The organism is Streptomyces sp. NPDC001401, from assembly GCF_042895385.1.
In the GTDB taxonomy this organism is placed as follows: domain Bacteria; phylum Actinomycetota; class Actinomycetes; order Streptomycetales; family Streptomycetaceae; genus Streptomyces.
On sequence record NZ_JBIAWI010000039.1, the window covers coordinates 1 to 42,712 of the forward strand.

Annotated in this window: 44 protein-coding genes and 1 pseudogene; 23 read left to right on the top strand and 22 right to left on the bottom strand. The window is 70.2% G+C overall.

The features are described from left to right. Positions 1-79: 79 nt before the first annotated feature. From ACFY10_RS54225 to ACFY10_RS54235, 3 genes are read right to left on the bottom strand one after another with little or no spacing between them, the layout of a single operon-like run. Positions 80-1,570, bottom strand: coding sequence for an AMP-binding protein (locus tag ACFY10_RS54225; protein ID WP_390672838.1), 1,491 nt, complete (start codon positions 1,568-1,570; stop codon positions 80-82). A 5-nt stretch (positions 1,571-1,575) separates the two neighbouring features. After that, positions 1,576-3,876, bottom strand: a complete 2,301-nt coding sequence (locus tag ACFY10_RS54230; protein WP_390672839.1) for a CoA transferase — start codon at positions 3,874-3,876, stop codon at positions 1,576-1,578. Positions 3,877-3,893: 17 nt separating this feature from the next. Then, positions 3,894-4,760 carry an alpha/beta fold hydrolase gene (locus ACFY10_RS54235; protein ID WP_390672840.1) on the bottom strand — a complete coding sequence of 289 codons (867 nt, stop codon included), beginning with the start codon at positions 4,758-4,760 and terminating at the stop codon, positions 3,894-3,896. Positions 4,761-4,863: 103 nt separating this feature from the next. On the opposite strand from ACFY10_RS54235, the gene ACFY10_RS54240 reads away from it, so the two are divergent. Together ACFY10_RS54240 and ACFY10_RS54245 are read left to right on the top strand one after the other, a co-directional pair. Beyond that, positions 4,864-5,331 carry a MaoC family dehydratase N-terminal domain-containing protein gene (locus ACFY10_RS54240; RefSeq protein WP_390672841.1) on the top strand — a complete coding sequence of 156 codons (468 nt, stop codon included), beginning with the start codon at positions 4,864-4,866 and terminating at the stop codon, positions 5,329-5,331. Next, positions 5,328-5,702 carry an acyl dehydratase gene (locus ACFY10_RS54245; protein WP_390672842.1) on the top strand — a complete coding sequence of 125 codons (375 nt, stop codon included), beginning with the start codon at positions 5,328-5,330 and terminating at the stop codon, positions 5,700-5,702. Before ACFY10_RS54240 ends, ACFY10_RS54245 begins: the two co-directional genes overlap by 4 nt. Before the next feature lie 48 nt (positions 5,703-5,750). On the opposite strand, the gene ACFY10_RS54250 is transcribed toward ACFY10_RS54245, so the two are convergent. Genes ACFY10_RS54250 through ACFY10_RS54265 form a run of 4 tightly spaced genes read right to left on the bottom strand, consistent with a single transcriptional unit; the run spans position 5,751 to position 9,368 of the window. After that, positions 5,751-6,704, bottom strand: coding sequence for a zinc-binding alcohol dehydrogenase family protein (locus ACFY10_RS54250; protein WP_390672843.1), 954 nt, complete (start codon positions 6,702-6,704; stop codon positions 5,751-5,753). After that, positions 6,701-7,522, bottom strand: coding sequence for an ABC transporter permease (locus tag ACFY10_RS54255; RefSeq protein WP_388837276.1), 822 nt, complete (start codon positions 7,520-7,522; stop codon positions 6,701-6,703). The genes ACFY10_RS54250 and ACFY10_RS54255 overlap by 4 nt, the downstream gene beginning before the upstream one ends. Further along, a complete protein-coding gene (locus tag ACFY10_RS54260; RefSeq protein WP_390672844.1) occupies positions 7,519-8,364 on the bottom strand; it encodes an ABC transporter ATP-binding protein in 846 nt (281 codons plus the stop codon). Before ACFY10_RS54260 ends, ACFY10_RS54255 begins: the two co-directional genes overlap by 4 nt. Beyond that, positions 8,364-9,368 (bottom strand): ABC transporter substrate-binding protein, encoded by a 1,005-nt coding sequence (locus tag ACFY10_RS54265; protein ID WP_390672845.1) that lies wholly within the window; start codon positions 9,366-9,368, stop codon positions 8,364-8,366. The genes ACFY10_RS54260 and ACFY10_RS54265 overlap by 1 nt, the downstream gene beginning before the upstream one ends. A 270-nt stretch (positions 9,369-9,638) precedes the next feature. On the opposite strand from ACFY10_RS54265, the gene ACFY10_RS54270 reads away from it, so the two are divergent. The 7 genes from ACFY10_RS54270 (at position 9,639) to ACFY10_RS54300 (ending at position 15,990) form a co-directional block, all read left to right on the top strand. Continuing rightward, a complete protein-coding gene (locus ACFY10_RS54270) occupies positions 9,639-10,850 on the top strand; it encodes a Rieske 2Fe-2S domain-containing protein (RefSeq protein WP_390672846.1) in 1,212 nt (403 codons plus the stop codon). Positions 10,851-10,965: 115 nt separating this feature from the next. Next, complete coding sequence (locus ACFY10_RS54275) at positions 10,966-12,291, top strand: M20 family metallopeptidase (RefSeq protein ID WP_390672847.1); 1,326 nt, start codon at positions 10,966-10,968, stop codon at positions 12,289-12,291. After that, on the top strand, positions 12,288-13,247 hold the full coding sequence (locus tag ACFY10_RS54280; RefSeq protein WP_390672848.1) for a catechol 1,2-dioxygenase: 960 nt from the start codon (positions 12,288-12,290) through the stop codon (positions 13,245-13,247). Before ACFY10_RS54275 ends, ACFY10_RS54280 begins: the two co-directional genes overlap by 4 nt. Further along, entirely contained in the window at positions 13,244-14,104 is an 861-nt protein-coding gene (locus tag ACFY10_RS54285; RefSeq protein ID WP_390672849.1) for an alpha/beta fold hydrolase, read from the top strand. Before ACFY10_RS54280 ends, ACFY10_RS54285 begins: the two co-directional genes overlap by 4 nt. A 118-nt stretch (positions 14,105-14,222) precedes the next feature. Further along, positions 14,223-15,041 carry an IclR family transcriptional regulator gene (locus ACFY10_RS54290; RefSeq protein ID WP_390672850.1) on the top strand — a complete coding sequence of 273 codons (819 nt, stop codon included), beginning with the start codon at positions 14,223-14,225 and terminating at the stop codon, positions 15,039-15,041. Further along, complete coding sequence (locus tag ACFY10_RS54295) at positions 15,038-15,571, top strand: MaoC family dehydratase N-terminal domain-containing protein (RefSeq protein WP_390672851.1); 534 nt, start codon at positions 15,038-15,040, stop codon at positions 15,569-15,571. The genes ACFY10_RS54290 and ACFY10_RS54295 overlap by 4 nt, the downstream gene beginning before the upstream one ends. Next, positions 15,568-15,990, top strand: coding sequence for an acyl dehydratase (locus ACFY10_RS54300; RefSeq protein WP_390672852.1), 423 nt, complete (start codon positions 15,568-15,570; stop codon positions 15,988-15,990). The genes ACFY10_RS54295 and ACFY10_RS54300 overlap by 4 nt, the downstream gene beginning before the upstream one ends. Here the strand turns inward: ACFY10_RS54300 and ACFY10_RS54305 are convergent. Then, complete coding sequence (locus ACFY10_RS54305; protein ID WP_390672853.1) at positions 15,959-16,942, bottom strand: ABC transporter substrate-binding protein; 984 nt, start codon at positions 16,940-16,942, stop codon at positions 15,959-15,961. The genes ACFY10_RS54300 and ACFY10_RS54305 overlap by 32 nt on opposite strands. A gap of 170 nt (positions 16,943-17,112) precedes the next feature. Between ACFY10_RS54305 and ACFY10_RS54310 the strand changes: the two genes are divergently transcribed. From ACFY10_RS54310 to ACFY10_RS54330, 5 genes are read left to right on the top strand one after another with little or no spacing between them, the layout of a single operon-like run. Continuing rightward, on the top strand, positions 17,113-18,138 hold the full coding sequence (locus ACFY10_RS54310) for an NAD(P)/FAD-dependent oxidoreductase (RefSeq protein WP_390672854.1): 1,026 nt from the start codon (positions 17,113-17,115) through the stop codon (positions 18,136-18,138). Positions 18,139-18,145: 7 nt separating this feature from the next. Next, entirely contained in the window at positions 18,146-18,466 is a 321-nt protein-coding gene (gene fdxA / locus ACFY10_RS54315; protein ID WP_390672855.1) for a ferredoxin, read from the top strand. 11 nt (positions 18,467-18,477) lie between these two features. Then, complete coding sequence (mhpD, locus tag ACFY10_RS54320; RefSeq protein WP_390672879.1) at positions 18,478-19,263, top strand: 2-keto-4-pentenoate hydratase; 786 nt, start codon at positions 18,478-18,480, stop codon at positions 19,261-19,263. After that, positions 19,260-20,303, top strand: coding sequence for an LLM class flavin-dependent oxidoreductase (locus tag ACFY10_RS54325; RefSeq protein WP_390672856.1), 1,044 nt, complete (start codon positions 19,260-19,262; stop codon positions 20,301-20,303). The genes mhpD and ACFY10_RS54325 overlap by 4 nt, the downstream gene beginning before the upstream one ends. Further along, positions 20,303-21,091 (top strand): alpha/beta fold hydrolase, encoded by a 789-nt coding sequence (locus ACFY10_RS54330; protein ID WP_390672857.1) that lies wholly within the window; start codon positions 20,303-20,305, stop codon positions 21,089-21,091. The genes ACFY10_RS54325 and ACFY10_RS54330 overlap by 1 nt, the downstream gene beginning before the upstream one ends. 14 nt (positions 21,092-21,105) lie before the next feature. Here the strand turns inward: ACFY10_RS54330 and ACFY10_RS54335 are convergent, their stop codons facing one another. Next, complete coding sequence (locus ACFY10_RS54335; RefSeq protein WP_390672858.1) at positions 21,106-22,677, bottom strand: AbgT family transporter; 1,572 nt, start codon at positions 22,675-22,677, stop codon at positions 21,106-21,108. Next, on the bottom strand, positions 22,677-23,933 hold the full coding sequence (locus ACFY10_RS54340) for an amidohydrolase family protein (RefSeq protein ID WP_390672859.1): 1,257 nt from the start codon (positions 23,931-23,933) through the stop codon (positions 22,677-22,679). The genes ACFY10_RS54335 and ACFY10_RS54340 overlap by 1 nt, the downstream gene beginning before the upstream one ends. Positions 23,934-24,063: 130 nt before the next feature. Here ACFY10_RS54340 and ACFY10_RS54345 point away from each other — a divergent pair, with 130 nt between their 5' ends. From ACFY10_RS54345 to ACFY10_RS54365, 5 genes are all read left to right on the top strand, one after another. Then, a complete protein-coding gene (locus tag ACFY10_RS54345; RefSeq protein ID WP_390672860.1) occupies positions 24,064-25,113 on the top strand; it encodes an Lrp/AsnC family transcriptional regulator in 1,050 nt (349 codons plus the stop codon). Between the two features lie 233 nt (positions 25,114-25,346). After that, on the top strand, positions 25,347-25,961 hold the full coding sequence (locus tag ACFY10_RS54350) for a hypothetical protein (RefSeq protein WP_390672861.1): 615 nt from the start codon (positions 25,347-25,349) through the stop codon (positions 25,959-25,961). Between the two features lie 441 nt (positions 25,962-26,402). Then, positions 26,403-26,834 (top strand): hypothetical protein, encoded by a 432-nt coding sequence (locus ACFY10_RS54355; protein WP_390672862.1) that lies wholly within the window; start codon positions 26,403-26,405, stop codon positions 26,832-26,834. A gap of 106 nt (positions 26,835-26,940) precedes the next feature. Beyond that, positions 26,941-28,065: a PLP-dependent cysteine synthase family protein gene (locus ACFY10_RS54360; RefSeq protein WP_390672863.1), complete on the top strand. Its 1,125-nt coding sequence runs from the start codon at positions 26,941-26,943 to the stop codon at positions 28,063-28,065. Beyond that, a complete protein-coding gene (locus ACFY10_RS54365) occupies positions 28,062-29,306 on the top strand; it encodes an MFS transporter (RefSeq protein WP_390672864.1) in 1,245 nt (414 codons plus the stop codon). Before ACFY10_RS54360 ends, ACFY10_RS54365 begins: the two co-directional genes overlap by 4 nt. A 183-nt stretch (positions 29,307-29,489) precedes the next feature. On the opposite strand, the gene ACFY10_RS54370 is transcribed toward ACFY10_RS54365, so the two are convergent. From ACFY10_RS54370 to ACFY10_RS54405, 8 genes are all read right to left on the bottom strand, one after another. Then, positions 29,490-30,224 carry a DUF899 domain-containing protein gene (locus ACFY10_RS54370; protein WP_390672865.1) on the bottom strand — a complete coding sequence of 245 codons (735 nt, stop codon included), beginning with the start codon at positions 30,222-30,224 and terminating at the stop codon, positions 29,490-29,492. Between the two features lie 262 nt (positions 30,225-30,486). Next, on the bottom strand, positions 30,487-30,789 hold the full coding sequence (locus ACFY10_RS54375; RefSeq protein ID WP_390672866.1) for a hypothetical protein: 303 nt from the start codon (positions 30,787-30,789) through the stop codon (positions 30,487-30,489). 321 nt (positions 30,790-31,110) lie between these two features. Beyond that, on the bottom strand, positions 31,111-32,046 hold the full coding sequence (locus tag ACFY10_RS54380; RefSeq protein ID WP_390672867.1) for a nucleic acid/nucleotide deaminase domain-containing protein: 936 nt from the start codon (positions 32,044-32,046) through the stop codon (positions 31,111-31,113). Between the two features lie 265 nt (positions 32,047-32,311). Next, entirely contained in the window at positions 32,312-34,162 is a 1,851-nt protein-coding gene (locus ACFY10_RS54385) for an ABC transporter ATP-binding protein (RefSeq protein ID WP_390672868.1), read from the bottom strand. Beyond that, the gene (locus ACFY10_RS54390; RefSeq protein ID WP_390672869.1) at positions 34,159-34,596 is read right to left on the bottom strand and encodes a lasso peptide biosynthesis B2 protein; all 438 of its coding nucleotides are present in this window, start codon (positions 34,594-34,596) and stop codon (positions 34,159-34,161) included. Before ACFY10_RS54390 ends, ACFY10_RS54385 begins: the two co-directional genes overlap by 4 nt. Then, complete coding sequence (locus ACFY10_RS54395) at positions 34,593-34,847, bottom strand: lasso peptide biosynthesis PqqD family chaperone (protein ID WP_390672870.1); 255 nt, start codon at positions 34,845-34,847, stop codon at positions 34,593-34,595. The genes ACFY10_RS54390 and ACFY10_RS54395 overlap by 4 nt, the downstream gene beginning before the upstream one ends. A 48-nt stretch (positions 34,848-34,895) precedes the next feature. Next, complete coding sequence (locus ACFY10_RS54400; protein ID WP_390672871.1) at positions 34,896-36,746, bottom strand: lasso peptide isopeptide bond-forming cyclase; 1,851 nt, start codon at positions 36,744-36,746, stop codon at positions 34,896-34,898. Between the two features lie 26 nt (positions 36,747-36,772). Further along, positions 36,773-36,883 (bottom strand): keywimysin-related RiPP, encoded by a 111-nt coding sequence (locus tag ACFY10_RS54405; protein WP_275774451.1) that lies wholly within the window; start codon positions 36,881-36,883, stop codon positions 36,773-36,775. 585 nt (positions 36,884-37,468) lie between these two features. On the opposite strand from ACFY10_RS54405, the gene ACFY10_RS54410 reads away from it, so the two are divergent. Next, complete coding sequence (locus ACFY10_RS54410) at positions 37,469-39,022, top strand: hypothetical protein (protein WP_390672872.1); 1,554 nt, start codon at positions 37,469-37,471, stop codon at positions 39,020-39,022. Positions 39,023-39,163: 141 nt separating this feature from the next. Here the strand turns inward: ACFY10_RS54410 and ACFY10_RS54415 are convergent. Further along, a pseudogene (locus ACFY10_RS54415) lies at positions 39,164-39,448 on the bottom strand (DUF3533 domain-containing protein); the annotation flags it as partial. A gap of 92 nt (positions 39,449-39,540) precedes the next feature. Between ACFY10_RS54415 and ACFY10_RS54420 the strand changes: the two are divergent. The 3 genes from ACFY10_RS54420 to ACFY10_RS54430 all read left to right on the top strand — a co-directional run bounded on the left by ACFY10_RS54420 (position 39,541) and on the right by ACFY10_RS54430 (position 40,365). Next, complete coding sequence (locus tag ACFY10_RS54420; RefSeq protein ID WP_390672873.1) at positions 39,541-39,693, top strand: hypothetical protein; 153 nt, start codon at positions 39,541-39,543, stop codon at positions 39,691-39,693. A gap of 223 nt (positions 39,694-39,916) precedes the next feature. Continuing rightward, positions 39,917-40,216 carry a hypothetical protein gene (locus ACFY10_RS54425; RefSeq protein WP_390672874.1) on the top strand — a complete coding sequence of 100 codons (300 nt, stop codon included), beginning with the start codon at positions 39,917-39,919 and terminating at the stop codon, positions 40,214-40,216. Next, complete coding sequence (locus ACFY10_RS54430; RefSeq protein ID WP_390672875.1) at positions 40,213-40,365, top strand: hypothetical protein; 153 nt, start codon at positions 40,213-40,215, stop codon at positions 40,363-40,365. Before ACFY10_RS54425 ends, ACFY10_RS54430 begins: the two co-directional genes overlap by 4 nt. On the opposite strand, the gene ACFY10_RS54435 is transcribed toward ACFY10_RS54430, so the two are convergent. From ACFY10_RS54435 to ACFY10_RS54445, 3 genes are read right to left on the bottom strand one after another with little or no spacing between them, the layout of a single operon-like run. Next, positions 40,344-40,979 (bottom strand): dihydrofolate reductase family protein, encoded by a 636-nt coding sequence (locus ACFY10_RS54435; RefSeq protein WP_390672876.1) that lies wholly within the window; start codon positions 40,977-40,979, stop codon positions 40,344-40,346. The two genes, ACFY10_RS54430 and ACFY10_RS54435, sit on opposite strands and share 22 nt — an antisense overlap. Beyond that, a complete protein-coding gene (locus ACFY10_RS54440) occupies positions 40,979-41,485 on the bottom strand; it encodes an SRPBCC family protein (protein ID WP_390672877.1) in 507 nt (168 codons plus the stop codon). The genes ACFY10_RS54435 and ACFY10_RS54440 overlap by 1 nt, the downstream gene beginning before the upstream one ends. Before the next feature lie 3 nt (positions 41,486-41,488). After that, the gene (locus ACFY10_RS54445) at positions 41,489-41,830 is read right to left on the bottom strand and encodes an ArsR/SmtB family transcription factor (RefSeq protein WP_390672878.1); all 342 of its coding nucleotides are present in this window, start codon (positions 41,828-41,830) and stop codon (positions 41,489-41,491) included. Positions 41,831-42,712: the final 882 nt, after the last annotated feature.

Consider the following 42,712-nt stretch of genomic DNA (forward strand, 5'->3'; position numbering starts at 1 on the left):
AACGACGCGACGACATCCACGAAGCCTTCCTCGGCCTCGCCACCTGCCTCATCACCTACAGACACGTACGACGCCTTTGTTAGGGCCTCTTAGTGCGGTCCCAAGTGGCGGCCGTGACACCCCGTTCCCGCAGTACCGCCTTGCGTACCTTGCCGGTCTCGGTGAGCGGCAGGGTGTCGGCCGCCTCCACGTACCGCGGAACCGCGAACGCCGGGAGTTCGCGCGTGCAGTGCCGGGCCAGGTCCGCCGGATCCAGCACGGCGCCGGGCCGGACCACGACGGTGACCATGACCTCGTCCTCCGCCAGTTCGGAGGGCACGGGGAAGGCCGCGGCCTCGGCCACCGCAGGATGGGTTCGTACGACCGACTCGACCTCGCAGGAGGAGATGTTCTCTCCCCGCCGCCGGATGACGTCCTTGATGCGGTCCACGAAGCGGAACCAGCCGTCCGGCTCGCGGACGACACGGTCACCGGTCCGGCGCCAGGAGCCGGGCGCCGGCTCGGGGTCGTCCAGATAGCCCGTGGCGAAGGCGTACTCCTGGTCACTGCGCACGAGGAGCTCGCCGGGCGTCCCGTCGGGCACGGGGGTCAGGGTCTCGTCGACCACCTGCGCGGAGAAGCCCGTGCGTACGGTGCCCATGTAGCCGGGCCGGCACCGCTCGGGCGTGGTCCCGATGACGAGGTTCGTCTCCGTGGAGCCGAAGCCGTCGACGAGGGCGACGCCGAAGCGCTCGCGGAAGGGCTCCCACAGCGCTCGCGGGACAGCCGGTGCGAGGCCGCGCCAGGCCCGGTGGGCCCGGTCCCGCGGGCCGGGGGGCTGTGCGAGCAGCATCGGCACCATCGCGCCGAGCAGATAGACGACCGTGGCCCCGGCGTCGGCTGCCTGCTCCCAGTGGCGCGAGGCGGAGAAACGCCCGCCCACCACACAGCTCGCGCCCACCGTCATGGCCTGCGCCAGGGTGTTCAGAGCGTTCGTGTGGAACAGCGGGAGGCAGGTGAACAGCACGTCGTCGGCGGTGAGGCGCAGCGCGTCCGCGACATTGCGGCCCCATCTGACGAACTGGGCCTGCGGACAGCGGACACCCCGCGGCCCGCCCGTCGTGCCCGAGGTGAAGAGCACGACGGCGGTGTCCCGCGGACGCACCGGCGCGGGCGGGAGCGGTGCGACCGCTCCGGGCCGGGGCACGTCCGCACCACCCACCTGCCAGACGACACCCCGATGTCCGGCTGCCACCGCGTGATCCGCCAACTCCCTCTCCGCAAAAAGGAATTGTGGTCGCGCCGCCTCCAGCGCCTGCCGCAGCGAACGGCCGCGCAACCCCGTGTTCAACGGCACCGCGACCGCCCCGAGCCAGGCACAGCCGAGAACCAGGTCCACGAGCTCGATCCGGTTGGACAGCAGGGCCGCCACCCGGTCGCCCGGCCGGCAGCCGTGCTCCGCGAGCGCCCCGGCCATGGTGGCCGCCGCCTCACGGGTCTCGGCGTACGTCCGCGTCGAGTCGCCCATACGCAGGAAGACCCGGTCCCCGAACCTCTCCGCCGCCGCCTCGACCAGGCCCGGCATGGTCATGGCGTTCACTTCAGGACACCCGCCGCGTGCAGGCGCCGCAGCCGCTCCGGAGACAGCCCCGCCACCTCGCGCAGCACCTCGTCGGTGTCCGCGCCGAGCACCGGCGCGGGTCTGCGGATCGACCCCGGTGTGCCCGTGAGGCGGATCGGCAGGCCCTCGTGCAGGAAGGCGCCCGCGACGGGGTGCTCCATACGGACGTAGAAGCCGCGCGCCCTCAACTGCGGGTCGTGCTCGACCAGTTCGCGACCGTCCTGGACCGCCCCGGCTGGGATCCCCTGCGCCTGGAGCAGTTCGGCGGCCAGGTCCGCGGGCAGACCGCGCGCCCAGTCGCTCAGCACACCGTCCACCAGGGCGCTTTCTCGCCTGCGTCCGTCCGCCGTCAACAGCCGGTCGTCGGTGGCGAGTTCGGGCCGCCCGACGACCCGGCACAAGGCACTCCACTCGTCGTCGGAGCGGACGCTGAGCGCCAGCCAGCGGTCCGTGCCGAGGCACCGGTACACCCCCTGAGGGCTCCAGCGCGGGTCGGCGTTGCCGATCGGCGACCGGGACGCGGTGAGGAGACTGGTGCCCATGTGGGCGGCGATCGCTTCCAGTTGGGACAGGTCGATGTGCTGCCCGCGCCCGGTCTCCGCGCGGTGTTCCAGCGCGGCGACCGTGGCCAGCGCGGCCTGCAGTCCCGCGACGATGTCGCCGTGTCCGTAGATCACGCCCACCACGTCGTCCGGCCCCCAGCCGGTCAGCCCCGTCAGCCCCGAACTCGCCGAGACGGTGTCCGCGTACGACACCCAGCCGGCACGCGGCCCGGTGTGACCCATGCCCGACATGCTGACGTAGACGAGACGCGGGTTGATCTCGCGCAGCGTGTCGTAGCCGAGGCCGAGGCGGGTCATGACCGTGGCGCTGAAGTTCTCCACCAGGACGTCGCAGTCGGCGATGAGGTCGCGCAGTACGGCGACGCCGTCGTCGGTGCGGGTGTCGAGGGCGATGCTGCGCTTGTTGCGGTTGACCTCGTTGAAGTAGCCGTTGGTGTCCGGGTTGTTGTGCGGGCCGCGCGACAGGTGCATGAAGGGCGCGAAGCGCGTGGGGTCGGGGCGCGAGACGGACTCGACCTTGATGACGTCCGCGCCGTGGTCGGCCAGGACCTTCGTGCAGTACGGGCCCGCCAGCACCCAGGTGAGGTCGAGGACGCGTACGCCGTCCAGGGCCGGTACGGCGGCGGACGTGTCCCCGGCTGCTCGCACAGGCACTTCCTCGTCCAGCAGGGCCTGATCGGCGCCGAGTTCGGGCACCGACAGCTCGGTGACCCTGCGGCCCTCAGGGAACGCGAACGGGAAGCCGAGGTCGGTCCGGTCCCCGACCCGGGTGAAGAAGTCACGCGCCGCGAGCTGGGGGTTGTCCGGCAGCTCGCACGGCAGGTCGACGGCCGCCCAGGGAAGCTTCCTGGCCTGCGCCCGCTCGGCGAACTCGGCCTTCGGCCACTGGCCCACGAAGTCCTGGACGACCTTGAAGACGTGCTCCTGGTGCCGCTTGCGCTCGACCGGATCCTGCCACCGGGGCTCGGCGAGATCGGCCTGCGCCCCCTCCTCGCACAGCCACTCCAGCAGCGCGTCCCACATACGGGGACTGCCGCCGAGCCCGCCCCCGAGGTGGCCGTCGGCCGCCCTGAACAGGCCGTGCGGGACAAGCGGGTGCACGCGTCCCGGCCGCGGCGGCACCCGGTCCTCGTGCAGATAGGCCAGGGTGCCCGCCTCCAGCGCGGCCGCCACGCACGCCTGGGCGGAGACGTCGATCAGCTGACCCCCTGCGCGCTTTCCCGCCCTGAGACCCAGCAGCACGGCGATCGCTGCGTTGACGCCCGCGAGATGCTCCGCCTGGTTCTCCGGCAGGTGCAGCGGCGCGCCGTCGGGATCGCCGACCTGCGCGAGCATGCCGCCCAGCGCGGCCACCACCAGATCGGTGCCCTGCCAGGCGCTGCGCGGGCCGACCAGACCGAACGGTGTGACCCGTACATGCACCAGATGGTCGAGGCCCTCGGCGGCCTGCCCGGCTCCCTCAGATGTCCCGTCGAGCAGGACGTCGGCCCCTGACAGGAGTCGGCGCAGCCCGTCGGAGTCGGCCGGGTCCAGGGTCACCGAGCGCTTCCCGGCATGCCAGTGGGCGAAGGCGTCACCGTCCTCGTGCCGGTCCGGGTGGCCGCCGGGGGGTTCCACCAGCACCACGTCGTGGCCGAGCCCGACGAGCAGGCGGCCGGCGAACCGGGCGAAGGGACCGGTCAGTTCGACGATGCGCGGGGTCGATGCGCTCATGTGTCCTCCGTTCGCCGTCAGCCGTGCCGCTGGTTGAGGAAGCCGCTGACCACGCTGTGGTAGTCGTGGGGCCGTTCCTCCTGGGGGTGGTGGGAGGCCCGGTCCATCACGTGCAGACTGCCCCGGGGAATCATGCGGGCCAGCATCAGCGGGTAGTCCGGGGTGAGGAAGGCGTCGTACATCCCCCACAGGAACAGTGTGGGTGCCTGGATGCGGCCGAGCTCGGCGGTGAGGTCCTGCCAGTCGCCGCGCGGGTTGTCCGAGGCGCCGGCCAGCGCGGTCTCCTCGGGGTCGAGGCTCTGCTCGTGGCGCAGGGTCACGGTGCCGTCGGGGACGGCGTCCGGGTCGTACCACTCCAGCCGTGCCATCAACTCCCGCATCTTCTGCCAGGAGGGGCCGTCGCCGCCGTAGTACACGTCACGGGCGTTGCGTCCGCGGCGGCCGCCCTCCGGGAGCGGGGCGAGCGGGCCGTGGAAGACCGGCATGCTTCCTGTGATGACCGACGACCGTACGCGCTCCGGGTACTTGGCGGCCAGGTTGAGCGCGATCGTGCCGCCCCAGGAGTTGCAGACGAAGTCGGCGCGGTCGATGCCCAGTTCGTCCATCAGGGCCACCGTCCTGGCGGCGTGGTAGTCCCACATGGGGCCCTCGATGACGGGCTTCGCCGACTTGCCGTACTGCAGGATGTCGACCAGGAAGCAGCGGCGGTCCGCGGCGAACAGCGGCGCCACCTGCCCGAAGTCCGACCAGCCGGTGCAGCCCGGGCCGCCGCCGTGCAGAAAGATCGTGGGACTGCCCTCGCCCAGCTCGATGTAGTGGTACTTGACGCCGTCGGCCTCCGCGTAGGCGCCCTGCGGGGGTGCCTGAATGTCCATGGGATCCATAGGCGGATGGTGTCCGGCGCGGGGTGACGGTCCAAGCGGGGCGGTCCGCTCAGCGGTCCGGGTCCGTGGCTGTCGGAATACGGTCGGACCTAGTGTCGGCGGCATGCTGGATCTTGCGGAGGAACGGGCACGGGCGGTGCTCGGCCGGCGGGAGACGCGCTCGCTGGGCGTCGTACGCGCCGAGGCCGCCGCCGAGTTCGCGCGGGCCGCGGGGGAGACGGCACGGCATCTGGTGGATCCGCGGCATCCCGGTTTCGTGGTCCATCCGATGTACGTCGTCAGCCTGCTGCGGGCCGAACCCGGCCCGGATGCCGGGGAGTTGAGACCCGACGGCATGTACCGCGACGAGGTGCCCGGAACCGACGGGCTCGGAGTGCGCCTGATGGCCGGTGGCCAAGAGGTGCGCTGGACCGGGCAGGTACGCGTGGGGGACCACATCGAAGTGAGCCGTTCACTCACGGCAGTTGAGCGCAAGAGCGCCGGCTTCCTGCTGCTCACCGTCGACAAGTCCTATGCGGCCGCAGGGCGCGGTCTCCTCGTCGAGGTCTCGGAAAGGTTCATCGTGCGATGACGGAGCTCGAACTCGTTCCCGACGAGGTCATGCTGCTGCGCTTCGGCGCGGTCACCCGCAACACGCATCGCATCCACTACGACACCGCCTTCGCCCGGTCCGAGGGGCTGGACGGACCAGTGGTCATGGCACAGCTGCACGGCTGTCTCCTCCACCGGGCCGCCACCGAGTTCGCCGGGCCGACGGGACGGGTGCTCCGGCTCGCGTGGCAGAACCGGGCGCCCGCCCACCCCGGCGACCGGCTCACGGTGACCGGCACCGTGCGCGAAGTCGACCCGGCCACGGGCGAGATCACCCTCGACCTCATCGAGCAGCGGGAAGGCCCCGGCATCGTCTGCTGCCGGGGCCAAGCAGTGGTCGTCCTGGGCTAGGGGCCCTTCCGGCGGATCGCGCCGGGAATGCGGGCAGGACCCCGCACGTCACGCCAGGTCGAGCACCGCCCTCCCGACTGCGGTCCCCTTCCGCAGTCGCTCCACCGCCTCCGGCAGCCGATCCGGGCCGTACCGCTCGATCGGCAGGCTCAGTTCGCCCGCCGTCAGCTCGGTCAGCAACCGTTCGGCGTCCGCGGCGACTTCCTTGCCCCGCGTCATCAGGTTCACGGGCAGCAGGGACACGTCGGCCAGCAGGAAGTCCGCGAGGTCGACGCTGAACTCGCGCCCTGCGGTGTAGCCGACCAGGGCGACTCGACCTCGCGGGCGCACCAGCGGCAGCGCATCCCGCAGGACCGGCCCGCCCACGGTGTCGATGATCGCGTCAACCGGCCCTCCGACGGCCCCCGTTGACATCTCGGCCGCCAGAACCGCCTTGGCAGGCGCGGCCACGTGATGCAGTTTCTCCGGGCGGCCGACCACACCGATCACCTCGGCCCCCGCCCGCGCCGCGACCTGCACGGTCAGCGAACCGACCGCGCCCGCCGCGCCGGTGACCAGAACCCGCTCGCCCGGCTGCACGGCCGCCACCGAGTGCACCGCCGCCCAGGCCGTCCCGGCCGGTGAGAAGAAGCTGCACGCCAGGGCGGGATCCGTACCCTCCGGAACGGCGATCACCGCCGCGTCGGGCACCAGCGCATGGTCGGCCCAGCAGCCGTCCCGGCGCAGGCCCAGCCCCTTGCCGTTGACCCGTACCAAGGACCCCTCGGGATGGGTGTCCGAGGCGAGCACGATCCCGGCCCCGTTGGTGCCCGGCACCGCCGGCAGGTCCGGCAGGATCCCGAACTTGCCGTCCACGACGTTGAGATCGAGGTGAGCCACCTGTGACGCCAGCATCCGGACGAGCGTGTGGCCGGGGCGCGGCTCAGGTACCGGCCGCTCCACCAAACGGGGCAGCGCACCGAAGGCCTCCAGCACCAACGCCCGTGACATCTCACCGCTCACAGCTTCACTCCGTATCGACGCAGCACCCGGGACGCCACGATCCGCAGCACCCGGTCGAACACGAACCCGAGGATCCCCAGCGTGATGATCCCGACGAACACCCAGTCGATACGGCCGTAGTTGCGCGACGTCCAGATCAGCGAGCCCAGCCCGACCTGAGCGGCGACGATCTCCGCCGAGACGATGGTCAGGAAGCTGTTGCCCATCGCCAGACGCGCCCCGGTGATGATGTACGGCACCGTCGAGGGCAGCACCACCCCGCGCAGGATCTGCCGCCGGCTCGCGCCGAGGCTCGCCGCCGCGCGCAGCTTCGACTCGCTGACCGCCATCACACCCGCACTGGTGTTGAGGATGACGATGAAGACCGCTGTGTAGAAGATCAGCACGACCTTCGACGACTCCCCGATGCCCAGCCACACCACGGCCAGGGTCACGAAGGCGATCGGCGGGATGAAACGGAAGAACTCGATGTAGGGCTCGAGGAGTTGGCGGACGATGCGGATCTGGCCGACGAGCAGGCCGGCCGGGACGCCCACCAGGAGACCGAGGCCCCAGCCGATCAGGATGCGGCGGCTGGAGGCGATGATCGAGTTGGTGAGGGTGCCGTCGCGGGCGAGGTCGCCGGCCGCGGTGAGGGTCGCGTGCGGGGAGGCGACCAGCGAGGGGCCGTAGTGCGTGGCCAGCAGCTGCCAGATGCCGATGCCGACGAGGACGGAGACGGCATACAGGGCGAGGGTGCGCAGCCTGAGGCCGGCGGCCTGCAGGGCGCGGCGGTCGGTGCGTGGTTTCGCGGTGGCGTCGACGGTCACGGTCGTCATCGTTCGTCCTCCGGGTCGAGTCCCTGGTCGCGCAGGGCCTTGCGGACCTCTTCGCCGATGTCCTGCCGCAGCTTGTGGCGCAGTTCGAGGGCCGCGGGGTCGGACTCGTCGCGCGGCCGGGGCAGGTCCACCTCGTACACGGACTTGATCGAGGCCGCCGGGCCCGCCGTCATGACGGCGACGCGGTCCGCCAGCAGGATCGCCTCGTCGATGTCGTGGGTGACGAACACGACCGTGCAGCCGGAGGCCTGCCAGATGCGGCCCATCTCCTCCTGCATCACCTGCCGGGTCTGCGCGTCCAGAGCGCCGAACGGCTCGTCCATCAGGACCACTTGGGGCTGGTTCGCCAGCACGCGCGCGATCTGCACGCGCTGGCGCATACCGCCGGACAGCTGCCCGGGGAACCGGTCGGCGCAGTGCCGCAGCCCGACCAGGCCCAGGTACTCGTCGGCGAGCGCGGCCTGTTCGGCCCGGGACTTGCCGCGCATCCGCGGGCCGAAGGCGACGTTCTGCCGCACGGTCAGCCAGTCGAAGAGCGCCTCACTGCTCTGGAAGACCATGCCGAGCTCGGGGTCGGGCCCGGTGACGGGTGTGCCGTCGACGGTCAGCGCGCCCTGGTGCGGCCGTACGAAACCGGCCAGCGCGGACAGCAGGGTGGACTTGCCGCAGCCGCTCGGGCCGAGCAGACAGAGGAACTCACCTGCGGCGATGTCCAGTGATATGTCACATACCGCATGGAAGGAGCCGAACTTGATGTCGACGCCGTCGACACGCACAGCTGCCCCCCGCCCCCCGCCGTCCTGCGTCGCGGGCGGCAGATCGGCCTCGATGGCCTTCGTCATCACGATCCCTTCGTCTGCTGGGTGAACCAACCGCGCAGCGCCGTCTTCGCCACGTCCGCCCGGGACTTGGCGGAGCCGGTGTCGACGTAGAACTTGGCGGTGGCGGTGTACGTCTTGAGGTCGGCCGAGGTGATGTCCCGCACCCCGAAGTCGATGTCCTTGATCGCCTTGAGGGTCTGGGCGGTCGGAATCTTCGCGGCCTTCTGCGTGGCCGCCGCGGCGGCGTCCGGGTCCGACTCGGTGCGCCGCGCCGCGTCCTGCAGCGCCTCCGCGACCTTCACGGCGATGCTCTTGTGGCCGCTCAGCCACTTGTCGTCGGCGATCAGCCATTGCGCGTACGACACCCCGTAGTCGCCGGTCGTCGACACGATCCGGCCGCCGAGCTCGACGCCCTTGGCCGGCCAGGGCTCCCACAGGACGTAGGCGTCCACGTCGCCCTTCTGCAGGAGCGCCGGGATCTCCGGCGGGTCGGCGGTGACGAACTTGACCGACTTGGTGTCGATGCCCTTCGACTCCAGATAGCGGGTGGCCGCGAGCTGGGACAGACCCGGTACGACGGCCATCTTCCGGATCTTGGAAGGCGAGTTGGCCTTCGGGCCGAGGACGACCTTGAGGTAGCGGCCGGACTGCTCGTAGACCAGCAGCGAGCGCAGGCCGGGGTTCTGCTGGAGCTGGCCGATGGTGGTGGTGTCCGAGTTGCCGGCCAGCTGGACCTGGTTGCCGGCGAGCGCGTCGACGCCCTCACCGCCGCGCCCGAACTGCACCAGCTGGACGTTGACACCGTGCTTGGCCCACAACCCCTGGGCGTCGGCGAGGAAGAAGGGCGCGAAGGAGGGGTCGATGCCGACGGCGACGCGGACCGTCGGTCCCTTGGCGCCGCCTCCGGCACCTGTGGCGGAGTCGGTGGTGGCCGCGCTGCACGCGGTGAGCGGGATCAGGGCGGCGGTGACGAGGGTGAGAAGACGCCCGGCGGGGCGTCGTCCTCTGCTGGCCTGTGGCTCCATGAGCACCTCGGGTGGTTGGCGGGGAGCGGGAGTGCGTCGGGGCGCGGGCCCCGGACAGGCCTGAGAACTGGCCTGAATCGGCGCGATTCGGCGCACCGTAGAACGCGCCGCGCCGGGTGCGCATGGACGGTGGTCCGCTCAGCGGGACGTTCGGGTCGAAGGCCGGGTGTGGGGCGGGCGGTCTGCTCACCGGAACGGTTCCGTAGGCGGGCGCGGCCCCCGACTCGATGCTCAAGGTCATGCACCGACGGCATCAGGAGGTCACGCACGATGACGACGGGTGAAGACTCGCTCGCCCCGAAGAAGAGAAGCCGAACCGCTCTCGGTCGGCAGGACTGGGCGTCGTGGCCCCACTACGACGGCGCTGCCCAAGGATTCCGCGGCTACTGGTACCCGGTCACCTGGTCGAGCCACGTCACCGACAAGCCGCAGCCGTTCACGATCTGCGGCGAGAAGATCACTCTCATCCGCGACGCCGGCAAGGCCTACGCCCTGCACAACCGCTGCCCGCACCGCGGGGTGCCGCTGTCCGAGGGCAACCAGCAGTTCCCGGGCACGGTCAGCTGCCCGTACCACGGCTGGACGTTCGACCTGCCCACCGGCAAACTCGCCGCGGTCATCACCGACGGCCCCGACTGCCGGCTGACCGGCAAGCTCGGCGTCCGGACGTACGCGGTCGAGGAGCGCCTCGGCATGGTCTGGGTGTACATCCCCCTCGCCGACGAGGAACCGCACGACATCGACGCGCAACTCCCCGAGGAGCTCGTCGACAACGCCTTCGTCATGGGCGGCCGGATCGAGCCCCGCGGCGGCAACTGGCGCTTCGCCTGCGAGAACGGCTTCGACGAGGGCCACGCCAAGTACCTGCACCGCACGGCCCTTTGGCGCCTGTTCAAGCCCATGCCGACCTGGAACATCACTCGGATCGTGCCCAGGGGCCGCTGGATCTTCCGGGTGCAGGACGAGGTCCACTGGGAGGCAGACTTCCCCGGCGTGGGCCGCTGGTCGAACAAGCGCTGGTGGAAGATGCAGCCGCCGAGGGAGACCTTCAACATCGGCAACACCGGCGCCGCGGACAGCATCAACCCGACGATCGAGGCCCAGGACTTCCCCGGCTTCGCGTCCCTGTCGATGCCGGGCGTGCTGCGCATCGTCTACCCCAACTTCATCCACTACGAGTTCTACGTCCCCGTCGACGCCGACCACCACAACTACGTCGGCGTGATGGTCAACTTCACCGAGGGCTGGAAGACCCTCGGCTTCTACGCCAAGTACCTCGGCGCCATCCGCTGGCTGTTCCACGGCCAGTTCTCCGGCCAGGACGCCTGGATGGTCGACGTCACCGACGCGCCCCCGGAGAAGCTCTACCGCCCCGACGTCTCGCTGACCGCCTGGCGGAACCTCAGCGAGGAGGAGTACGGCAAGAAGCTGGCCGCGGTCGGAGCCACCAACCCCCCTGCACCTGCACAGAAGGAGACGTGAGCATGTTCCGCACCCTGCTCACCCTGCTGGCCGGAGCCGCCCTCGCCATCGGGCTCCCGCTGGCCAGGAAGCGCTTCGAGCGCACCACCATGACCCAGGTCCACAGGATCAACCAGTGAGCGGCGACGGCCTCGCCGGACTGGACACACAGCGCGCCACCTGGATCCAGGAGGCCTGGAGGCACGTCACCGGCGACCGGCTGCGCGATCTGATCACCGGGCTCGTCGACATCCCGAGCCCGACCGGCGACGAGCGGCCGCTCGCCGCACACATCGCGGACACCCTGAAGGCCGCCGGATGCCGCGCCGCCGTCCAGCCCCTCGACGACCGCCAGGCCAACGCCTGGGCCCGCCTCGACGGCGACGGCACCGGCCCCGACCTCATGCTCTACGCCCCGATCGACACCCTGACCGTGGGCGAGGAGAGCGAGGATCTCCCATGGATCGGCCAGGAGTTGAGGGACGACATGCGCCCGCGGGCCACCGTCTACGACGACCTCGTGACCGGCCTGGGCGCCTCCAACCCCAAGGGCCACGCGGCCTGCGTGATGATGGCCGCCGAGGCGATCTCCCTCGCGGGCATCCCGCTCACCGGTGACCTGGTGGCGGCGTTCGGCGCGGGCGGCATGCCCACCAACGCCCGGCCGGGCAGCCCGCGGCTCAACACCGGCCAGGGCGCGGGCTGCTCGTTCCTCCTGGAGCAGGGCGTGTGGACCGACTACGCGGTCATCGCCAAGCCCGGCTGGACCGTGTCCTGGGACGAGGTCGGCCTCGTCTGGTTCGAGATCACCGTCCGCGGCACCCACACCTACGTCGGCTCCCGCCACCGCCTCCCGTACGACAACGCCGTCGCCCGCGCCGGCGAGGTCGCCCGGCACCTGGAGGAGTGGTTCGTCGAGTACGCCGACCGCCACACCGACGGCACGGTCGCCCCGCAGGGCATCGTCTCCTCCGTACAAGGCGGCTGGCCGCGCATGGCGGCGGTCACCCCGGCCGCCTGCACGCTGATGGTGGACCTGCGTATCGGCCCGGACACGAGCCCGATGCAGGCCAAACGGGAATTCCTGGCCGTCCTCGACAAGCTGTCCGCTTACGACGTGAGCGCCGAGATGGTCCTCGCCATCCCCGGCACACGCACCGACCAGGACAGCTGGATCTTCCGCAGCGCGACGGCCGCCTGGGAGGCCTTCGAGGGGCGCCCGCACGAGGTGATCCCGGGCAACAGCGGCGCCACCGACGCCAACATCCTGCGCGGGCGCGGCATCCCCACCGTACGGGTCGGCATGCCGAAGGTGACCGAGGCGCCCTTCGACATCGACTTCGCACGCGGCATGAACACCGTGTCCGTACGGGCCATGGAAAAGCTCGCCCGCCATCTGATCCGCACGGCCGTCGACACCGTCACCCGCTCCCGCACAGAGCTGGAAGGAGACCCGGCATGACCGAGATCGTCCTCGGGGTCGGCGCGTCGCACAGCACGCTGATGAACACCCACTGGGAGCAGACCCTCCACGAGGACCGCGCCGAACGCTTCCGCGACGCCCTGCGCGAGGCCCGCGACGAACTCGCCGCGGCCCGCCCCGACACGGTGATCCTCGTCGGCTCCAACCACTTCCGCGGCTTCTGGCTGGATCTGATCCCCAGCTTCACGATCGGAGTGGGGGAATGCATCGCCAGCGGCGAGTCCGGCACACCGACGGGCCCGCAGCCCGTCGACGTCCCGCTGGCCCAGTACATCGCCAACTCCCTTGTGGAAGGCGGCCGTTTCGACGTCGCCTTCTCCGCCAGGCTGCAGATCGACCACGGCCAGTCGCACGCGGTCCAGTACCTGCTGGACAGCCTCGACGTGGAGATCGTGCCGCTCGTCGTGAACGTCTTCGCGCCCCCGCTGCCGGCCCTGGGGCGCTGCGAGCAACTGGGACGGGCGATAAGGGAAGCCGTGCTGGCCTTCCCCGAGGACCGCCGCGTCGCCGTCATCGGCTCGGGCGGCCTCTCGCACCGCCTGCCCTGGCCCGACTGGCGCGAACCGCACGGCGAAGACGAGGAGTTCATGGTCGGCGCCTGGCTCAACGGCCGCGAGAACTGGCAGGACTACGACGCCCGCCGCCGCGAGATCATCCGCGCCGCCGAGGCCGCGATCAACCCGGAGTTCGACGAGGCGTTCCTCTCCCTGCTGGAACGCGGACAGGCCCACCTCGTCACCCAGTACAGCACCGACGAGCTCGAGAAGACGGCCGGCAACGGAGCACAGGAGATCCGCACCTGGCTGCTCGCAGCGGCCCTGCTCGACCACGCCCCCGCACGGCGCCTGGCCTACGAGCCGCTGCCCGAGTGGCTGACCGGCATGGCCGTAGCCGTCCTCGATCCCGCACGCACCACCCCCGAAAGGCAGCCATGAGCATCTGGACCGAACTGTCCGGCATCGACTACCGCCACGCCTACGTAGACGCCGGCGGCATCCGGACCCGCGCCCTGCAGGCGGGCCCCGAGGACGGCGAGCACGTGGTGTTCCTGCACGGCACCACCGGCCACCTGGAGGCCTTCGTCAAGAACATCACGGCCCACGCCTCGGCCGGCTACCGCGTCCACGCCGTCGACATGCTCGGCCACGGCTACACCGGCAAGCCCGACCGCCCCGGCGAGATCCCGGCCTACGTCGAGCACCTGATCGCCTACCTCGACGCGGTCGGCGCCGAACGCGCCCACCTGGTCGGCGAGTCGCTGGGCGGCTGGGTGTCGTCCTGGGCGGCGAGCGAGTACCCGGACCGGGTCGCCTCGCTCCAACTGCTGTGCATGGGCGGCACGAAGGTCAACCCGGCGGTGATGGAGCGCCTGAAGACCTCGACGCGGGCCGCCGCGCTGCAGGACGACATCTCCCTCACCCGCGACCGGCTGCGGCTGCTGTGGGCCGAGTGGGACGAGGACCTCGGCGACGAGCTGACCCAGGTCCGCTACGAGATCTACCACCGGCCCGAGTTCCAGCGGAACCTGCACAACCTGCTGGCGTTGCAGGAGGTCGAGACCCGGGAGCGCAATCTGCTTCGGCCCGACCGCATGGCCAGGATCAAGGCGCCCACGCTCGTGGTGTGGGCCAACAAGAACCCGTTCGGTGACGTGCCGGAGGCGGAGGCGATCGCCGCCGCGATCCCCGGCGCCAGGCTGGAGATCTTCAACGAGTGCGGGCACTGGCCGCAGCACGAGAAGGCCGACCTGTACAACCCGCTCAGCCTGTCGTTCCTGGCCCAGGTCTCCTGAGCCAGGCCTTTTGAGACGGGGTTTCCTGAATCCGCCGCCCATGGTTCCGTGTAGGGGCCAGATCCAGCCATCAGCCGCGTTGTGAGGTAGGCAACGGATTGACCGGGAGGTTCTTCCCATGACCGTGACCGCGGTCGGCCGCGCCGACTCCGCATCTGCCATCCCCCGAGGGTCGGCGATTCCCCGCGAGGAATCCCCCGGTCCCGACTCGATGAACTCGGTATTGGGCAAGGTCAGACCCATCCTGGAGGCCTTCACCGCCGAGGACGCCAGCCTCTCCCTGGCCGAGTTGGTGCGCCGCACCGGCGTGGCCAAGGCCACCGTGCACCGGCTCGCGCAGGAACTGGTCGTCTGGGGGCTGCTGGAGCGGGACGGCTGCGACTACCGGCTGGGGCTCAGGCTCTTCGAGATCGGCCAGCGCGTGCACCGGCAGCGCATCCTGCGCGAAGTGGCCCAGCCGTACATGGAGGACCTGCTCCTGGCCACCCAGGAGACGATCCACTTCGCCATCCACGACAGCCTGGACGTCGTCTACCTGGAGAAGATCTTCCCGCACCGGGGCCTGAACGAGGAGTCCCGGGTCGCGGGCCGGCTGCCCCTGTACTGCACGGCCACCGGCAAGGCCATCCTCGCCTTCTCCCCGCCCTCCCTCTTCGCCGACGTGGTCCGCAACGGGCTGAAACCCTTCACCCGCCACACCGTGACCTCACCGGGCCGCCTGCGCGCTCAGCTGGAGAAGATCCGCACTGAGGGCATCGCCGTCGAGGCGGAGGAGATCCGCCTCGGTTACAGCAGCATGGCCGTACCGGTGCGCGGCAGTCAGGGCGACCTCGTGGGTGCCCTGTCCATCACCGCGCCCACCTACCGCATGGATCCCTCCGGGCATGCCGTCGCCCTGCGTGCCGCGGCCCTGGGGATCAGCCGGTCGCTGCGGTGAGCGCGGCCCTCGACGAAGTGCTCGCCAGGGCCCGCAAGCTGATCGGGGAGTGGGAGAGCGAGGACTGCGGGGTGCTGTCCGTCAAGGACTTCTGCCGGTACGCGGCCGCCCTCAACGACACCGACTACATCCGCCGGGCACGTGCGCAGGAGGCGGCCGGCGAGCCGGTCGCCGCGCCCGCGCTCTTCCTCGCCGGCACGATGAGCTGGCAGGACGGCCCCGCCGAGGACGAACTGCGCCCCGACGGACTGGCCGCCCGCGAATCCCCCTGCACCCAGGGCCTGCCGGTGAGGCAGGTGCACGGCGGCCAGTCGGTACGGCTGCTGCGGGCGGCCGTCGCCGGAACCCGCGTGACGGCCCAGCGGGCGGTGACGTCGGCGGACCAAAGGCGGGGCAGATCAGGGGAGTTCGTCCTGCTGGGCGTCTCCACTCGCTTCATCACACCGGACGGTGACGAACTGATGGTCATGGACGAGACGATCGTCGTACTCGACGCCATCCCAGAAGAACACAGTGGGGCCGCCGCATGACTGCACCCGCAACCGGACAGGTCTGCCCACCCCGCCACTACACCCACACCCCCGTCCAGCTCTTCCGCTTCAGCGCCGTCTCCTGGAACGCCCACCGCATCCACTACGACGCCGAGTTCGCCGCCTCCGAGGGCCATCCCGGTGTCGTAGTGCAGTCGACCCTGCACGGCGAGATGGTCGGCCGGTACGCCCTGGAGTGGGCCGGTCCCGGCGCGACCCTGGAGTCGGTGAGCTGGCGCAACAAAGCCACCGCCGTGGCCGGCGAGCCGCTCACCTGGACCGCGACGATCGGTGCCGCCGAGCCCTGTGACGGGGGAGTGCGGGTCACGCTCGACGTCTCCGTACTCAAGGACGACGGCGCTCCCTGCGTCACAGGGCACGTCGAGCTCACCCGGCGTGCTGCTCGTACCAGCCCTTGAGCAGAACGGTGTCGAGGTCCGGCGACTTCTTGATCAGCTTCTGCGCGAGCAGGAAGTCGACGATCTTCCGTGACTCGGTGAAGTCGCCGTCATTGATGCCGCGGGCCGCGAAGGTGATCTCCGGAAGCACCTTCTCGGTCTGCGCGACGGGCAGTTCGGCCTGCTGGTTGGAGGCCTTCGCCGCGGCGGCGGGGTCCTGGGTGACGAGCCTGTCCGCCTCGGCCACGACCTTGAAGACCTTCCCGGCGGTGTCCTCGTTGTCCTTGAGCCACTTCTGGTCGGTCAGCAGCCACTGCGCATAGCGCACCCCGAAGTCACCGATCTTGCCCGCGAGATGGCCGCCCCCGGCGACACCGTTGGCGGCCCACGGGTCGAACAGGATGTATCCGTCGATCGAGCCCCGCTCCAGCATGCCGGGCATCTCCGGGGCCGAACTCTGCAGGATCTTCACGGACTTCGGGTCGATGCCGTTGTGCTTGAGGTACTCGTGCGTCGCGTACAGGCCGAGCCCGCCGATCGACGCCATGGTCCTGATCTTCTTCGGCGAGGTGACGCCCTTGCGCAGGACCACCTTGAGGTAGCGGTCGGAGGACTGGAAGACGCCCAGGGAGCGCAGCCGCGGGTTGGTCACCATCAGCGGCAGCGCGGTCGAGTCGGCGTTGGCCGAGATCTGCGCGGTGCCCGCGCTCACGGCCTCGGCGGCCGCGGGACCGCCCTCCGTCTTCACCAACTCGACGTTCACGCCCGCCTTTTCGAACAGCCCGCGCTCCTCGGCCAGATAGAACGGGGCGTACGAGGCGTCCACCCCGAGCGCGACGCGCACGGTCGGCTTCCCGGCCGCCGCCACGCCCGCCGAGTCCGTGGTCCCCGCCGTACAGGCCGCGGTGAGGGCGAGCGTGGTCGCACAGGCGGCGGTCACGGCGGCCCGCTTGCCGTTTCTGTTCATACGCATGGGTGGTGTCCTTCCGAGCGGCGGAAAACCTGCGATGCGGAGTAATTGGGATGCCGAGGTTCCCAGCGCCCGCCCGGCCGCTTAAGCGAAGCGTCCCGCCCACCGAACCGTCCCGCCCACCGGACCGAAACCATTTGTCGGGACCCGGCCCGTTCCTACGCTCCCGGGCCATGAGTGTTCTCACCGACGTGCCGACGAGCACGGACGACCCCTCGCGCACGATCGAGACGGACATCCTGATCATCGGCGCCGGCCCCGCGGGCCTCTACGGCGCCTACTACGCCGGCTTCCGCGGACTGCGCGTCGCGGTCATGGACGTCCTGCCGCAGCGCGGCGGCCAGATCAGCGCCATGTACCCCGAGAAGCCCATCTTCGACATCGCCGGATTCCCGGCCGTGCGCGGCCGCGACCTGGTCGCGAACCTGGTCGCGCAGGCGGAGCCGTACGGCCCCCGCTACCTCCTCGGCCACCGGGCCGCCGAACTCTCCCACGACCCCGACGGCAGCCCGGTCGTCCGCAGCGACCAGGGTGCGACGGTCCGCGCCGGGGCGGTCGTGATCACCGGCGGCGTGGGCACCTTCACCCCACGGCCGCTTCCCGCGGGCGAGGACTACCTGGGCCGCGGCCAGGTCTACTTCGTCCCCGACCCGGCCGACCACACCGACCACGACGTGGTGGTCGTCGGCGGCGGCGACAGCGCCTTCGACTGGGCAGCCACCCTCGCCCCCGTCGCCCGCTCGGTCCGCCTCGTCCACCGCACCGACCGCTTCCGCGCCCACCGCGCGAGCGTCGAGAAGGTCCGCACCCTCGGCATCGAGATCATCACCGACACCGAGGTCAGCGCCCTGCACGGCACCGCGACCGTCGAACAGGTCGAGCTGCGCCACCGCACCACCAAGGCCACCCGCCTGCTGCCGGCGCACACCGTCGTCGCCGCCCTCGGATTCATCGCCGACCTCGGCCCTCTCCAGCACTGGGGCCTGGCCCTCAACGCCCGGAAGATCGCCGTGGACACCCACATGGCCACCAACCTGCCCCGCGTCTTCGCCGCCGGGGACATCACCGACTACCCGGGCAAGGTCCGTCTGATCTCCGTGGGCTTCGGCGAGGTCGCCACCGCCGTGAACAACGCGGCCACCGTCATCGACCCGGAGGCGGCCCTCTTCCCGGGCCACTCCACCGAGAAGGAGCACTGAGCACACCATGGCCCACGTCATCGGTTCGTCCTGCGTCGACATCATGGACCGTTCCTGCGTCGAGGAATGCCCGGTCGACTGCATCTACGAGGGCGAGCGCAAGCTCTACATCAACCCCACCGAGTGCATCGACTGCGGCGCCTGCGAGACGGCCTGCCCCGAACAGGCGATCACCGTCGACCGCCTCGCCGAACCCGACTACCGCGCCGACAACCGCCGCTTCTTCGAGGAACCCCTGCCCGGTCGTACGACGCCGTTGGGCACCCCGGGCGGGGCGAGCCGTCTGGGTCCGGTGGGCGTCGACACCCCGCTGGTGGGCGCCAGGTGACTGCCGCCGACATGACCAAGGCGGCGGACACCCTGCTGGCGGCGACACGTGCCAACGCCCCCTGCCCGCCCGTCCGTTCGCTCCTCGGCGAGGGCGACATCGAGGCCGCATACGCGGTGCAGCGCACGAACGTCGAGCGGGGTGTGGCTGCAGGTCGCCGCATCGTCGGCCGCAAGATCGGCCTCACCTCGCCCGCCGTACAGGCCCAACTCGGCGTGGATCAGCCCGACTTCGGCACCCTCTTTGCCGACATGGCGGTCCCCGACGGCGGCCTGGTCGCCGCCGGACGGCTGCTGCAGCCCAAGGTGGAGGCGGAGGTTGCGCTCGTCCTGGGCGCCGAACTGCCACACCAGGACTGCACGGTGGTCGACGTGCTGCGCGCGACCGACTTCGCGCTGCCCGCGCTGGAGATCGTGGACAGCCGTATCGCCGGCTGGGACATCGGCATTGTCGACACCGTCGCCGACAACGCCTCCAGCGGCCTGTACGTCCTGGGCGGCACCCCCGTACCGCTGACCGGCCTCGATCTGCGGGGCGTGCGCATGACGATGACCCGCGCAGGCGAGCCGGTCTCCGAAGGAACCGGCGCCGACTGCCTGCGCGGCCCGCTCAACGCCGCCGCCTGGCTCGCCTCGACGCTGGCACGGATGGGCGATCCGCTGCTGGCCGGGGACGTCGTCCTGACCGGGGCGCTGGGGCCGATGGTGGCCGCCGCACCCGGCGACCGGTTCGAGGCCCGCATCAGCCAACTCGGCCGCATCACCGTCGAGTTCGCGTCGGAAGGAGAAGAACTGTGAGCAGCCGGCTGAGAGTGGGTGTCCGCGTCCCGCCCTGCGACCGGGCGGACCGAATCGTCGAAACCGTACGGCGAGCGGAGCGACTCGGCTTCGACGACGTCTGGTTCCCCGACTCCCAGCTGCTGTGGCGGGACGTGTTCACCACCCTGACCGCCGCCGCGCTGGGTACCGAACGGATCGGCCTCGGCACGGCCGTCACCAACCTGGCGACCCGGCACCCGGCCGTGGTCGCCTCGGCCGCGCGCAGTGTCGCCGAACTCGCCGCCGGCCGCTTCACCCTGGGCCTCGGCGTGGGCAACAGCTCCGTCGGCCCGATCGGACTGCGCCAGACCACCTCGGCGGCGATGCGCGAGGGACTCGGCATGCTGCGGGCCCTGCTCGACGGCGAGGACTGGGACTTCGACACGCCCAAGGGCGGCAAGGTCCGCTCACGGCTGCGTGACCCGCGCCCAGAGGTGCCTCTGCATCTGGCTGCGAGCGGGCCCAAGAACCTGCACCTCGCCGGAGAGATCGCCGACGGAGTGATCCTGCTCAGCGGCGTCTCACCCAAGACCCTCGCCCAGGCGACCGCACGGGTACGCGAAGGCGCCGAGACCGCCGGACGCACGGCCCAACTCCCGCTCACCGTCTCGGCGTTCTGCGCGGTCACCGACGACATCGAGGCCGAGGCCCGCCAGATCAAGCCCATCTGCGCCTCCATCGCACAGAACGGCGGCGCCCCCTTCCTCGCCCTCGCGGGAATCGATGTCCAGGTGCCGGCGACAGTCCCGGGCGTCTACCCCGACCTCGTCCACGCCGAGGACTGGAAGGCCGCCGTGGACATCTGCTCGGCCTGGATCAGCGACGACGCCGCCCTCCGGTTCGCCCAGGAATTCTGTCTGTTCGGCACCGCCGACCAGATCACCGACCGGCTTCGCGCCCTGCACACCAGCGGCGTCACCGGCGTCTTCCTCCAGCACGTCGGCTCCTACGACCCGCCCACCGACCTGATCGAGGCCGTCGGCACCTGTGTGCTGCCCCGACTGAAAGCGAATGACTGATGACTCAGCACAAGGGCTATGTCCCCAGCGGCTTCGGCCAGTTGCACTACGTCGAGTGCGGCAGCGGCGAACCGGTCCTGATGCTCCACCAGACCCCGCGCTCCTGGACCGAATACCTCGACGTGCTCCCGCTGGTCGGCACCGCACACCGCGCGATCGCCATGGACACCCTCGGCTTCGGCGCCTCCGCGAAGCCTGAAGGACCGCACTCCATCGAGCGGTTCGCCGACGGCGCAGAGGCCCTGGTCGACGCTCTCGGACTCGACCGCTTCCACCTGGTCGGACACCACACGGGCGGAGTCATCGCGGTGGAGCTCGCCGCCCGCCTTCAGGACCGCGTCGCGAGCCTCCTGCTCTCCGCCACCCCCTTCATCGACGACGAGAAGCGACGCACGGCGGCCGAACGAAAGCCCGTCGATCACGTCGACCCCAAGCCCGACGGCTCGCACCTGGTCGAGTTGTGGAACCACCGGCGCGGCTTCTACGAGGAGGGACAGGAGGCCGCCCTCAACCGCTTCATGGTCGACGCGCTGACCGTTCTGGACCGTGTCGAAGAGGGCCATGTGGCGGTGCGGGGCTACGAGATGGACCGCCGTCTGCCCGACATCACCACCCGCACCCTCGCCGTCTGCGCCCCCGGCGACCACTACTCGCTGCCCGCGCTGGAGAAGTTCGCCACCGCACTCGGCTGCGAGACACGCGTCCTGTCCGGCGGTCACGTGCCACTCCCCGAGCAGTTGCCCGGGGAGTTCGCGAAGGTCGTACTGGAATGGGCGGCGTCCGCGTAACGCGGCCTCCGCGCTCATGGGAGGCCGATGTGCGCCCCGGGTCCGAGCGGCAGGTCGAAGCCGTAGAAGATGCCCAGGATCGCCAGCCACACCACCAGGAACGGCACTGTGAAGATCGACAGCCGGGCGATGAGCGTGCCCAGCCGGGCCTCCGGTTCGTAGCGGCGCAGCAGTGCCAGCAGCAGGAAGACGTACGGGTTCATCGGAGTGATGATCCCGGTGGCCGAGTCGCCGATGCGGAACGCGGCCTGGCTGAGGGCGGGGCTCATGCCCAGCAGCATGAACGCCGGCACGAACACCGGCCCGACCAGCGACCACAGGGCGGAGCCGGAGACGATGAACAGGTTGAGACAGGAGGCCAGCAGGACGAAGGCGACGAGCGCCCAGAAGCCGGTCAGGCCGATCGAGTCGAGCCCGGCCGCGGCCTTGACCGCCAACAGGATGCCCACGTTGGACCAGTTGAACAGGGCGATGACCTGCGCGGCGACGAACATCAGGACGATGTAGCCCGCCATGTTCCTCACCGAATCGGTCATCGCCGTGACCACGCCCTCCGAGCCCGACAGCGCCTTCACCGTGAACCCGTAAGTGAGCCCGGCCAGCAGGAACGCGCCGAACAGCACCGGGACGATGCCGGTGAGCAGGGGAGAGGGTACGAGCGCTCCGCCTTCGCCGCGCAGCGGCGCCCCGTCGGGCAGCCACAGCGACAGCACCCCGCCGACGTAGAGGAACAGGACCAGCGCAGTGAGCAGGAGCCCGCGGCGCTGGACCGGCGTGAGGGTGAGGTCCTGCTCCTCGGGCTCGTCGTCGGAGGCCTCGTAGGTGCCCAGGCGCGGTTCCAGGACGCGGCTGATGAGGAAGCCGCCCAGCAGGCCCAGGACCAGGCTGCTGGAGGCGGTGAAGAAGTAGTTGATCAGCAGGTTGAGGTCGAGGCCCTTGGCGGCCGGCAGCACCGAGGCCGCCTGCTGGGTGATGCCTATGTAGAGGGCGTCCAGCGAGCCGATGGTGAACCCGGCCGCATAGCCCGCGCCCACGCACGCGAAGCCACCGATCAGGCCCGCCACGGGATGGCGCCCGGCGCTCTTGAAGACCACGGCCGCCAGCGGCGGCAGCACGATCGCGGCCACGTCACTGATCATGTGCGCCTGGCAGGCGACCAGCGCCACCAGGTACGGCAGCAGCGCCCGCGGCGCCCGGGCCAGCGTGGCCCGCATGACGGTCTCCAGGAGCCCGGCCTTCTCCGCGACCCCCACCGCCATGATCATGAGCAGCACGGCGGCGATGGGCGGGAACGTGGCGAAGTTGGTGACGAGGTTCTCCGTCAGCCAGCGCACGCCCTCGCCGGTGAACAGCCCGGTGATCGGCTTGGTGTCGTGGGTGCCGGGGACGGTGACGTGCACGTCGGCCAGTGCGAGCGCCGTGGAGATGACGGCCAGGACCAGGAACAGGGCGGTGAACAGGACGATCGGGTTGGGCAGCGCGTTGCCCGCCCGCTCGATGAGCGCGAGTACCCGGTCGATGCCGGTGGGCCGCTGCTTGTCCGGGGACTTGCCGGCCGGGGCGGGGAGGTCGGTCAGTGAGGACATCAGAGCCGCCCTTCAGTTGGCAGGAGGTCCTTGCGTACGACGCCGTCCTGGACGACGAGGACGATGCGCGCGGGATCGCCCAGGACGCCGATGTCCTGGAGGGGATCGCCGTCGCAGACGATCAGGTCTGCGGTGCGGCCGGCGGCGAGGGTGCCCAACCGGTCGGCGACGCCGAGGAGTTCGGCGGACGTGCGGGTGCCGGCGACGATGGCGGCCATCGGGTCCATGCCGAGGTCCACGAGGTAGCTGAGTTCCATCAGGTTCACGCCGTGCGGGCCGACGGCGGCGTCGGTGCCGAGCGCGATCCGGGCACCGTACTCGATGGCCCGCGCGATGTTCTCCTTGGTCGTGCCGGACCAGCGGACCTTCTTCTGGTAGTGGTAGTCCGGCATCGTGTCCTTGTTGATGCCCGCGTACACGGTGGACAGCGTCGGCACGACGAACACGCCTTGCTCGCCCGCCATGTCCAAGGCCCGTTCGTCCAGCCCGTATCCGTGCTCGATGCTGGTGACCCCGCCGCGGATCGCGTTGAGGATGCCCGCGTTGCCCTGGGCGTGCGCGGCGACCGGCTTGCCGCCGTGGCGGCGGGCCTCGTCCACGACGGCCCGGATCTCGTCCTCCAGCAGACCTTCGTCGTCGGGATCGTCGTACGGGCTGCCCATGCCGCCCGTGGCGCAGACCTTCACGAGGTCGGCGCCGTCCCGTAGCACCCGCCGCACGGCCAGCCGGGCCGCGGTGGTGTCGTCGGCGATCTCCGACATCCCGGCGCTGAGATCGGTGCCGTCGGGCAGCCGTACGTCGGCGTGGCCGCCGGTGTGGCTGATGATCCGCACGGCCGTGTGCAGCCGCGGGCCGACGATCCGCCCGGACTCGACGGCCGTACGGAATCCAGCCGACAGTCCGCCCAGGTCGCGGGCAGTGGTGATGCCGGCGTCGAGGGTCTGGCGCAGCCGCGTCACCGTGTCCAGAGTGACCAGGACCGGGTCCAGTTCGGCGCGGCGGCCGGGCGGCGAGCCCTGGGCGTAGGCGAGGTGGACGTGACAGTCGAAGAAGCCGGGCAGCACGGTACGGCCACCGGCGTCGATCACCCGGTCCGTGCCGCCGACGGGGGGCGCGGTGGCGGCGGGACCGGAGTATGTGAGGGTGCCCTGGGCATCGATGGTGACTACGGCGTCGTCCACCGGGGACGCGCCCGTACCGTCGATCAGCCGGGCGTTGTGGACGCGGAGAGCGGTCCGGGGGCTGGCATCCGTCATGAGGTGCGGTCACTCCTCCGTTGTCGGCATTGAGGGAAGGGAGTGTGGAATGCGGAGGAAAGCCTGGTGTGACGATGCAGGTTTCTCGCCGGATTCCCGCGACGCGAGCAGGGAAGTGCCGCCCCTGGGCGTGCAGGATTCCGCCGCCGGGCAGGCACCGGAGACCGTACGGCTCGACGAACTGGACCGGGGAGTCGTCCACGCGCTCCAGATCCACCCCCGCGCGCCCTGGAAACTCGTCGGCGAGGTCCTCGGGGTCGACCCGGTCACGGCCGCCCGGCGCTGGCACCGCCTGGAGGAGGCGGGGCTGGCGTGGGTGACCGCGTATCCCCGGCTGTCCGACTCGCGGGTCGTGGTGACCGGCATCGTCGAGGTGGACACCGAGCCGGGCGCCGCCGAGGACGTGGCCCGGGCCTTCGCCAAGGACCCGGCCGTGCCCAACATCAAGCTCACCGCGGGCGGCCGGGACCTGGTGGCCGCCGTGCAGGCCCGCAGCCTGGACGAGCTCGCCCGGCTCACCACGTCGTTGTTCCGGAGCACACCGGGTGTGCGGGCCACGCGGACACATGTGTCGACCGGGGTGGCGACCGAGGGCAGCCGGTGGCGGCTGCGCAGCCTGGACGACGTGCAGAGCGCCCGTATCGAGGCCTCGGTCCCCCCGGTCTCCCGGCCCGCGTCGCCGACGCAGATCCGCTGGGACGACCTGGACATCCGGCTGCTGGAACTGCTGAGCGTGGACGGCCGGATGTCTCTGCGCGACCTCACGGCGGCGACCGGTACGAGCCAGACGACCCTGCGCCGCAGGGTCCAGTCGCTGCTGTCCACGCGGCTCAGCCTGCGCTGCGACCTGGCCCGCCCGCTGTCGGGGTGGCCGCTGTCGGCCGTCTACTTCGCGTCGGTGCCCGGACAGTACGTCGAGCAGACCACGAGGGTGCTCGCCGGGGTCCGTGAGGTCCGCTCGTGCGCCATCACGGCCGGCCCCTACAACCTGGTGATCGACGTGTGGCTGCGCGAGCTGCGGGACGTGCATGCCTTCGAGGCCCATCTCTCGGGCAGGATCCCGCACCTCACGGTCGCCGACCGCTCCGTGGTGCTGCGCACGCTCAAGCACATGGGCCGGCTCCTGGACCGCGACGGCCGCTGCGTCGGGGTCGTGCCGCTGCGCAGCCCGCACCTCTAGTTGGGACCGGCACAGTGAAGCACCGACGAAAGCCCTGTGGAAAGGTGTCAGTGGGGCCAGAAGCAGGGGCTGTACAAGCTGCGCGCGCTCGGGGACAAGCGGGTGCTCGCGCTGGTGGAGCTCTGGTGAGTTGTGGACTTATCAGTTCACCCAGGACGGGGTGGCCTTCAGCCTGACGGCGATGCCGAAGAGCCCGTTGCGATGACTGAAGTGGCGCTGAGATGGAGGCCCGCGTGGCACGTGCGATGAGTGCCCCAAGCATCCTGAGGGCGGCAATCTCGGCCGGGATCATCCCGGACTCGGCCGAGGTGTCGCGCAAAGGGGTGGCCCAGTGGGACGACGGTGTCCTGGCATGGGTGGCGTGGCTGTCGAAGGACAAGGCAGGCCGGCTGCTGTGGCACACGAACACCGGTGACGCGAAGTTCGGCGATGCCATGGAGGAGTACGGGCGCCTGTCCGTGCCGATCCGCGGCATCGGCGACCCGTCGCTGGAGTGGCCGGTCGCGTTCAGCGAAGACGTCGCGGCTTGGCTGCGCGACGGTCTCGGAGAGTCGCTGACCTTCGTCGAGGACCGCGCGGACCTGTGCCGGCTGCTCCAGGAGAAGGGCGGTGTCGCGCGCGGCGGGTTGTACGCGTGGCTTCCCATCGCGAACTATCCGGCGCGCCTCGTGCAGTCGCTCATCCTTGCCCGGGACCTCGGCTCCGCGGAGCTCGAGCAGCGGGCACTGCAGCGGCTGGCGGGCGAGCCGGTGGAGCTGTCGCACGGCCGGGTCCTGGACATCCAGAGCTCGGCCGGACGGTGGGCCAAGGAGTACACCAAGGCGCTGGGCATTCCCGTCCGGCTCTGATGGCTCCGGGGTACGGCCCTGAAGGCGCAGCCGCCTTCGAGGGCCGTATCTTCGTCTTCGGTGAAGCAGCACCACCTGAGCATGCGGTCTCTCCATACCGGCGAGCGGCAACTCCCGCTCCGCAGAACGACGCCGGGCGGTTCGGCGACATGAATCCGGGCGTGCCGGGGAGCCGGAGTTCAACTGGCGGCGGTCGGCGGGATTCTGCTGCTGGTCTTCCAGCACATCCGCTCGGCGCCTCGGGGGCATCTTTGGTGTAGGCGACGTCGGCCACCACCGCCCCGGCCATCGGGGACAAGCTCGGCACCGACAGCGCATGGCCGCCCGCGCTCCGCGGCGCATCAGTCAAGGAGGAGAGGCAGCCGGAGAGCCCGTACGAGAAGCGGTAATCCCGCGGCATTGCGATATGACGGTCCGTGTTTGATTGATTACGGTGTGCACGTGATCGGACTGCGGGTCGGCGCGAGGACCGCCAGGCGTCCGGGCCGCGTGGGCCCGCTGCTCGCTCTCGTCGTGCTGATCACCCTCCACCTCGCCGGCAGTGTGCACGGCGCCTCCTTCGAAGGCCCGCACCTGAGCCTCACCGTCACGGAGCGCGCGCAGCACGATGCGGGCGAGGACCTCGGGGAGCCGCTCCCGGGATGTCCGACGCACCATCACCACGCGGACGGTCACATCGATCACGCGGCGGACCGGCCGCGGACCACGTCCGTCGACGGGATCGGCCCCGCCTCCGGTCCCCATGGGCTTGCCCCGATTCCGGCAGTCGCGCCGAGTTTCGTCCGCACTGAAGGTTCACGAGACCCGCCGCGTACTCACCGTTCCCCGTATGGCCGCTTTGCCCTCGTGCTCCGCTGCGTCTGGCGGCAGTAGGCGCTGCCCGCGCACCCCCCACCTGGTGAGGGGTGTGCTCGCGCGCCCACCGAACCGCCTGCACCGCGCCCCGCCTCCGTGCGCGGCGCGAAGGAGTCGTACACCCATGCAGATTTCCCTGTTCGAACCCCTCGGCGCCTATGCGCCCCTTCCCGCGATCGCCCGCCGACCCGCCCAACTTGTCGGCAACACCCCGGTTCTGTGGATCGACGAACCCTTCGCCCCGCCCGGCCGCGGCTTCTACGCCAAGCTGGAGGGCACCAACCCCGGCGGCATCAAGGACCGCCCCGGCCTGCACATGGTCGGCGAGGCCCGGCGGCGCGGCGACCTCGTCCCCGGCGCACCGATCGTCGAGTCGTCCAGCGGCACGCTCGGCCTGGGGCTGGCCCTGGCCGGACTGACGTACGGCCACCCGGTGACGGTCGTCACCGACCCGGGCATGGAGCCGTCGATGGTGCGCCTTCTCACCGCCCTGGGCGCACGCGTCGACCAGGTAGCCGTCCCGCACCCGGAGGGAGGCTGGCAGGAGGCTCGTCGCGAGCGGGTCGCCGAACTCCTCACCCGCACCCCGGGCGCGTACTGCCCGGACCAGTACCACAACCCCGACAACATGGCCGCCTACCGCCCGCTCGCCGCCGAGCTCATCGGCCAACTCGGCCGTATCGACGTGCTGGTGGCGGCCGTCGGCACCGGAGGACATTCCGCCGGCACGGTTTCCGCTCTGCGTGAGCCCTTCCCGGGATTGAGGCTGATCGGCGTGGACACGGTCGGCTCCACGATCTTCGGCCAGCCCGCCGGACCGCGGCTGATGCGCGGCCTGGGCTCCAGCATCCACCCGTCCAACGTCGACTACGACGCCTTCGCCGAAGTGCACTGGATCGCCCCGGCCGAGGCGGTGTGGGCCTGCCGTCAGCTGGCCCGGCGTCACTACGCCTCCGGCGGCTGGAGCGTGGGTGCGGTCGCTCTGGTCGCGGGCTGGGTCGCCCGGACCTGTCCGCCCGGCACCCGGATCGCCGCGATCTTCCCGGACGGGCCGCACCGCTACCTGGAGACCGTCTACAACGACGCCTGGTGCGAGGACCACGGCCTCCTCGGGCAGCAGGCGCCTCAGGAACCGGACGAGATCGCCGCGCCCGACGAGTGTGTGGTGACCGCCTGGACCCGATGCAGCCAGGTGCGCGATCCGCTGGGACGCGAGCCTGCGGACACGAAGGCAGGTGTCGTCCGATGAGGGGTCTGCGGGCCCAGGTGGTCTCCTTCGACCGTCCGGCGCGGATGTTGATGGTCAATCAGTTCGCCATCAACCTCGGCTTCTACATGCTGATGCCCTACCTCGCCGACCACCTCGCCCACGGCCTGGGCCTGGCCGCCTGGGCGGTCGGCCTGGTGCTCGGCATCCGCAACCTCTCCCAACAGGGCATGTTCCTCATCGGCGGCACCCTCGCCGACCGCTATGGCTGCAAACCGATGATCCTGGCCGGTTGCGCCCTGCGGACGGTCGCCTTCGGGCTCCTCGCGGTGGCCGGCACCATGCCCGTGCTGATCGTCGCCTCTGCGCTGACCGGTCTGGCGGGGGCGCTGTTCAACCCGGCGGTCCGCGCCTACCTCGCTGCCGACGCGGGCGAGGCGCGGCGGGTGGAAGCCTTCGCCGCCTTCAACGTCTTCTACCAGGCGGGCATCCTCATCGGCCCGCTCGCCGGACTCGCCCTGCTCGCCTGGGACTTCGGCGCGGTGTGCGCGGTCGCGGCGCTCATCTTCGGCACCCTGGCCGTCCTCCAGGCCCGCGCACTCCCGGCCCGCCCGCCCTCCGACCGCAGCTCCGAGCCCGCCTGGCGCGCGGTCGCCGCGGACTGGCGGACCGTCGCCGCCAACCGGCCCTTCCTCCTCTTCGCCGCCGCGATGACGGGCTCGTACGTCCTCGCCTTCCAGGTCTATCTGGCGCTCCCGCTGTGTGCCCGTGAACTCTTCGGGGACCGGACGGGGTTGGTGACCGGCGCGATCTTCGCCGTCTCCGCGCTGGCCGCGCTGTCGGGGCAGCTGAAGCTGACCGCGTGGGCGAAACGGAGCCTGTCCGGGCCGCGGGCCATCGTGTACGGGCTGGTGGTGATGGGAGTCGCCTTCCTGCCGCCGCTGCCCGACGGGTCAGGTGCCGTGATCGGCGTGCTCGCGCTCGTTGCGTGCGCCGCCCTGCTGGCCTGGGGCGGGGCGCTGCTGTACCCGTTCGAGATGGACACCGTGGTCCGGCTGTCCGGGGAGCGGCTGGTGGCGACGTACTACGGTGCCTACAACACCGCCTCCGGCATTGCGATCTCGCTGGGCAACCTGGCCGTCGGGGCGCTCTTCGACACGGGTGTGCGGTGGCTGCCGTGGGCGGCACTTGCGGGCACCGGGCTCGTGTGCGCGGGGCTGATGGCGTGGCTGCACCGGGCCGGGTACCTTGTCCCGCCGCAGCCGGTCCCCGTGCCCGGGTGAGGGACAAGTGGTTCATGGGCAAGCCTGGTGCAGCGAGTCGAAGAGCGCCCCGACGGCCAGGTTGCCCGCACCCTTGTGGCGCCGACGAGGCGGGGGCAGCCCCGTCGGCGCCACATCCTCAACTCCCCGGACACTGATGTCACCTGCGACGGGTGCGACCTGCGGCCCGGGAGAAAGGACCTCTCAGGTCTTCCCGTACTCGTCGTGACGACGCAGCCAGTGGGTCTGCTCGCCCTCCTCGTGCCGGCCCAGCGGCGTCCGGTCGAGGAGGCCGTAGTAGGCCATGGCAGGCTCAAGGCCGCGCGCGGTGGTGACATACGTCCGATAGACGGTGCCGTCCGAGAGGGCGTAGGCGCTCAGCCCCGGCCCCTCGGTGACGTACCCGAGCACATCCGTGCCGGATGCCTCCGCCATCTGGCTCACCGTCGGCGGGATCTCGCCCTCGAGGAACGGCCTCAGGTCCTCCTCGCTGTACAGGAAGCCGAGGTCGCGGTGGAAGTCGCTGCCCACGGTGGAGACCCAGCCGAAGCTCCAGCCCATCCGCTCCCGGTAGGCAAGCAGCTTGTCGACCGGCGCCCGCGAGGAGCAGATCAGCGTCACGTCGCGGGCCTTGAGGTGGACCACCTGGGGGTCGAGGGTGTCCGCGATCGAGGAGCAGACCGGGCATCCGGCCTCGTACGGCGGGCCGAACATGAAGTGGTAGACGAGCAACTGCGAACGCCCGTCGAAGAGGTCCGCGAGCGACTTGGTTCCGGCCTCGGTCTCGAAGCTGTAGTCCTTCTCGACCGGCACCCAGGGAAGCTCCCGCCGCTTCCGCGCGAGCTCGTCGCCGCGTCGGGTGAGTGCCTTCTCCTCCGCGAGCAACTCCTCTCGGGCTGCCTGGAATTCTTCCTGTGTAGCGACCTTGTGCTCGGGCATTGCCTTTCCCTCCTGCGTGGGAGCAGAACACCGCATCAGGGCGGGCGATCACCCCCCGCGGTTGCCTGCCGGCAGCGCCTGCACCGGCGTACCCATCCGGCCATACGTCCACCGTACGCGCGCGGCGGCGAGCCTTCGAGACGTAATCGGCAACGCTGGAGTCGATGGCGCGTGAAGCTCTGATCGCGCTCACGCGACACCAGACAGAGCGCTTGATCGGCGTAGTTGCCGCGGCGCGTGCATCCTTCGCGGCCCGCTCGGGTCAAGAATTTTCCCTGCCCATTGCATCGGCGTGAACGTGCACATCACCCTCGGCGACGTCGTCGACCTCCTCGGCCCGCACGACGGAGAAGCGGGCCAGCCGCAGGATTCCGATCAATGCCGTCTGCATGAGTAGAACGACCTCGGCGTAGCGCTTCCACTCCGGCGCCGCCGGGTCCTGCCGTTCTGCCACTGCCCGCATACCGGCCTCTGCCAGTTCTGGGGCGCTCCAGCGGACGTAGAGGCCTCCGGCGTACTCACCCTGGCCGTTGACTTCCATCCAGACGCCGGGCTGTTTCGACACTCCCGGACGCTCGATATACGCGGGAAGACCGGAGCGGTGGAGTTCTCGGCAGACCCGGCCTGCCAGGTCGTACCCAGCGGCGATGATTTCCTCCGAAGCATACGGATGACCCTGTGCCTCAGCTTTGGCTCGACTCTCGGGGTCTATCTACGTCACTAGACATCTCCTGGTGTGAGGTCATCTCTGATGATACGGATGTTGGAAGCCGCAGGTCATCCGGCTGGTCAGGAACTTGGATCCCTTGCCGACAGCGATGCACTTCCATAGGTAAAGAAAAAGGGGGCGCCAGAGGTTCAGTTCTCCGGCGCCCCCCTTCATGCGTCACTCAGACAGACTTGGTTGAATGGAGCGTGCAAACTTTCCACGCTCGAACATGTCGAGCATGTACTTGATCATTTCGCTTGCGCACTTGTCACTGCAAGGGCTGCGTTCGCTGTAGAGTTCCGAGATTTGATTCTTGTTGAATCCGTTTTCGTCCAGCTTTTTTACAATCAATTCCTCGGAGTGAAGCCCCTGGGGGATATTCGCAAAGACGACAAAGTCATCCTTCGCGCCCGTAGCCTTGGCCCATCCGGGAACCCTTGCAACCGCGACGTTCCGTCCGAACTTGTACCTGAGTCCGCTGGATATCCGGAACTTGTAGGCAATAACGGCCAATTCCGAACCGGCGTGCGGGATAATCTTCGCGCACGCGCCGCCTGCAGAGCTGGCGAATGCTGCCTTGCCGCGCTTCGTGCACGTCTCGTACAGCTGCTTGAGGATCCTGGCGCCGATTCCTTCCTTCACCAGCGGCGACAGACCGTCCAGGCCGCGTAGTGCCTTGAAGGCGTCTTCGAAGCCGATCCCTGTCCTGGCGGCAGCGTCGAGCGCCTTGACTGCCTTGCTGATCTCGCTGAGTGCGCCCTCTACCGGGATGTAGGTCGCGTAGGCCCAGGCGCAGCCGCCGGCGCTGCCGTAGAAGCAGTCCATCATGTCTTCGGCGAAGAACGAGAACAGGATCGCCCCGGGCACGTCACCGAAGAGGCTCTGCCATCCGGCGCGGACGATGTCCTTGCCGGGGAAGTGGTGCTGCCAGTTGTCGATCTTGACGTTCTTCAAGGTCGCCCGCTGGAGGAACTGCCACGCCGACTTCGGGCAGCCATCCGCGGTGGCCTGCGCATTGTCATCCGTGCACAGGTAGAAGTCGGCCTCGTAGTCGACGACCAGGTGTACGTGGCGTCGCAGCCCCTGATGGCCGCATCCGGCATCCCGGGGCACGTTCCGTGCTGCTTGGAGCTGACGATCTCCACGGTGGATTCGTCCGGCACGGCGAACATGCCGGGGATACCGGTACCAGAGCCCTTGGATGCTTCCTTGTTGGCCTCTTCCCGTTCAGACCGGTCGGCCGCGTCCTGGGCTTCCTTGGCGTATTTGTCGGCGTCCTTTCCGTCCCCTCAGACGGTGAAGCCTCAACTGTGGCCCAATATGCCGGGACTTGTGGCTGCTTATGCGACAACTCTAATGTTGCGATTTCATCTCATGATTAGTTCGAATTTCTTTCGATGGTCAACGCTTGGACCGCGCCGGGACGGAGCATCTGGCTGGCGGCCAGCTCGCGGTAGAGGGGGCTGCCGGCCAGCAACTCCTCGTGGCGTCCGTCGGCGGCTGTGCGGCCGTCGTGCAGCATGACGATGCGGTCGGCGTGCTGCACGGTGGACAGGCGGTGCGCGATGACCAGCAAGGCGCACTCTTGGGCGATGTCCTTCATGACGCCGATGAGCGCCGATTCATTGATGGCATCGAGGTGGGAGGTGGGCTCGTCCAGCAGGAGCAGCGAGGGGCGCGCCAGCAACGCGCGGGCGACGGCGACGCGTTGGCGTTCGCCACCGGAGAGCGTGCAGCCGTGTTCGCCGATGACGGCGGCCAGACCGCCGGGCAACCGGTCGATGACCTCTTCGAGCCGGGCCATCTCTATGACGCGCCGGATCTCCGCTTCGGTGGCGTCGGGCACGGCGTAGGCGATGTTGTCGCGCAGGGTGCCGTGGACGACGTGGGCGTTCTGGTCGACGACGGCGATGCGTCGGCGGCAGGCGTCACGGGTGAGTTCGGTGGCGGGCCGCCCATCGAAGACCACGGTGCCGGCGTCCGGCTCGTAGAACCTCGCCACCAGGGCGAACACCGTGCTCTTGCCGGCTCCCGAACGGCCGACCAGGGCGACGTGCTGCCGGTGCGCCACGGCGAACGAAAGGCCGCGGAGGACCGGCCGTTCCGGGGCGTAACCGAAGCGGATGTCGTGCAGGGCGAGGGCGGGCTGTTCGGGGGTGGCGGAGGGCCTTGCCGGCCGCGGCGCGTGTGCGTGGACTCTCGGGATCTGCGGTGCGGTCGGCTCCACGGGCAGGCAAAGTGCCTCGTCGATGCGCTGGTAGGCGCCCATCCCGCGTTGGATGAGGCCCACGGCACGGAAGACGGAGGACAACGGCAGGACGAGGTACGAGGCGTACAGCAGGAAGGCGACGAGGTCGCCGAGGGAGCCGGCATGGCCGCTGACGCGCAGGCCGCCGACCACCAGGACGATGAGGAACGAGCCCTGCACGGCGAGTTCGACAGCGGGGCTCATGACCGAGGCGAGCTTCGCGGTGCGTACCCCCGCGCCGTAGGCCGCCTCGACACGTGCGCCGATGCCCGCCGCCTCCCGCTCCTCGGCGCGATGCACGCGGACCATCGGCAGGGCACCGAGGGCGCGTGCAAGGTCGGCGGCGAGGGCACCGACCGATTCCTGCATGTGTTCGGACGCGCATCGGATACCCGTGAGCAGCGAGGCGACGACCAGGGCCGCCGCGGCCACGACGACGGCGACCAGGAGCAGCAGCAGGGGGTCGATCCATGCCATGAGGATGATCGCCCCGGCGGCGACAAGGCTTCCCGTCACCAGATCGACGAGGGCCTGCGACACGACCTCCCGGAGCACGGTGGTGTCGGTGGTCACCCGGGAGATGAGGTCGCCGCCTCGGTGACGGCCGTATTCCCTCATCTCCAGCCTCAGCAGCCGCCCCACCAGCCCGTGCCGGAGCTGTCGTACGACGCCCTCGCCCATCTGCTCCAGCAGGAAGCGCCCCGCGGATCCCGTCGCCGCTTCGGCGACGAACAGCGCGCCGAGGAGGGCCAGCAGCGGCCAGATGACCTGCCCGCGGCCGCTGGCGTCCACGACGTGCTTGGCCACGAGTGGCTGGGCCAGCCCCAGGGCGGAGGCCACGAGGGTCAGTACGGCGGCGACGGCGATGGCACTCCGGTGCCCGGCGGTGAGCCGGTACATCGCGGCCACCGCCGCCCGGGTGGACTTGTCACCGTCGGCGACCGCGGCCCGGCGGCCGTTCGGATCCGTTGTGCCGGTCATCGGTCCGTCGGTCGGGGCAGTGGGCCGACGGCCAGCAGCGGGGCGAAGTAGCCCTCCGGCACTCCTTCGCCGACGGGACGGCTTTCCGCCTCGATCCAGGCGTGCGCGGTGAAGGGCGGGACGACGCGCACGCCGGTGCACCAGGTCGGCCATGTCCCGCCGAGCCGGCACAGCAGTGCAGCCCCCAAAGAGCGCGGCAGGCACCCCTTCGGTCCGGCGCAGCGCAGGCTGGCCGCGCACATGGCATCGCGCGCGTTCTGGGCCTGCGCGGTGGTGGCGGGCGCGGCACCGCGCCGCAGGATGCCTAGTACGGTGCGGATGCGGCGGGGCGGCAGGAGGGCGAGGGCGACGGCGGGGAACAGGACGAGCCGGGCGGCCAGGCGTCGGGCCAAGGGCACATCCGTGGGTCGTTCCAGCGCGCTGGGCGTCGTCATGAGGCCAGCCCCGAGCTGCGCAGTTGCCGTACGAGCGTCTCGACGTCCTGCAGGGCCTGTGCCTGGTCGATGTCGAACTCCTGGGCCAGGGCGGCGGCCGCATCCGCCTCCTCGGCGCCGGCCAGCAGAGTCCGCACCACCAGGGTGGCGGTCGGATTCAACTCCCAGTAGGCGCCGGCGCGTTCGTCCAGCAGCACCGTTCCGTAGTCGGTCTCGGCCGTGGAGACGTTCTCACCGAACCGCAGGGGCATGTGAGGGCCTTTCTGACGCGTCTGACGTTGTCTGACCCGGGGATGGAGTCAGGGTTGTGGGACACGGGCGTGGCCGCGGGCCATTCCCCGCAGCCACACCTCGGCGGCGATCGTGGAGTAGAGGATGGCGTCGGACAGCCCCTTGGTGGCGGGCCGCCGGGCCAGGCGACGCAACTCGGCGGCGTCCACCAGGCCCAGCGCCTCCAGCCGTGAGTCCTCCCAGAGGGCCAGCAGGTCGGCACGGTGTTCGCGCAGTCCGTTGGAGGCGTCCATGGAAGCTGTCGCCTTGTTGGTGCGCCGCAGGCAGTCCTCGGGCACGATCCCGCGCATTGCGGCGCTCAGCACGGGCTTGTACCGCCAGGGCGTGACGCGCTCGCTCGGACGTACCGCCAGACACGCCTCGATGACGCGGTCGTCGAGGAACGGAGAGGCCATCGGCAGGCCGACGCGGGCCGCCATCCGATCCCACTGCCGGATGATGCGGGTGCACGAGCGGATCTGCTCCAGGTCGCTGTGCAGGCCACGGTCCGGATGCAGTGGCGAGGCCGTCGCCGCGGCTTCGAGCAGTGCCCGGCGGGCCATCCCTTCGGCCTCCGCGGTCACCCAGTCGAACAGGCGCGGGGCCATACTCCAGCCGAGCCCCGTTGCGACGGACGGGGGCAACGGGCCACGCAGGCGGCCGGCGGCGTCGGCGAGCCACTTCCGGTACGGCCGGGAGTCGGAGAGCGCGCGGACCGTGCCGCCGAGCGGCCACTGCCACAGCGCCCGGAACCCGCGCAACTGGCGCAGGGCGAACAGCGGGCGGGTGCGCAGCAGTTGGTGGTAGTACGCCTCGGAGCACCATGCGACGTGGTCGCCGCCGATGCCGGTCAGGTGCAGCCGGCTGCCGCGTGCGGCGAGGCCGGGCAGGTGGTGCAGGACCCGGGAGCGGTCCATGACGCCGATGGTGGGCTCGTCGAGGAGGTCGTCGATGTCGAGCAGGTCCTCGTAGACCAGCGGCGAGGCGTCGGCGTCCCAGACCACGTGCTCGACGTCCGGGAGGTGCCCGATCGCCTGCTCGGCCCAGTGCAGGTCGGTGTCCGCCGGATCGCGTCCCGGCCATGTACTGGCCACCACGCGGGCGGGGGAGCGGTCGGCCAGGAAGCAGACGGAGGTCGAGTCCAGGCCGCCGGACAGGTCGCAGCTCACGACGCCGCCCTGCCGGGTACGCGCGCCGACGGCCTCCTCCAGCGCTGTCCGGATCAGGGGTGCCGCTTCGGCGAGCGGCAGGACCGGCTCCGGCGGCGTCCACCACCGGGTGTGCCGTACGGTGCGCCCGTCCGCGGCCATGACCAGGGCGTCCTGCGGTGGTACGGCGGTGACCGCACGCCACAGGGACGTCTCGAACAGCGGGTACGGGGTGGGCCACAGCAGCCTCACGGCCAACTCCTCGACGTCCGGGTCGAGGCCCAGGGCGGCGGCGAGCGTGTCGGCACGGGTGGCGGCCACCCGTACGCCGCCGATCTCGGCGTGGAAGACCAGTCGCAGCCCGGAGGCCGTGCCCTGAATCCTGATCTGTCCGTCGAGGACGCCGACGAGGTGGAAACTCCCGGGCAGGGACCGGGCCAGTACGTCGAGTTCCGTGAGATCACGCAACCGTGCTGCTCGGCGCCGCAGTTCGTCGGCGTCGACGGGGCAGCAGCCGACGACGGCAAGGACGGCGGTGCCGGCCTGCGCCGTGACGACCTCGTCGTCGTGCCAGTGGCCGACCAGCCAGGGCCGGCCCGACGCATGTGCGACGCTCCGGGTTCCGGGACGGGCGAAGGAGCGGGCCACGGCGGCCGCGTCCGCATGGTCGGTGAAGACCGCGAAGTGCGCGTCGCCGGGGCCCGTCCCCGCACTTTCGTGCAGTTCAGTCATGACGTCGGGTCAAGGACCGTCGGCCGTCAGTTCTTGCTCAGGACCAGGCGGTCATTGCCGTGGCGCCCGAGGAGCCCCGTCTCCTTCCGGAACGTACCGAGCCGGACGAGCGTCGGCGCCTCATAAGCCTTCTTCATGACCACTCCTCACGTGCGGGTTTCCCGACCACCTCCCTGACCGACGGCGACCCCGGGGCTGCCGGTGTGCTGTTGGTCTGCCCAGCGTTCATCGGGAACCTGGGCCAGGAAGCGGGCGCAGCATTCAGCTAGCTGCAGAACGTGAGCCCATGGCAAGAGCGATTATGAAGCTCAGATAATATGCAAAACTCCAAGCCATTGGATTGAGCGTCCCCTCCTTGTGGCTGCTTTTGACGCTGCATTTTTTGCGCGACAGGGTATGTGCTTGTTGAAAGAAACGTTTTTACGTGTGGCCTGGCAGCTGCCCTGCAGCTCCTCCCGGACAAGCTTGACGACGGACACATGCGGCGCCGCCGGGCGCACTCCCCGCCTCTGGGCATGCGCCGCTTCCTGTGAACGGACAGGTTCTTGGGGGGCTTCACTGACTTCTGTCACTGAACCCTGGGCGGTCGCTCGCCGGCCGTGGATCGTGGATGACGACTTGTGGTTGCTGGTCGAGCTGCTGCTGCCTCCGCGGCCCCAGCCCTGGCCAAGAAGCAGCAGGCGGCTGGGCAACTTTCGGAGTGTCTCGCGCGTCAAATGTGCATGAAAGCCAAGGGCAAGGCGTTCGGGGCAGTGCTGGCTGCCGTGGTGCTCGCCCTGGCGCCCTGTGCAGCCGCCGTGGCCGACGATCCGTCTGCGACGCCGTCGCCCCTGCCGACGCAGGCATACGCGACGATGGAGGCGGAAAAGCAGCTCAACGTGGGGTCGGCGGCGCAGTCGGCCTATGTGAGCTGGATGTTCTGGGACGGCGGAGCGCAGGTCCCCGTGCCCACGAACGACACGCTCGTCATCGACGCACGTGACCTGACGGGCATCGCAAGCGTCGCGGTCGACGACCCGAGATGCAAGGCCGACGGGCAGGTCATCACCTGCGTCAACTCGGATGCCACACAGAGCCCTTCGGTCCATTTCACCGTGCGTGCGGACGCGGACGCGAAGCTCGGCGACAGCGGCACGATCAAGTACACGCTGACCGCCGACAAGGCCACCGGCGCCACCGCGAACGCGAAGGTCGTCGTCGGCATTCCGAACCTGGTCGTCGGCAAGGTCCCTGATGTGTCCCACGCCAAGATCGGGTCCCGGATCGCTCTTCCGCTCCAGCTCCGCAACACCGGGGATCTGGCCACCGACCGGCGCGTCATGGTGCGGTGGGAATCGGAGGGCGGTCTGGCCTTCGACCGGAAGTTCTCCAACTGCACCTACGGCGAAGGCGACGATGCGGTCGAACCGGGCGGCCACACATCCGTCACCTGCATCTTCACGGCGCCCGTGCCGGCCCGGGCCACCGTGGAGCTGAGCAGCCCCCTGACCGCCACCGTCGGCAAGCGTGTCCTGAACGCCGTGACCGACTACTCGGTCACCCTCCTCCGGCCGAACGTACAACCCGGCGGCGGCAGCGAGCGGGGCACCGGACCCGCACTCACCCTGGTCCCGGTCTCCGGGTCGGGAAGCGGATTCGAGACCGGTGCCAAGGGCCAGTTCACCGTCTCGGCCGACAACTCCGCGGATCTCGCCGCCACCGCCACGGCCAAGCCCGGCCGCAAGGCGGGTGAATGGACCCTGGAGCTCCACGCCGCCAACCAGGGTCCGGCCTCGGTGTACAGCATCGTCGGCAAGGCCGTTGCCCTGGTCGACGTCGTCCTGCCCAAGGGCACGGTCGCGACCGGCAACGCATTCGAGGAGGGCGAGGACACCCCGTACGGCCAGTGCCTGCTCCGGGTCAGCAACACCAGGACGGCGCCCTTCGAGGCGGGGCACCGGCATTACGTGTGCCCCGTGCCGTTCGGCGTCGCCGCCGGCAAGAGCCAGCTGTTCGTGCTGTGGGGGAAGACCACCAAGGGGTACGACGGCGCCAAGGGCACGGCGACGGTGCGTCCCGGCCCGGCAGGCATCCCGCTCCATGACCCGGACGCCTCCAACGACAGCGTCACCTTCGCCTTCGACGCGTCGGCCACACCGACCGCGACGGCGTCGTCCGACGGCATCCTGGCCGCCACGGGCGCGGGTCGAACGGCACTCATCGCCACCGCGGCGGGCTGCGCCGCCCTGCTGGACGGTGCGGTCTTCGTCGTCCGTCGGCGCAGGCGTTCGCACTGAGCGCCGGACGACTCGAAAACGAGCAAGGGGCGCGCTGACGCTGACCATGCCGAAGGCCAAGGGATGTTCGCCAGGGGATCGCAAGGTCGTGCAGGCGACCAACGACATCAAGACCGGCACCCTGACGGCAACGGTCCAGGCCGACGGCGACCCGTCGGGGGTCGCGTCGACATGCCGCCGTTCGTGCCACCACGAAGCCGCCCAGGCCAGCACCGCGCCGCCCACCGCGTAGACACCGAGCACCCAGAGAGCCGACGTGGTGGCGTGCCCTGAGAAGTACACCGTGTTGCGGACCAGAGTCGTGCCCGCGCCCGGTGGCAGGGCCTGTCCGATCGCGCTCCAGAACGACGGGAGCAGCGGCGCCGGATACACCCCGCCGGAGCTCGGATTGCCCAGCACCACGAAGAGCAGGATGACCACGCCGGTGCATCTCGCCAACTCGATCCTGACGCAACTGGCCATGGTGGCCTGCAGCCTCGGTGTCACCCTCGTACCGAACGTCACCGCCGCGCGCTCCTTTGACCCCCCCCATCGCCTACCGGCCCCTCACGGACCCCGACGGCATCGTCGAACTCTCCCTGGTCACCCGGTCCGGCACACACGAACCGCTGGTCCAGGAGTTCCTGCGCATCGCATCGGGCCGGCTGCTCGGCGCAGCACATGGCGAATGACCGGGACACGGCGGCGTTCGCCTCGGTCGCGTCGGCCCGCCGGCCGACGTCATTCCGGCGGCTCTCTTCCTCGCCGGTGACGAAGCCGCCTACACCACCGGCGCCAACCTCGTGTATCGGTGCCCAATCGTGAACTGCACCGTGGGAAATCCGCGAACGCCCCGATCGTCGCAAGGGGTTTGAGGTCCGCTGGACGGCCAACGGCCGGGAGGAGCCCGAGCCCTTGCTCACCAAGGGCCTCGCAGAAAGCCGGCGGGCCAAGCTGATGACCGCCGCTCGCGACGACGGACCGTTCGATCCGCAGACAGGTCTGCCGGCCTCCGGGTACCACGCGGCGTTCAGCAGCCCGTACACGGTTGCCGCGGCGCTGCTCGGCGGCAGCCTCGGCGCGTCTCACGGGGACTTCACCGACGCCGTCGCCCGTGACTCCCGCCGCGTCGCCCTGGCGCCCTGGTGCTTTGCTTCGAGGACGAGCGCTGCAGCGCGTCGTTCCGGTACGCCTTCCCTGCCGTCCTGCGCGTGATCACTCGCACGGGCGAGGAACTCGAGGCCCGCGTCGCGGCCCGAACGCTCGCCCTTCCTGACGCTCAGAGCGTCGAGGATCTCACCGGGCTGCTGACCTCGGCGGGGGAGCGCCGAGATCGAGACGGTTACCGCTCCCGGACCGCGTAGGTCAGGTGGGTCACCCGCTGCGTCGGCTCCGCGCGGACCGGCTCCAGGGCCACGCGGTCCGCGTCCACGCCCTCAAACAGGCGGATTCCGGAGCCGAACAGTACGGGTGAGAGTGCGATCGTGAACTCGTCGATCAGGCCGGCGTTCACGTACTCCAGGATCGTTGCGCCGCCGCCCGCGATGCGGACGTCCCGGTCGCTGGCGGCCTCGCGGGCCTGGTCGAGCGCGGTCTCGATGCCGTCGTTGACGAAGTGGAAGGTGGTCCCGCCCGGCCGCTCCCAGGGGTCACGCTTCTCGTGCGTCACGACGAAGACCGGCGTGTGGAACGGCGCCTCCTCCGGCCACGCCTTCTCGCCGAGGTCGAACATGCGCTTGCCCATCACGCTTGCGCCGGTGCGCTCGAACGTCTCCCGCACGATGTCGTTGTCGCGCCCCTCCTCGCCGCCCTCGCCGAGCTTCAGGTTCTCCTGGAAGAACCGCAGCGGGAAGATCCACTGCTGCAGCTCCATCCACTGCGCCATCCAGCGCTGCGCGTCCGGGTCGTCCATGCGCTCCTCGGGCGCGTTGAACCCGTCCAGCGACATCGTCACGCTGAAGAACACCTTTCCGGCCATCAGTCCTCAGCTCCCTTCCGAACGATCTCGGTGACGTAGACAGCCAGGTGGCTCAGGGTCTGCCGGCCGCCCTCGATCGCGTGGTACTTCTCGACCGCCTCGTCGCGCAGCTCCTTGGTGGGGAACACCGTGCGCATCTCGATCCGGGTCGCCGCGCCGTCGGGCGCGAACGTGAGGACCGACTCGAAGGCGTTCGGGTCGTCGCGGGACTCACCGTGCAGCAGCGCGATCCGCTCCGGCGGGGCGATCTCGGTCCAGGAGATCCACTCCTGGTAGTCCTTCCCGTCCGGCCCGTGCATCACGAAGTCCCACGCCCCGCCGACGCGGAACTCGAACGCCCGCGTGGTGGTGGTGAACCCGTCCGGTCCCCACCACCGCGACAGGTGCCGTACCTCGGTGAACGCCTCGAACACCAGCTCCCGTGGGGCACTGATGACCCGAGAGATCACGATCTCGCGGTCGGCCGTCGCGGACTGCGCCGGCGCTCCTCGTCCCGTCGCGCTCATCAGCTATTCCTCCTGCCTTGCCTGCTTGAGGTCCTGCACGTACGCGTCCAGCCGGTCGAAGCTCTCGTTCCAGAACCGCTCGAACCCGCCCGTCCACTCGTGGACCGGTCGCAGCCCGCGGGCGTCAAGGCCGTACAGGCGTTGCTTGCCCGCCTTGCGGTCCCGCACCAGTCCGACCTCCCGGAGCACTCGCAGGTGTTTGGACGCCCTCGGCTGGGTCATCCCCAACTCCTGGGCCAACTCGGTCACCGGCCGCTCACCCGCCCGCAGCAGCACCAGGATCTCCCGGCGCTGCGGCTCGGCGATCGCGTTGAAGACGTCCGACGTCGTCGCTGCTCGTGCCATGGGCGCCATCGTATGCCGATATCGGCATACGTCAAGCCGGAGGGATCGGGCGGGTCTTGCCAGACGACGATCGTGGCCCTTGTCGGCGGCCGCGGAAACGCGTATCCATGCAGCGGTGGGAGGTATCAGGAGTAAGGGCGTGTTTCGGCTTGCCGCCCAGTCGTGTGCCGCAAAGGGCGCCTGACGGGCATCTTTCCTGGTCAGGCGCCCTTTATGTGCGTCTAGAAGAACCCGAGCTTCTTCGGCGAGTACGACACCAGCAGGTTGTTCGTCTGCTGGTGGTGCAGCGCAATCAGCCCGCTGAACTGCGAATATGGCAGCCGTGGGGATCTGCCGGGACTGCTGGCCCGGGAATCGTCCGGATCTTGACTGATGCAGACCATGGGGCTGCGGCTCTGTTGGCTTGGCCGTCGCCGCCCGCTCCAAGCTGACGGTCCCACCTGGCACAGGTAGGTGAAGCCGTCTTATGGCGTCCATGCCGTCCAGATCGGGCGCGTTTGGCCGATTTGGGATCTTGCCGTCCAGGCGCGTCAACGCTGTTGGTGGCACGAACGTGACAGGTGTTGACCCCCGTCGGCTCGTTTCGGCGGGGGTTCTGCCAGTCAGGCCGATGGCGCGGCGCTGGTCGGTTGCCGCTTGGGGGTAGACGTTTCCGGTAGGTCGGGGCGGCTCAATAATTCGAACAACTGTAGGCATCGTGGCGCGGGATGGCTACGATCGCAGCCGCTCGTCCGCGACCTGTTGTGGGTGCAGATTGTGCAGTGAGAGGGCGGCGGATGACCGATGCGTGTCGACGGTCAAACAATTCGGCTCTGTCGGAGATCTTGTGATGCGGCCTGCCCCGGCGCATCTGCTTCTACGCAGTCGTTCGGTGGATCAGTA

Excerpts from the sequence above, each read along its gene's own strand:
- ACFY10_RS54225 (WP_390672838.1), bottom strand. The coding sequence starts at position 1,570 with ATGACCATGCCGGGCCTGGTCGAGGCGGCGGCGGAGAGGTTCGGGGAC.
- ACFY10_RS54230 (WP_390672839.1), bottom strand. The coding sequence starts at position 3,876 with ATGAGCGCATCGACCCCGCGCATCGTCGAACTGACCGGTCCCTTCGCC.
- ACFY10_RS54235 (WP_390672840.1), bottom strand. The coding sequence starts at position 4,760 with ATGGATCCCATGGACATTCAGGCACCCCCGCAGGGCGCCTACGCGGAG.
- ACFY10_RS54240 (WP_390672841.1), top strand. The coding sequence starts at position 4,864 with ATGCTGGATCTTGCGGAGGAACGGGCACGGGCGGTGCTCGGCCGGCGG.
- ACFY10_RS54245 (WP_390672842.1), top strand. The coding sequence starts at position 5,328 with ATGACGGAGCTCGAACTCGTTCCCGACGAGGTCATGCTGCTGCGCTTC.
- ACFY10_RS54255 (WP_388837276.1), bottom strand. The coding sequence starts at position 7,522 with ATGACGACCGTGACCGTCGACGCCACCGCGAAACCACGCACCGACCGC.
- ACFY10_RS54260 (WP_390672844.1), bottom strand. The coding sequence starts at position 8,364 with ATGACGAAGGCCATCGAGGCCGATCTGCCGCCCGCGACGCAGGACGGC.
- ACFY10_RS54265 (WP_390672845.1), bottom strand. The coding sequence starts at position 9,368 with ATGGAGCCACAGGCCAGCAGAGGACGACGCCCCGCCGGGCGTCTTCTC.
- ACFY10_RS54270 (WP_390672846.1), top strand. The coding sequence starts at position 9,639 with ATGACGACGGGTGAAGACTCGCTCGCCCCGAAGAAGAGAAGCCGAACC.
- ACFY10_RS54280 (WP_390672848.1), top strand. The coding sequence starts at position 12,288 with ATGACCGAGATCGTCCTCGGGGTCGGCGCGTCGCACAGCACGCTGATG.
- ACFY10_RS54285 (WP_390672849.1), top strand. The coding sequence starts at position 13,244 with ATGAGCATCTGGACCGAACTGTCCGGCATCGACTACCGCCACGCCTAC.
- ACFY10_RS54290 (WP_390672850.1), top strand. The coding sequence starts at position 14,223 with ATGACCGTGACCGCGGTCGGCCGCGCCGACTCCGCATCTGCCATCCCC.
- ACFY10_RS54300 (WP_390672852.1), top strand. The coding sequence starts at position 15,568 with ATGACTGCACCCGCAACCGGACAGGTCTGCCCACCCCGCCACTACACC.
- ACFY10_RS54305 (WP_390672853.1), bottom strand. The coding sequence starts at position 16,942 with ATGCGTATGAACAGAAACGGCAAGCGGGCCGCCGTGACCGCCGCCTGT.
- ACFY10_RS54310 (WP_390672854.1), top strand. The coding sequence starts at position 17,113 with ATGAGTGTTCTCACCGACGTGCCGACGAGCACGGACGACCCCTCGCGC.
- fdxA (WP_390672855.1), top strand. The coding sequence starts at position 18,146 with ATGGCCCACGTCATCGGTTCGTCCTGCGTCGACATCATGGACCGTTCC.
- mhpD (WP_390672879.1), top strand. The coding sequence starts at position 18,478 with ATGACCAAGGCGGCGGACACCCTGCTGGCGGCGACACGTGCCAACGCC.
- ACFY10_RS54330 (WP_390672857.1), top strand. The coding sequence starts at position 20,303 with ATGACTCAGCACAAGGGCTATGTCCCCAGCGGCTTCGGCCAGTTGCAC.
- ACFY10_RS54335 (WP_390672858.1), bottom strand. The coding sequence starts at position 22,677 with ATGTCCTCACTGACCGACCTCCCCGCCCCGGCCGGCAAGTCCCCGGAC.
- ACFY10_RS54340 (WP_390672859.1), bottom strand. The coding sequence starts at position 23,933 with ATGACGGATGCCAGCCCCCGGACCGCTCTCCGCGTCCACAACGCCCGG.
- ACFY10_RS54360 (WP_390672863.1), top strand. The coding sequence starts at position 26,941 with ATGCAGATTTCCCTGTTCGAACCCCTCGGCGCCTATGCGCCCCTTCCC.
- ACFY10_RS54365 (WP_390672864.1), top strand. The coding sequence starts at position 28,062 with ATGAGGGGTCTGCGGGCCCAGGTGGTCTCCTTCGACCGTCCGGCGCGG.
- ACFY10_RS54370 (WP_390672865.1), bottom strand. The coding sequence starts at position 30,224 with ATGCCCGAGCACAAGGTCGCTACACAGGAAGAATTCCAGGCAGCCCGA.
- ACFY10_RS54385 (WP_390672868.1), bottom strand. The coding sequence starts at position 34,162 with ATGACCGGCACAACGGATCCGAACGGCCGCCGGGCCGCGGTCGCCGAC.
- ACFY10_RS54390 (WP_390672869.1), bottom strand. The coding sequence starts at position 34,596 with ATGACGACGCCCAGCGCGCTGGAACGACCCACGGATGTGCCCTTGGCC.
- ACFY10_RS54395 (WP_390672870.1), bottom strand. The coding sequence starts at position 34,847 with ATGCCCCTGCGGTTCGGTGAGAACGTCTCCACGGCCGAGACCGACTAC.
- ACFY10_RS54400 (WP_390672871.1), bottom strand. The coding sequence starts at position 36,746 with ATGACTGAACTGCACGAAAGTGCGGGGACGGGCCCCGGCGACGCGCAC.
- ACFY10_RS54405 (WP_275774451.1), bottom strand. The coding sequence starts at position 36,883 with ATGAAGAAGGCTTATGAGGCGCCGACGCTCGTCCGGCTCGGTACGTTC.
- ACFY10_RS54410 (WP_390672872.1), top strand. The coding sequence starts at position 37,469 with ATGAAAGCCAAGGGCAAGGCGTTCGGGGCAGTGCTGGCTGCCGTGGTG.
- ACFY10_RS54435 (WP_390672876.1), bottom strand. The coding sequence starts at position 40,979 with ATGGCCGGAAAGGTGTTCTTCAGCGTGACGATGTCGCTGGACGGGTTC.
- ACFY10_RS54440 (WP_390672877.1), bottom strand. The coding sequence starts at position 41,485 with ATGAGCGCGACGGGACGAGGAGCGCCGGCGCAGTCCGCGACGGCCGAC.
- ACFY10_RS54445 (WP_390672878.1), bottom strand. The coding sequence starts at position 41,830 with ATGGCACGAGCAGCGACGACGTCGGACGTCTTCAACGCGATCGCCGAG.